The sequence below is a fragment of the Lysinibacillus fusiformis genome (assembly GCF_002845985.1).
In the GTDB taxonomy this organism is placed as follows: domain Bacteria; phylum Bacillota; class Bacilli; order Bacillales_A; family Planococcaceae; genus Lysinibacillus; species Lysinibacillus fusiformis_D.
The window spans coordinates 1,153,431-1,211,101 of sequence record NZ_PDFK01000001.1 but is presented as its reverse complement, the minus strand read 5'-3'; the positions used below and the strand labels follow the sequence as shown (position 1 = coordinate 1,211,101).

Below are 57,671 nucleotides of genomic sequence, written 5' to 3'. Positions count from 1 at the left end.
AAGCTTTAAAAGTACAAAATCCTAGCTTAGCATTGGATTGGCGTTTCAAAACAAGAAATATACTAAAGCAGCTATTTTCAGCAGGCTATACCGCTATTCTATTGCAACAACAAGAATACTTTAACGAATATGTTTTAGTGAAAAAAGCAGCTTTAAATTTGGAAGGGGTAAATTAATATGAAAATGTCAGAAATCACAATACGACAATTGAAGATGAAGTTAAAAGCACCGTTTACAACAAGCTTTGGCACGTTTGAAGAGAGAGACTTTTTAGTCCTTGAGGCTAAAGATGAATCCGGGTTAATTGGTTGGGGAGAATCGGTTGCTTTTCATTCACCTTGGTACAATGAAGAAACACTTCAAACAAACTGGCATATGCTCGAAGATTTCCTAATTCCTCTTATTTTAAATAAAGAGATTCATCACCCAGATGAAGTGAGCCAATTATTTGAGCCAATTCGCAAAAACAATATGGCAAAATCAACGATTGAAGGAGCTATTTGGGATATATATGCGCAGCAAACTGGCCAATCCCTAGCAGCAGCACTTGGTGGTAAAAAGGATGAAATTGAAGTAGGTATTAGTATTGGAATACAAAATTCAATCGAGGAGTTAGTTGCGTTAGTTGACGGCTATGTAAAGGAAGGCTATAAACGCATGAAAATTAAAATAAAACCAGGCTGGGATGTAGAGGTTATGCGTACATTAAGGGAAATATTTCCTGATGTAGCCTTTATGGCTGATGCAAATTCAGCCTACCGTCTAGAAGATGCAGAAACATTGAAACAACTTGATGCATTTCAGTTAACAATGATTGAGCAACCACTTGCTTCAGATGACATTATCGATCATGCTTCATTGCAAAAATTACTTGAAACGCCAATTTGTTTGGACGAAAGTATCCATTCGTTAGAAGATGCACGGAAGGCTGTCGAGTTAGGGAGCACAAAAATTATTAATATAAAAATTGGTCGTGTAGGTGGCTTAACAGAAGCAAAAAAAATACATGATTATTGTGAGGCCCATAACATCCCTGTATGGTGCGGAGGCATGTTGGAATCTGGTATTGGTCGTGCACACAATGTAGCCTTAACAACATTATCGAATTTTATATTGCCGGGAGATACTGCTGGATCAAATCGTTATTGGGAAAAGGATATTATTGAACCAGAAGTAGTTGTAAAAGGTGGTTATATTGAAGTACCACAGCAAGTAGGAATAGGTTATGAAATAAATAGGGAAACGGTTAATTCCTTAACAGTCGCACAGAAAACATATCAATAAATAGGCTTCAGTTTCAAATATTAGAATAGTAGGTGTTCTATGAAAAAAAGTTGGCAGATAGGTGGAGCATTTGTAGGCTTAATTGTTGGAGCAGGGTTTGCATCGGGTCAGGAAATTATGCAGTATTTTACAAGCTTTGGTTTGTACAGTATTATAGGTGCCATTGTCGCCACAATTGCTTTTGCATTTTTAGGGATGAGTTTAGCGCAATTAGGGACCGATCTACAAACAACATCACATAAAGAGGTTATCTATCATATTGGTGGACGATATGTTGGTATTATTTTAGATATCGTCATCACGTTTTTCTTATTTGGTGTCGCTGTTGTCATGTTTGCTGGATCAGGCTCGACATTTCATCAAATGTTTGGCATCAATCCAATGGTCGGCAGTATTTTTATGGTCGTTATAACCATACTAACATTACTATTAAATGTTAATAATATTATTAATTTGATAGCATTGGTGACTCCTTATTTAATGGGTATAATTTTTATTATTTTGATTTATTCTATTTTTACAATGGACTTATCCATTGCAGAGCAAAATACTTTAGCAAAAGCACAACCGTCTGCAGCGTCCAATTGGCTAATGGGAGCGCTACTTTATGTCTCCTATAATATCGCTGCGGGTGCAGCCATGTTAATTGTGATGGGTGGAACAGTAACAGATCGCAAAGTTGCTGGTAGAGGTGGACTACTTGGCGGTATAATGCTAGGTATTTTAATCGTACTCATCAATATAGCAATGTTTTCTAAAATAAATGTTGTCGATGGAGTAGCAATGCCAACATTAGAATTAGCAAAACAAATTCACCCTATAGTAGGAGTCTTAATGTCCATCGCTTTATTAGGCATGATGTACAATACTGCGGTGGGGATGTTCTATTCATTTACAGTTCGTTTTATTGCACCAGACCATAAATATTTTAAAGTGGGTATTGTAGTTATTGGATTAATAGGTTTTGCTGCAAGTTTAGTAGGATTTACTACATTGGTTGGTAAAGTCTATTCAACAATGGGCTACTTAGGTTTTGCGTTAATTATTGCTGTTATTATTTCATGGCTACGTAAACTACCGAAAGTTTTATAAAGAGGAATTTTTCCCTTGTGTTAAAACGAGGGGAATTTTTTTGTATTTTGTAATGAAAACAAAATGTACATCATACAGTTAATTTGTGTTCGTGAAATCGTTGAATGCTGTTTTAAGTAAACGTTATGCTCGAAATTATAGAAAAAAGCTATTTGTTGCTAGACACCAAATTTTGAGAATGCTATATTTATGTTGTCATAGTATTTTTATAATTAGGAAAAAATAGAATAATCTATGGATTTGAGTAGTTTTTCCTGATTATAAGGAGTGATGGAGTATAGAGCTAGATGAAGGATGATAGGTGCTTATGGTAAAGAAAACGTTAAAACAAAGAATTGTAGAAGCTTCAGTTGAATTGTTTCAGCAAGATGGTTATCACAATGTAACGGTGGATCGCATTGTGGATTATATTGGGGCATCAAAGGGTGGATTTTATCATAATTTTAAATCAAAAGATGAACTGTTATATGAAATTCATGATGTCTTTATTTCATATGTTATTCAACAATCACAGGATGCATATGACAAATACGATACACCTATTAAACGTCTATGTGCCATGCTGCAAACGCTGACACAAGTGTTCGATATGTATCAAGCACATATTACGATTTTTTATGAAGAGAGTCGTTCACTCTCAGATGAATATAGTGATATTATTCATAAAAAACGAGATCACTATCGAGACATCTTGCAAAAAGTAATAGCAGAGGGCCAGGAAGCAAAGGTTTTTCGTACAGAATTACCTTGTACGATTGTCACGATGGCAATTGTCGGGATGATTAACTGGACATACAAATGGTTTAAGCAATCGGGGCCATTAACAATGGAGCAAATCACAGATGTTTTTACTGATATGGTATTGCGTGCTATTGTGACGGAACAAGCAATGGATGAAGCTAAACAATTTATGATAAAGGGGTAGCCAGTAGGAAACACTGGTTTTATTATTTGTTTTTACAAACCGACTAGTCGGTATTTATCTGTAAGTGACGATCATTGAATTCCATCTATTATGGCAAATTTGACATTAGGGGGATTAGGGATGAATTTTGAATTAACAAAAGAGCAAGAGATGATTCGTGACATGGTGCGAGATTTTGCTGAAAAAGAGATTAAACCGTATGCTCGTGAGGTTGATGAGACATCAACAATGAGAATAGAGAGCTTTAAGAAGATGGCAGAACTAGGCTTATTGGGTATCCCATTTCCTGAAGAATATGGCGGCTCAGGTGGAGATACGGTGTCCTATGCTTTAGCTGTTGAGGAAATTGGTCGTGCATGTGGGGGGACAGGACTAAGCTATGCAGCTGCTGTTAGCTTAGGAGCTTCACCAATTTACAACTTCGGCACAGAGGAACAAAAGCAGGAATGGCTAGTTCCATTAGCAAAAGGTGAGACATTAGGATCATTCGGTTTAACAGAGCCTAATGCAGGTTCAGATGCTGGTGGCACACGTACTACAGCCGTTATTGATGGCGATGACTATGTTATTAACGGAGAAAAATGCTGGATTACCAATGCAGGGTACGCTCGACAAATTATTGTAACTGCAGTAACGGGTAAACGTGAAGATGGTAAAAAAATTATTTCCTCTATTATTGTGCCAACAAACACACCAGGTGTAACGATTAACTGTAATTATGACAAAATGGGTGTACGTGGCTCCAATACATGTGAAATTGTGTTGCAAAATGTTCGTGTCCCTAGAGCAAATCTATTAGGGGATGAAAAACGAGGCTTTAGCCAGTTTTTAAACACACTAGATGGTGGGCGTATTTCTATTGCCGCGCTATCTGTGGGGATTGCACAGGCTGCCTATGAAAAAGCATTGAAGTTTGCGCAGGAGCGTGAACAATTTGGTGCACCTATTTCGAAGCTACAGGCGATCCAATTTAAATTAGCCGATATGGCGATGGAAATAGAGCTTGCTCGTACATTAGTACATAAAGCGGCATGGCTAAAAGATCACAAGAAACCATTTGGCAAAGAAGCGGCGATGGCTAAACTATTTGCTTCTGAAATGGGTTTCCGTACATGTAATCAAGCTATCCAAATTCATGGTGGCTCTGGGTATATGAAGGAATACGATGTAGAACGCCATTTACGTGACATTAAGTTAATGGAAATCGGTGAAGGAACATCTGAAATTCAACGTCTCGTCATTTCTCGTCTAATTGGCTGTTAATCATAATCAATTATGCCTTGGCATAATTGTGTCCGGAATTGGCTTTGTGCTTGCACAAAGCAGTCCTTTCCGATTCCGTGACACCCGCTGAACAGTAGCTTAAATCAGCACTCATCTCACCATCTATAAAGGTGGGAGACTTCTGCTGAAAGAAGTTAAATAGCATGAATAAGGGGGATCTTCATGGCAGAGCTTGTGTATCAAACCATTGGTCAGTTGCTAGATGAACAATCTAAAAAGTATCCGCAAAACGAAGCGTTGGTCTATGCTGATAGGGGTTTACGCATGACTTATGAGCAACTAAATCGTCAAGCACGACTCGTGGCGAGAGGTTTAATGGCTTTAGGAATTGAAAAAGGTGACCATATCGCAGTATGGACAACAAATGTGCCTGAGTGGGTGCAGCTTCAATTTGGTACGGGGAAGATGGGTGCTCCTATCGTTACGGTAAATACCAATTATCGTGCAAGCGAGTTGGAGTATCTATTAAAACAATCTGATGCCAAAACGATTTTTTTAGTTGAAAATTATCGAGACCATTCTTTTATTCATACACTGCAAGAGTTATGTCCAGAGCTTGAACATTGTGAACCAGGTAATTTGCAATCAAAGCGACTACCTTTATTAAAAAATGTTATTTTAATCGGCGAAACCAAATATCCAGGTGTACTCAATTGGTCAGATGTTTTGACTGCTGCTGAGCAAGTAACCGAGGAACAGCTAGATCAAAGAGAGCAATCTCTTCATTATGATGATGTCATTAATATTCAATATACATCTGGTACAACAGGCTTTCCTAAAGGTGTGATGTTAACGCATTTTAATTTAGTCAATAATGCAGTCAACATTGCAGAATGTATGCAGTTAACTGCAGAAGATCGTTTATGTATCCCAGTGCCATTTTTCCACTGCTTTGGTTGTGTCATAGGGACATTAGCCATTACAACGAGTGGCGGCACGATGGTACCAGTACAAGAATTTTCACCTGAAGAAGTACTAAGGACCGTTCAGCAAGAACGATGTACAGCATTACATGGCGTGCCAACGATGTTCATTAGCGAACTTAATTTACCGAATTTTGCGTCTTTCGATCTGTCAACTTTACGGACAGGAGTAATGGCGGGTTCAAACTGCCCAATTGAGGTCATGAAAGCAGTCATAGAGAAAATGGGCATGAAAGATATTACAATCTGCTATGGCCAAACGGAATCATCACCAGTTATTACACAAACTAGAACGGATGACCCGTTAACATTAAAAGTGGAAACGGTTGGTCGTGCGTTACCAAATTTAGAAGTGAAAATTGTTGTTCCTGGTACGACTGAGGAGGCCCCAACAAATGAACAAGGGGAGCTATGTACAAGAGGCTACCATGTCATGAAGGGCTACTATAAAAACCAAGAGGAAACAGAGCTTGCTATTGATGAGGCTGGCTGGCTGCATACTGGAGATTTAGCAACGATGGATGAAGCGGGCTATATCCGTGTAACTGGACGGTTGAAAGATATGATTATTCGTGGAGGCGAAAATTTATATCCGAGGGAGATTGAGGAGTTTCTTTACACGCATCCGAAAATTTCAGACGTACAGGTTGCTGGTGTCCCTGACCCTGTATATGGAGAAGAGGCGGCAGCTTGGATCATTTTAAAAGATGGCGAACAGGCAACAGAGGAAGAAATTCGAGATTATTGTAGGGACAAAATTTCTAGACATAAAATTCCGCGACATATTTTCTTTATCGATAACTATCCTATGACTGCATCTGGAAAAGTTCAAAAATATAAATTACGAGAAGATTTTGTTATGACCGTAAAGTAAGGAGGGGCAGTGACTATGTTCAACAAGGTATTAATTGCAAATCGTGGGGAGATTGCTAGACGGGTAATCAGAACATGCAAGCGTCTAAATATTCATACGGTTGCTATTTACTCAGAGGCAGATGTTGATAGCTTACATGTAAAAGATGCGGATGAAGCTTATTGTGTAGGGAAGCCACCCGTTGCACAAAGCTATTTAAACATTGACCGCATTCTTGAAATTGCAAAAGAGAGTGGCGCAGAGGCTGTTCATCCAGGCTATGGTTTACTATCGGAGAATGTGAATTTTGCGAAACGTTGTACAGAGGCGGGTTTAGTCTTTATCGGACCAAGTGCGGAAGTCATTGCGTCAATGGGCAGTAAATTAGAGGCACGTAAAACAATGAAAGCTGCTGGCGTGCCTATTGTAGAAGGAGTAGAGGCTCCTGTGAAGGATGTTGCAGAAGCTACTGAAATCGCTGAACGTTTAGGTTATCCAATTATGTTAAAAGCATCTGCTGGCGGTGGTGGTATTGGGATGCAGCTAGTTGACAATGCTGAGGAGCTGGCTAAAGCATTTGAGGGAAATCAAAAGCGTGCGCAATCATTTTTCGGTGATGGCACGATGTATATGGAGCGTTTTATCGCTAATCCTCACCATGTGGAAGTGCAAATAATTGCCGATCACCAAGGCAATATAGTTCCGTTATTTGAACGGGAATGCTCTATTCAACGAAGAAATCAAAAAGTGGTGGAAGAAGCCCCATCACCGTTCATTTCACAAGAGACAAGAGATAAGATGCTAGAGGCTTCAGTGAAGGCTGTGAGACACATTGGATACGTCAATGCTGGAACGATCGAGTATTTGGTGGATAAAGATCAAAACTTTTACTTCTTAGAAATGAATACAAGATTACAGGTAGAGCATCCAGTCACAGAGGAAATTACAAAGCTTGATTTAGTAGAAGAGCAATTAAAAATTGCGGCAAAACTACCTCTTTCATTTACTAGGGAAAGTATTGCTAAAGATGGGCATGCGATTGAAGTACGTATATACGCAGAGAATCCCTCCACATTTTTCCCTTCTCCAGGTACCATTACGGTTCTTGAATTACCAACAGGCGAAGGGGTTCGACATGAATGTGGTGTAGAGACAGGTTCAGCAGTTACACCATTCTATGATCCAATGATTAGTAAATTGGTGGTGTGGGGAGAAACAAGGGAGATTGCCTGTGAGAGATTAATTCAAGCACTGAAAGCGTATAAAGTGGAGGGTATTCAAACGAATATTCCGATGCTGTTAAAAACCGTTACACATGAACAATTTTTAAAAGGGAATACAACGACTAAATTTGTAGAGCAATATTATTTACCGCAATTAGCAGAAACAAAATAACAACTTTCATACATTCGTGCTTCTTTGAAGGGCGAATGTATGACTAAAATTAGGAGTGAAGGATAATGGCAACAGTAAAAGCAAGTATGGCAGGTACAGTGTGGAAAATCGTCGTAACAGAAGGAGAGAAAGTGACGGCAGGCCAAGATGTAGCTATTTTAGAATCGATGAAAATGGAAATTCCGATTGCAGCAGAAGAGGATGGCGTGGTAACGAAGATCATTGCCAATGAGGGAGACTTCATTAACGTTGATGATGATATTTTAGAAATTGAATAAGAGGAGGCTTCTTTAATGCAGCTACCTAAGCATGTCATGATCAAAGAAGTTGGTCCCCGTGATGGTTTACAAAACGAAAAAACGCATATTACAACTGTTGATAAAATACAATTAGTGAATTTATTGAGCCAAACAGGACTAACTTACATTGAAGTGACTTCATTTGTTCATCCGAAATGGATACCTCAATTGGCAGATGCTGTTGAGGTTCTTCAAGCTATTAAACGGCAGAAGGATATTACTTATGCAGCGCTTGTACCTAATATGCGTGGCTTAGAACGTGCATTACAGGCTGAAGTAGACGAAGTAAGTATTTTTATGTCTGCTAGTGAAAGTCATAATCAAAGCAATATTAATAAAACCATTGACGATACATTTCCTATATTAGAGGAAGTAGTAATAGGGGCTAAGGCTGCAAAGAAAAAAGTTCGAGGGTATATCTCAACGGTTATTGGCTGTCCATATGAGGGGTATATACATCCTGACAAAGTACTACGTGTAACAGATAAATTATTGGAAATGGGTGTGGCTGAAATATCGCTTGGTGACACAATTGGTGTTGGCGTGCCAACGCAGGTTGAGTATCTTTTAGAGGCATTATTAAAAAGATACGATGCTGAAAATTTTGCCATGCATTTTCATGACACACGTGGGACAGCGCTAGCCAATATTATGAAATCCTTAGAGATGGGTATGACCAAGTTTGATAGTGCGCTTGGCGGATTAGGGGGCTGTCCATATGCTAAAGGAGCTTCAGGGAATGTAGCTACAGAGGATTTATTATATTTATTCGATGAGATGGGCATTGAAACAGGAATAGATCGACAGAAAGTGCTAGAGGCAGCACTCTTTATTGAAGAGAAATTAGGCAAAGCGGTTGCATCGAAGCAAATGGCTATTGTCCGTAATGAAAGGAGTGCAAACCAACGATGACACAACTTGTTCGTTTGGAATTACTAGAGGGCAGCATTGGACTGATTACCCTAACAAGACCAGAAGCTGCAAATGCTATGTCTGTTCAGTTACTTCGTGAGCTGTCCAACATGCTCGATCAAATCAATGGAGATCCAGCAGTGCGTGTTGTCCTACTGACAGGTGCAGGAGAAAAGGCATTTTGTGCAGGAGCAGATTTAAAAGAACGTAAAGGAATGGCTGATCGACAAGTGAAGCAAATCGTACAGTTGATTGGTGCGACTGTGGCAAAAGTTGAGACACTTGCTCAGCCTGTCATTGCTGTACTAAATGGGGTAGCATTTGGCGGTGGATTGGAGCTGGCATTAGCTTGTGATCTACGTATTGCCGCTACACATGCAAAGCTTGGTTTAACAGAAACATCACTCGGTATTATCCCAGGTGCTGGAGGAACACAACGACTTCCACGACTAATTGGCCTTGGCAAAGCAAAGGAATTAATTTATACAGCACGTAGGTTGAGTGCGGCGGAAGCCAAAGATTATGGCATTGTTGAGTATGTTTATGAGGAACATGAGGTAATGGAAAAGGCACAACAACTTGCGCTAGAAATGGCAAAAAATGCACCACTCTCTCTAGTGCAAGCTAAAGTCGCAATCAATCAGGGTGTTGAGGTAGATTTAGCTACCGGGTTAAAAATTGAATCACTAGCATATAGTGCACTGATCCCAACAGAAGACCGATTAGAGGGCTTGTTAGCCTTCCAAGAGAAGCGAGCGCCACAATATTCAGGGAAATAAAGCGCTAAAAATGATTTTGGTGTAATTGATTGGGCAAAGGGAGGAAATAAACATGAGCAATATCTCGACAGAAAATACGCCACCTACAATGAAGGACAAAATTTTAACAGGTGGTTTACCAAAATATCATGATAAAAATGCACAACAAGGCAAGCTATTTGTACGTGAACGTCTTGAACTATTACTAGATGATGGTCTTCAATCAGAGGATGGCCTCTATGCAAACTGTTTAGCAGGGGATTTACCAGCTGATGGTGTTGTCACAGGTATAGGTAAAATTCATGGTCGCACGGTATGTGTGCTAGCTAATGATTCTACTATTAAAGCGGGCTCTTGGGGAAAACGCACAGTTGAAAAAATGATTCGTATTCAGGAAACAGCTGAAAAGCTGAATTGCCCATTACTATATTTAGTCGATTCAGCAGGTGCGCGTATTACAGATCAGTTAGAAATGTTCCCAGGACGCAGAGGAGCAGGACGTATTTTCTACAACCAAGTCAAGCTGTCAGGGAAAGTTCCGCAAATTTGCTTATTATTTGGTCCTTCCGCAGCAGGTGGTGCTTATATACCTGCATTTTGCGATATCGTTGTCATGGTAGAAGGAAATGCTTCTATGTATTTAGGATCACCTCGGATGGCGGAAATGGTTATTGGGGAGAAAGTAGATTTAGAGACAATGGGTGGCGCAAAAATGCACTGTTCTGTATCAGGCTGTGGAGATGTGCTTGTCAAAACAGAACAGGAGGCTATTACGTATGCTCGTAAATATTTAGGTTACTTCCCGAATAACTATGCTGAGCGCAGTAAGATAGAGGCACCTAAACCACCTGCTTCATTTGATAAATCTATTGAAGAATTAATTCCACAAAACCAAAATGTTCCTTTTGATATGTATAAATTAATTGAACGTATTATCGATGAAGATTCATTTTGTGAAATCAAAAAATTATTTGCACCAGAATTAATTACAGGTCTTGCACGTATTAATGGGCAATCCGTTGGGATCATCGCTAACCAACCTCGTGTCAAGGGAGGCGTGCTATTCCACGATTCTGCTGATAAAGCAGCGAAGTTCATTTCACTTTGTGATGCATTCAATATTCCGCTGTTATTCTTAGCAGACGTTCCTGGCTTTATGATTGGTACTCAGGTAGAAAAAGCAGGAATCATCCGTCATGGTGCGAAAATGATTTTTGCCATGAGTGAGGCAACTGTTCCTAAGCTAACGGTCATTGTGCGTAAAGCGTATGGTGCAGGTCTATATGCCATGGCAGGACCTGCCTTTGAACCAGATTGCTGTATTGCTTTGTCAAATGCACAAATTGCCGTAATGGGACCAGAGGCTGCTGTGAATGCTGTTTATGCCAATAAAATTGCAGAGCTTCCAAAAGAAGAGCAAGCAAGTTTCATTGCTGAGAAACGTAAAGAATACCAAGAGGAAATTGACGTGTATCGATTAGCATCAGAGCTAATCATCGATGATGTCATTGAGCCGAATGAGTTACGCAAGGTGTTAGAAAATCGCTTAGAGCTTTATATGTCCAAATACTTATTATTCTCACAACGTAAGCATGGGGTAAACCCAGTATAAACATACTTATTGAAAGGCTGTCTCTGCTGTTAAGAGGCAGCTTTTTTTGAATGATTAATTTTTTCAGCTACTTGCATGCCATAGAGCAGCATATTAAAATATGGGAAGGAATAAAGGGAAGTGGGTGTTAAGCTTGTCTAAAAACAACATAACGGATGTTCACGGTAATGCCAAGCTCCCATTACCGTATCGAGATGTCATTGATACATATTATTTGCCCCTCAAGGTCATGGGGTGGATCTTATTTAGCATCTATTCATTTATAGCTTTTTATAAATTGGTCATTGATCGCTTAGTAAATGTAGTAGTTGTTTTATTGCAAGGCGATTATTCTATTGGCGACTTAGGTTTGTTTGATTATAGTAGTTGGCGACTAACTACTAATTTTGTTCCCTTTGAAACGATTCTCCGCTATATAAACTACTCTCAATATTTTAATTGGGATATCATAATCGTTAACCTTCTTGGCAACTTATTAATTTTTACGCCAATGGGTTTTTTATTGCCATTATTGTCGAAAAAATTTCGCAAAGCATGGGTCATTATTTGTTTAGGCTTTTTTGCTAGTCTTGCTGTAGAAACCATTCAATTCATTTTTACAGTGGGTTCTGCGGATATTGATGATTTAATTTTGAATACGATTGGCGCATGGCTTGGCTATATAGCTTATAAAGGGATCTTAATTAGACCTAAAAAATGAGAAAGCAGTCCTGTTTTAAGGGCTGTTTTTTGCGTTAATAAAAATTTTGTTTAAAGAGTGCTTACTGTAAAATGAATGTATGGATTATACGCTTAAAAATAGAGTCTTTATACCTAGCACTAAAAATAATTAGTATCTCTTTAGGTGGTTAGTATTAATTTTTGCTTGAATTTAATAGTGAAAATTCCGATAATGAGTGTACAGAAACTGTTCAGACGGTATAGATATAGTGAAAGAAGATATTTTCATATCTAGTATCTTATTAGCATATGAAGATAGAAGGGCGAGGTGAAAACTATGAAAATATCAAATTTAAGGGAGCAAGAGAGAATTTCATCGCAATATAATCGTAAAAAAATCTTGCAGCGAAAAGAAGCCGGAGAAGCTTATCGCAAAAATGCGATGTATTTTCAGCCAAAGAAAAACCCAGCATTGCTTGAACTTGAAAATCTACTGTTAGGGCGTACCGATCAAGACTTATTTGAGCAGCAACAAGAAAAGTCAAAAGAAGTTACTCCTCAACAGCAAGCCATAATGGAAGACTTGCGGCAAACAGAAAAGAATGTACGTGCTCATGAGCGATCCTATAAAGAAGGTACTAGTGATAGCGCAGAATCTTCTGCTGTCGCCAATCCAGAGCAAAATGACACCTTGCAAATTTTAGAGCAGGTGCGACATGCCGCATTAGCATCGACAGAGCCTTCTCCTCAAGATTTACGTGTGGCACAAAGCGTGAATGCGCAAATACAACATATATTAAACGATTCGTATACTGAAGAGGGCAAAATAGGTGAAGAAGAACCATCCTTTGTACGTGACATCATGGAAGTGAAGGTTCCTGAACGTTTCTCGAAGGAATTGAAATTGGATCCATTTGCAGATACAATTTTCGGTAAGAACTATGAGACTGCATTTAAATTAAGAACATTCCATCAGGTATCGGAAAAATATGCGGCTCATGTTCAAATGACGAAAAATGGCTATCGTCCAGACACGGACTCTATGTTCTCTTTGATAGCCTGATGCTGTAGATAGGAGATTATTGACATGGCAAAGGCAAAGCATGCGAAAACAAATGCAATTCGATTATTAGAACAACAAAAAATCCATTTTGATGTGATTGAATATGAAACGGGAGACGGTCAAGTTGATGGTGTCTCTGTTGCAGAAAAAATTGGTCACCCTGTCACGCGTGTGTTTAAAACATTGGTAGCAAAGGCAAGCGCACAAAAGCTATTTGTATTTATCATTCCAGTGGCAGAGGAGCTGGATTTAAAAGCTGCCGCAAAGGTAGTCGGGGAAAAGAAAATCGAAATGCTAGCGGTAAAGGATTTACTTGGTTATACCGGTTATGTACGTGGCGGATGTTCACCAGTGGGGATGAAGAAGTTATATCCAACAGTAATAGATGAATCTGCCCTAGGGCAAGATAGTATTATTGTGAGTGCGGGGAAAATAGGTATGCAAATCCATGTTCAGCTAGACGACTTGAAAAATATGACAAAGGCACAGCTTGCCCCTATTACAACTACCCATGCGTGAGAGAATGGGTAGTTTCTTTATGTATAATGGACAATCAAGTACAAGCGCAGTCTCTCAATTTTTTATAGAAAATGTGATACAGTTAGAGCAATATCATGCATAGAGAGAGGGATAGGAAATGCGTAAGATAATGGGGTGGCGTTGGACATTTTTTATTAGTGGCCTAATTGTGATGTCACTTGGCATCACGATGTCGATAAAGGGGAAAATTGTTGGCACAAGCCCTTGGGATGTCTTGCATGTTGGGTTATTTCAAAATTTTGGGTTAAGTATTGGGACATGGTCTATTATAACAGGGCTCTTTATAGTTGCTTCAACATCGATTGTGTTACGTGAATGGCCAAAGATAGGCACTTGGCTGAACATGCTGCTCATCGGCTCCTTCATTGATGTATTTAATTTGGTGCTGCCATCTACTGATGTTTATGGCTTGCAGATTACATATTTTATCATTGGTTTATTTGTTTTAAGTTTTGGCTGTGGGATGTATATTGCACCGAATATGGGTGCAGGTCCACGAGATACTTTAATGATGATACTTGTTGAAAAGTTTGGTGGCTCGATTAAAACAGCCAGAATGGGCATCGAAGTTCTGGTGACCATTGTTGGCTGGCTTTTAGGAGGACCAGTTGGCGTAGGGACGGTATTAATCGCTCTAACCTCAGGCTATATTGTGCAATATTCATTACCGTATTGTCGTAAAATATTAATGAAATGTATTGGGCATATAGAAGGAATGAAGCCATTCTATTAAACGATGAAGCTACTTAGATCTGTAAAAGATAGAAGTAGCTTTTCATCTTTTTTAGCGTTCTTTCATATAATGCAGGGCAGAAGCTAAAGGAGGAACGACATTTGAATGGAAATGTAACGTATTATTTTGGACACGCATTGACTGGGCAAGGTGTGAAACATTTATATAAAGAGATGATAGAAGAGGCGGAGCTTGTTTACTTTTTGCAAGGTGCCCCCACATTTAAAGGATCAGAGCTGTTAAAAGAGCTAGGGTATTTTTATGTGAAGCAGGGCTTTGCAGTCGAATGGTTTAAGCATGCTTTATTAGAGGAAGTAGTTGAGGCCGTTTATGTAAAGGGCTGTAACAGACTTTTTGTATGGGCCTCTGAATGGAATATCGAGCCAACTTTACTCGGTACAAAGCATCGCGTTATGTCCTTTTATGATTGTTTAGAGGAAGTACAGCTTGAAAAGGTTGGGGAGCAGCTTGCTGAGGCGATGCAGGAGCGTGCAACTTGGCGTGAAAAATGTATTGCAAAGCTGGATCAGGCAATCAAGCTTCATGATGACTGGGAGATTATCACGCAAAGCTGTATGAACTGGCAGGCATTAAATGAACAAGTGGAAAATTTAAAGACAGAAGTGTTCCAGTCAATTGTTTTAAATAAAACGGGTATACGGACACATCGTTTACTTGGAACACTAACGCCTAGAGGTGCGGAAAATACCGTTGAAAGTATTACAAAAAGTATAACGACTCGCTTCATGATTAAAGGTAAGCCTGGTACAGGTAAGTCTTCATTAATGAAGGGTTTAGCGGATGAGGCTAATGCTAGAGGTCTTGATGCACAAATTATATGGTGTGGTTTAGATGCAGGTTCAGTGGATATGGTCATTATTCCAGAGCTTAATTTCTGTATCTTTGATAGCACAGAGCCCCATGTCTTTGATCCACAGGATGGTAGATTAGGGGACAAAATTTTTGATATTGGGCAACATTGTGCACTTTCAGAGGAGGCAGAAACAGCAATTGAGGCAGTTCGAGCACACTACAAAGAAGCTATCCAGGATGCAATGGGTCATTCGAAGCGTTATGCTGAAGCCGAATATACAATCCGCCGTCTAGTGGATAATTGTCTATCCGCATCCTTATGGCGTGAAAAAACAGCGCCATTATTCGAAAGATTAACAAAGTAATGTAGCTAATGGCTTGCATGTGCTAAACTAGGAGCTAGAACAGTTTTCCTAGGAAAGGATGATACGCTTGTCAAAAGTATTGAATGCATTTTTAGATGAAAACCTACAAGCCTTACATGAACAAGGCTTATACAATGAAATTGATCCAGTAGAGGGAGCTAATGGCCCGATTATTCAAGTCCGTGGCAAAAATCTTGTTAACTTATCCTCTAACAACTATCTTGGCTTAGCAACAAATGAAGAATTAAAGCGTATTGCCAAAGAGACAATTGATAAATACGGTGTTGGTGCAGGTGCTGTTCGTACAATCAACGGGACACTTGATTTGCACGTTAAATTAGAAGAAAAGCTTGCTGAATTTAAAGGAACAGAAGCGGCTATTTCTTATCAATCTGGCTTTAATTGTAATATGGCAGCCATTTCAGCTGTGATGGATAAAAATGATGCGATTCTATCTGATCAATTAAACCATGCCTCTATTATTGATGGTTGTCGTTTATCAAAGGCGAAAATCATTGCGTTTAATCACTCCGATATGGATGATCTACGTGCTAAGGCAAAAGCAGCTAAAGAATCAGGATTATACAATAAAATCATGGTCATAACAGATGGTGTATTCTCAATGGATGGTGATATTGCTAAATTACCTGAGATTGTGGAAATTGCTAAAGAGTTTGATTTAATTACGTATGTCGATGATGCACATGGTTCAGGTGTAACAGGTAAAGGCAAAGGAACTGTGAAGCATTTTGGATTAGAAAAAGAAATTGACTTCCAAATTGGTACACTATCAAAAGCTATTGGTGTTGTGGGTGGCTATGTAGCAGGTAAGAAAAATTTAATTGATTGGCTGAAAGTTCGCTCTCGTCCATTCCTATTCTCAACAGCTCTACCACCTGGTGATGTAGCAGCCATTACAGCAGCTGTACAAATGCTGATTGATTCAACAGAGCTGCACGATAAGCTTTGGGATAATGGCAACTATTTAAAAGCTGGACTGGAGAAGCTTGGCTTTAATATCGGTGCATCTGAAACACCGATTACGCCTTGTATCATTGGGGATGAAAAGCTGACACAGGAATTTTCAAAACGTCTTTTTGAAGAAGGCGTTTATGCAAAATCAATTGTTTTCCCAACTGTGCCAAAAGGTACAGGACGTGTTCGTAATATGCCAACAGCGGCACATACAAAAGAAATGCTGGATGATGCGATTGCGATTTACGAAAAAGTTGGTCGTGAATTAGGCGTTATTCAATAAGAAAAAGGCTTCCTCATGGATGGGGAAGCCTTTTTGTGTGATAGAAAGTTGAAAGTGGTGGATAAAAGTGAAAAAATAGTCGATAGCAGCTCATAACTGATCGATAGCCACCTGAAAGTAGTCGATAGCTTTATTTCGAACCTATAATTTTGGCTGTTCTTAATTGCTGAATGTCTTCAGCGGAGATATTCAAAGCCTGTAAAATCTCCTCATTATGTTGTCCTAAAGTAGGTGCTGCACTTGTTAGGTGACCTGGTGTTTGTGAGAACTTGGCTGGGAAGCCTAATGTACGCATCGGTCCTGCAGTTGGGTGCTCATAGGACAAGACCATGCCACGCTCTAGAATATGTGGATCATTTAATGTTTGATCGTAGGAATAGATTGGGCTAGAGGGTACGCCGTGTTCATCCAATAGCGCTAGCCAGTAAATAGCTTGATGCTTGATTAATTCGCTCTCAATTTCTGCCTCCAGTACTTTCACATGTTGGGCACGTGAATAGTTGGTAGCAAAGAGGGGATTGTCTAACCAATCAGGTCGGTTGATAACTTTTGTTGCAAAAATCTCCCATAGCTTTTGATTGCCAGCACCTATTAAAATATAGTCGTCCTGCGTTTTGAAACCTTGATAGGGTGCGGATACCCGATGTGCTGTTCCAGTCCGCTCCGGTAGTTCGCCATGTCCAAAGTAAGCAGCGGCCTCCCATACAGTCCATGCTAGACCTGATTCCACTAAGGAAACATCAATATATTGCCCCTCGCCACTACGCAGCTTATAAATATAGGCCATTAAAATAGATTGTAATGCTGTTTGAGCAGCAGCAATATCATTCACGGCAAAGCCGACTTTTACAGGTCGACCATCCGCTTCACCCGTCATATGCATTAAGCCATTCAGACCCTGTGCCATAATATCATAGCCACCCTTTTGACTATACGGACCCGTTTGTCCATAGCCTGAAATAGAGCAATAAATAAGACCAGGATTGATAGCTTTTAATGTGTCATAATCAATACCAAGCTTTTTTGTGACACCTGGTCGATAGTTTTCCACAAGGACATCAACAGATTGGATAAGTTCTTTAAATAAAGCTAATCCCTCTGGCGTTTTTAAATTAATACAAACCCCTTTCTTATTGCGATTGACCATCATATACATATGGCTTTCTTCATTTATAAAAGGACCCATTGTACGGGTATCGTCTCCGTTTGGATACTTCTCAATTTTGATAACCTCTGCACCCATATCTGCTAAGACCATCGTGCAATAAGGACCAGCTAATACTTGCGATAAATCAACAACTCTTAATCCTTGTAATGCTTGTTTCATTTAACCTCAGTCCCATCATGTTTGACTAATGTGATGTTGCGTAATCCTTTGACAGAAGTCGCACCTGCTAAAGCGATGGAAACCTTTAATTCATCATAAAGATTGGTCATCACCTTTTCGACGCCCTGTTGTCCTTCAAGGGCTAGCCCATAGACGAAAGGGCGTCCGATTGCAACGGCATCCGCTCCTAAAGCAAGTGCTTTTAAAGCATCCATGCCACGATAGACACCACTATCTAAAATAATAGGAATTTGTCCATTCACAACTTTCGCAATAGCAGGAAGTGCATCAAGTGAACCAATAACACCATCTAATTGACGGCCACCGTGGTTTGATACAATAATGCCATCAATACCATTGTCGATAGCTAGCTTCGCATCTTCAGGATGTAAAATTCCCTTCAATAGTATAGGAAGGTTTGTACGCTTTTTTAATTCTCGAACATGCGCCCAATTAAGTGTTGGGTGGAAGACATTTTGCAAGACACCTTGTACGTAGGACTCGAATGAATCATCAGGTAAAGTGGCTGTAAAAACGGGATCATTCATATAATTGCCTCGTGCATAGCCTAGCTTCAATGGTGAAAATTGATTGCGGACATCTTCTTCACGCCAACCAAGCATTACTGTATCGACAGTTAAGACAATCGCTTCAAATCCGGCTGCCTCCGCTCGTGCCACCATACTAAAAGCGATTTCTTCATTAGTAGACCAATATAATTGAAACCATTTTGTTGCAGAAGGAGCAGCTTGAGCAACTTCTTCAAGTGCATAAGTGGAAACGGTGCTTTGAATATAGGGCATGTTTAAATGCTCGGCAGCACGTACTACAGCAAGCTCACCTTCATCATGAACCATTCCGTTCATGCCGACGGGAGCAAAGAGCAATGGAGTTGGGTATGTTTTACCAAACAAATTAATCGATGTTTGAACATTTGAAACATCCTTTAAAAAGCGAGGAACTATAGAATACTTTTCGAAAGCTGCACGATTATTGCGCAGTGTTTGTTCACCACCAGCACCTGAACGGATATAGCCAAAAGGTCCAGCTTCGATTTTTTCCGCTACGGCCTTTTCTAAATCTGCAAAGCAAATGGGGAAGGGGGCTTGTGCAGTAATATTTTTTAAGAGTAGATCACCATCAGTTATGTTTGTCATCGTTACTACCTCACTTATTTATTGAAAATAGGCTTTCTTTTGTTTAAGAAGGCTTGAATACCTTCGTTATAATCATCTGAACTAAATGAATTAAGAACGATCTGTGCCAGCTCATCGCTTTCTTCGTTTTCACCATCTACAATTGCTTGGATCATTTTTTTGATGCCTGCGTTTGCAATGGATGATTTACTTAATAGATGTTCAGCAAAATGCAGCGTGGCACTTTCAATATCCTCTGGCTCATGTAAGGCTGTGATTAAACCGATGTTTTTTCCATCTTGTGCTGTAAAAATGTTGGCTGTGTATAAAATCTCTTTCGCCTTGGCAACACCAACAAGATTGATGAGGCGCTTTGTACTTTCAAGATTATAGACAATACCAATATTCGCCGCTGTGATGCCAAGCTTACTCTTTGGTGTCGCCATTCTAAAATCACATGCGTTGGCTAGTTCTAAGCCACCACCAATGGCTAAACCCTGAATCATAGCAATCGTCGGGTGAGGAAATTTATAGAGGGTATCAATCGCCTTTAGAGCCAAATCATTATAGGCTTTGGCATTGTCCGCGGCATAACGAATATCTAAAAACTCGCTAATATCGGCACCAGATGAAAAGGCTACTTCATTAACGCCACGGACAATTAAGAGCTTAATAGAAGAATCTACACGTAACTGCTCAAGTTGCTCTACTATGTTCTGAAACATCGCCTTTGATAAGGAATTCCGTTTATCAGGTCGGTTTAACACTAACGTTGCAATATAACCATTTTTCTCTACATAAATTTCAGTTGTCATTGTCATTCTCCTCTTAATCCTTTTTCAATTTCGCAGCGAAGCGGTTGCCGATGGATTGAATGCTTTGCACAAGAATGATTAAGATAAAGACAGTTGCATACATAACATCGACCTCATAGCGTAAATGACCATAACGATAGGCGAGGTCACCCAAACCTCCAGCACCAACCATTCCTGCCATAGCCGTAGCACCGATTAAACCAATTGTGGCAATTGTTAAGCCTAAAATAATAGATGGACGAGCTTCACGTAATAGCACATGCCAAATAATATGGCGACGTTTAATACCCATTGCTGTGTAGGCTTCTACCACTCCCGAATCCACCTCTAATAGCGCAGATTCCATCAGTCGAGCAATATAAGGAGCTGTATAGACAACTAGCGGAACGATAACACCTTTAACCCCAATTGTTGTGCCGACGATCAGCTTAGTAAAAGGGAGGATGAAAAATAATAAAATGATGAATGGAACAGAACGTATAATATTGATGACTAAATTAAAAAATTGATATAAAAATTTATTGTCAAAGGATTGACCTGGTCGTGTTAATACGATTAATAGCCCCAATGGAATACCAATGAGAATGGAAAACAATAAAGAAATTCCGACCATTTGAAATGTTTCGATAATTGATTTGCCAATTACATCTGACCAATCTGTAAAAAAGCTTTGAATACTACTCATTGAATTCGCCTCCTAATTCTTCCACCGCGACGCCATTTTCCGTAAAATATGTGAGTGCCTTTTGGACAATGTGAAGTTCTCCATGTAAATGCACCACAATGTTACCAACAATGCCGTTTTTTAATTCAATAATATTTGCCGTTAAAATATTTGGTTGTACATCATACACTTTCGTAACTTCTGCTAGTAATGGCTTACCAGTACTTTCACCTAGGAAGGTTAAACGAATGACACTGCCTGAAACATTTAACTGCTCGATCAGGGAAGGGGATAAATTACGTTGTGAAATCGTATTTAAAAACTTTCTCGTTGTAGGATGCTTCGGTTTAGCAAAAAGTTCAATAGCCGTACCAAATTCCACCACTTTTCCGGACTCAAGAACAGAAACCTCATCACATATTTTCTGAATGACATTCATCTCATGTGTAATCAGCAGGATCGTAATGCCTAATTCACGGTTAATTTTTAACAACAATTCAAGAATGGCTTCGGTTGTTTCAGGGTCGAGTGCACTTGTTGCTTCGTCACTAAGTAGAACCTCTGGTTCCTGTGCCAAGGCACGTGCAATAGCAACACGTTGCTTTTGCCCACCTGAAAGTTGGTTAGGGTAGCTGTCTAGTTTGTCTGTTAATCCAACAATTTCAGCATATTTAGCCACACGGTTTTTTACCTCTTTCTCGTTATAGCCAAGTAGCTTTAAAGGAACAGCAATATTATGGTAAACGGTTGCCGTTTTTAATAGATTAAAATGTTGGAAAATCATTCCGATTTTTTGGCGTGTTTGCCGTAATTCATGAAGAGAAAGGGCAGTAATGTCCACATTGTCGATTAACACTTTTCCAGCTGTAGGTCGCTCTAGTAGATTGACGCAACGAATGAGTGTACTTTTACCTGCACCACTATAGCCAATCACACCATGAATTTGTCCTTTTTTTACATGGAGATTGATTCCATCTACAGCCTTAATGATGTCTTTTTTCGTCTTATATTCTTTTGAGATATTTTGTAATTGAATCATCCGATTGATTGCTCCTTTCTCAAGCTCCTAAAAAGCAAGAATCTGCTCGTTTTCCATAGAGGAATTTCGGCAGATTCTTCAGCTACTAGAAGCTTCCTGAATGTATTACCAGCTAGGGATTACTGAACCTTTGAATTCTTCTTCAATGAATTGACGTACTTCATCAGATTGGTAAGCCTCAACGAACTTTTTAATTGTTGGGTCATTTTCATTTTCTGCACGTACCACAATATAGTTCACATATGGAGAGTCAGTAGATTCTAAAAGAATAGCGTCATCTTTAGGATTAATGCCAGCTTCCAATGCGAAGTTTGTATTAATAGCTGCTACATCTACTTCACTAAGCTGCTTAGGAATTTGAGCTGCCTCTAATTCGATGAATTTTAAATTCTTTTTGTTTTCTTCTACATCACGGATAGAGGCTGTTAAATCTGCCCCATCTTTTAATTTTATATAGCCTGCTTCCTGTAAAACAAAGAGGGCACGAGCACCATTTGTTGGGTCATTTGGTAAACCAAATGTTGCACCATCCGGAATGTCATCAAAGGATTTATATTTTTCAGAGTAAATACCCATTGGATTTAAAATCGTTTTGCCTACTGGTACTAAATCTGTATCATGATCTTTATTAAACGTATCGAGGAAAGGCTCGTGTTGATAGCTATTCGCATCAAGATCACCTTCAGATAAGGATGTATTAGGTAAAACATAATCAGAAAATGATTTAAGCTCTACTTCTAGCCCATTTTCTTTGGCTACTTTCGCTGCAACTTCTGCGATTTGTTCGTGTGGACCAGACGTGACGCCTACGACGATTTTATTTTCATTAATTGCTTCAGCTTGACCTTTACTCTCTTCTTTAGAGCCACAACCTGCTAGAGCTGCTGCTAATGTAAGACTTGCTAAACCTACTAAAAATTTATTTTTCTTTTTCATGAAAACTACCTCCAAGATTGTTTTTATCGGTTTTTGAAAATAAAAAAACTCTCTTACAAACTAAGAGAGGCTCATGAAAAAATGTCCTCTCTTATCTATCAAACGATAATCGTTTGCAGGATTTAGCACCTTCCTTCTAAAAGGAGGTTGCCGAGCTTCATAGGGCCAGTCCCTCAGCTACTCTTGATAAGAGATTTATCATATTTTTTTGTAATTCCGATAGAACTAATATAATTTATAGGTTATAGTAAGTCAATAAATATTTTTTAAATTTTTTATATTATTATAATATTTCGTCATGAAAGAGGGATAGCAATGTCTGTAAGAGTTAATTATGGTATAGGTTCATTTGGCAAGGTTGTGAGTGCTCGATTGCTAATGGGTACAGACATTATTGAAGGAATGGAGGCACTTTGTGAGGAGAACCATATTGAGTCAGCAACAATTGTTAGCTGTATAGGTAGCCTTCAAAAGAGTAGCTTTGTTTATTTAGTACCTGATGAAACATCACAGATTAACGTAAGTTTTAGCGATGTCATAAAAAAAGAGGGGCCACTTGAATTGATCCAAGGCTCTGGCGTAGTATGTAAGCGCGATGGGGGATATGAAACACATTTCCATGGTTCTATGAGTGATCAATGGGGCATCGTGTCAGGGGGGCATTTAATGAAGAGGGGGAACCCTGTTATTACGGCTGACATAGTGCTAGCTGAGGTTCAAGGCATCCAGCACTTTCGAAAATTTGATGAAGAAACAGGCCATGTTCAATTTTATCCATTAGAACACGGTTTACAGCAGCCAAGGAAAATTGAAAAATAGCGAAAATGTACTAACTTTTTCTTTTCACTGAGTTGCATGTTCCTTCCTGAATTAAAAAATGTTAGACCGAGCTTATAATCGGTCTAACATTTTTACTTTTGTCCCAGCCTCATGTCATGGTTAAGGGTTGAATAATTGTAATTGTTCGATTCTATGGATTGCTTCACGTAAGCGTTCCTCGCTAACAAGTAAACCAACACGGATATAGCCTTCGCCATATTGGCCGAAGCCATTGCCTGCTGCTACAGCGATATCAGCCTTTTCCAATAATAAATCGGCAAACTGCTCGCTAGTATAGCCGAATGGTACAGGGAGCCATGCGAAGAAGGAGCCTTTTGGAGCCGTTACATGCCAACCAATTCTTTGAGCTTCTTCAATGAGTACATTGCGGCGACCTTCATAGGTAGCTCGCAGTTCATCCACACATTCTTGGGAAACTGTAAGTGCCGCTGCTGCTGCTTGTTGAATAGCAGGGAATTGACTACAAAACAGATGATCCTGAATTAGATTAATGGCAGCAATAATGTCGGCATTACCGACAGCGAAGCCTATACGCCAGCCTGCCATATTATAAGTTTTGGAGAGTGTGTACATTTCAATTCCTACTTCTTTTGCACCCTCAGCTTGTAGGAAGCTAATAGGTTTATTACCGTCAAATCCTATTGCCCCATAAGCAAAATCATGTGATACGATAATATTGTGTTCCTTCGCAAAGCGAACGGTCTCTTCAAAAAATGCAAGTGTTGCTGTACCACCTGTAGGGTTGTTCGGGTAATTTAGGTAAAGTAGCTTCGCCTTCTCTTTCACTTCATCAGGTAATGCATGATAATTAGGTAAGAAATCATTTGCAGCTAAAAGTGGCATCACTTCAAAATGGACATCACCTAATACGACACCTGATAAGTAATCTGGATAGCCAGGGTCTGGTAAGAGCATTGTATCACCTGGATTTAATACGGCTAAAGGTAGCTCAACGAGTCCAATTTTTGTCCCGCCAAGAATCGCTACCTCTGTGTCAGGATTTAGATTCACATTATATTCACGTTTATAATAGTCGGCAGCTGCTTGGCGTAATTCAGCGATACCGCGAAATGGTGAATATTTGTGATTTTGTGGATTTTCAGCCGCCTCCTGTAATGCTTGAATGATATGAGGGGGCGTTGGTTGATCGGGATTTCCTTGACCAAGATTAATGACATCGCGACCTTCTTCTAAGGCATTATTTACTTTTTGAACTAACGCTGCAAAAAATTGAGTGGGTAGTTGCTGTAGTTTTTTAGAGAATTCCATGCATGATCACCCTTTTCAGAATATAATAATTATTATTGAAGAATATGAAGCAAATAGTATTACTTTTTTTGTTAATTGTCTAGAGGAGGAATGGCTATGAAAATCGGTTGTATTCAATTAAATGTTGGCTTTGGCAAAGTAGAAGAAAATTTTGCACGAGCTGAGGACAAGATTCGAGAAGTGGCAAAAAAAGGAGCAGAAATTATTGTGCTGCCTGAAATGTGGAATACAGGCTATGCGTTAGAGAAGCTGCCTGAACTAGCGGATGTCGATGGTGAACGTACGAAATCCTTCTTGGCTGAATTAGCACAGGAACTTGGTGTACATATTGTAGGTGGTTCTGTTTCAACGAAGAAAGGCGACAAATTTTATAATACGATGTATACATTTGATCGCAATGGAGAACTTGTAGGGGAATATAGCAAAGCACATCTTTTCCGTTTAATGGATGAGCATCTCTACTTAGAAGCAGGGGATGAAATGAATCGATTTGCTCTAGGAGATATTGAAGCTGCTGGGGTCATTTGCTATGATATTCGTTTCCCAGAATGGTTACGTGCACACGCATTACAAGGAGCAAAGGTATTATTTGTACCAGCCCAGTGGCCAACACCAAGGATTGATCATTGGAAAACATTGCTGCAAGCTCGTGCGATTGAGAACCAATGTTTTGTAATAGCAGTTAATCGCATTTCAAAAAAGGTAGAAAACTTTAATGGCCAATCGATGATTATACAGCCTTGGGGAGAAGTACTTTGGATCGGTGCAGAGGATGAAGAAGTAGCGGTGATTGATGTAGATTTTTCTATTGTCGATGAAGTACGTGGAAGAATTCCAGTTTATGACGACCGTAGACCAGGACTATATCATGATGTTGTCGTGAAAGGCTAATAGAGGGGCACGCTCAAGAGGGAGTAATCTTTTGAGCGTGCCATCTTTTTTCTAGCCCTTATCCTCAATCAATGAATTTGCCAATAGCATAAATTCTAATGTAATGCGGTTATGTCCTTTCATGAAATTTTCACCTAGTAAACCTTCAAGCTTTCTTAAGCGGTGATAGAGTGTTTGACGAACAATAAATAATTGGTTGGCTGTTTGCTGCTTGGAGCCATTTGTTTGTAAATAAACCTGTAATGTTTCAAGAAGCTTGCTATTGTATTTTTTATCGTACTCAATAACGGGCTGTAAATAATCGTAAATCACTTCCTGTAAATTCACTTGCATTTGTAATTTATAGATTAAATGATATAAATGCAAATCATCATAAAAGAAAGAGGACGTTTGCACTTTGCGGCAAATATATAAAGTTTCTAAAGCAGTTTGATAGCTTTTAGGAATTTCTTCTACATCGCAAACAACCTTTCCAACGGCTATTTGAAAACCTTGTGCTTGCTGCTTTTTATAAAAGTCGGTATTGGGCAGTGTGGAAAAAATGCTATTCAATATGTCACGAATAGCTTTACTGTCTTTCATATGAAGTAAAATAAAAATAATATAGCTTTTTCTTTCGAATAAAAATGGCATAAATCCATGTTGCTCAAAGAGATTTCGATAATAAAGCTTACTATAGACCATATCCTCCTGTGTCTTTGTCATTGTAGTAGGAGAGGATAAAATAAAGACAGCTCCACTAGATTGTGTATAGCCCGCGTAATGTGTAACGATAAATTTATAGATTTCTTCCTTAGATAATTTTTGATCAATCCAATCGACTAAAATTGTAGCATCCTCAATATTCTTTTTTTCCTCAATATAAAACTCTCGCATTAATAGCTGTGCCAGCGCCGTTGCTGTACGATCTAATATTAATAATTCAAACTCTGAAAATAGTCCATCCTCTCGATAGAGTGTTAAATCTGCATAATGCTGATCAAAGATAAAAATAGGCCCATGTTTAAATTGCTGAGCAGACTTGTTCAATGTTAATAGCTGCTGACGTTTTTGGTGTGTCGTATTGGGGAAAAAAATAGGATTGCGTCCCTTAATGGAAAACATGATTTGTGTTTTTAATTCATTATACATATTTTGTAAAATATCTTCTGTGTTTTGTCCTAAGACAGCATTTTTGTTCAAAGCTTGTGCATAAGATTCTAGCGAAGAAATCATTAAATATTGCTGATTGATAATTTGGCTATGTAAATCCTGCGTAATACGAACAAAAGGAACTGCCTCATGAAAAACAATAATGGGAAACTGATGCCGGTTTGCCAGTGCTAGTATTGCTTTTGGAACGGTCTGAATATAAGAGCCATACTCAATACAAAGAGCAGCACAATTTTTTTGAATGATGGCTTCTACAAATGCGGTAAAATTAGCGATACTATGCTGGAGACTAATTCCTGTTGTTAATACTAACTCCTCACCAACTAAAAAATGATCAACTTGTACGATTTCAAGAACATGTACCCATTTGATAATCCTTGATAATCCTTCATGACCTGCCACAACCTCTGCCTTATGAAAATACTTATTTTCCAAAACATCTAGTACTTTAAGTTGAAACGGACTCAATTTAGCCCCTCCCTTAGTTGTACGCATTGTATATTTTTTCTGTTTGATGATTTATATTTTCTTATAAATTCGTGGATATATTATTTTAAGAATATTTAGTCTATTTTACATTATGTTTAAAACAAAAGTATATAATTTTACAGTTTGTCTATTACTTCAACGTTATGAAACATGTAAAATTTTTGTAAGCGATCAAGCAATCTACTAAAAGGGGTGACAGATATGGAGCAACAAACGCATTTACAAAGAGGGTTAAAGAAGCGGCATATGACGATGATTGCTATTGCAGGAGTAATCGGTGCTGGCCTATTTATGGGGAGTGGTTCAGTTATTAATTTAGCTGGTCCAGGGGCCATTTTATCGTATATATTTGCAGGAATTATCGTTATTTTAGTTATGCGTATGCTAGGCGAAATGGCAGCTGTTAATCCAACGAGTGGCTCATTTGCACATTATGCGCATGAAGCCATTGGCCCGTGGGCAGGTTTTATGATTGGATGGCTGTACTGGTTTTTCTGGGTCATTGCGATTGCACTAGAAGCAACAGCAGCGGCAGCCATTATTCAATATTGGTATGACGGGATGCCTTTATGGCTATTAAGTTTGTTACTAACCGTAGCACTTACTTTAACGAATGTTCTTTCTGTCAAAGCATTTGGTGAGTTTGAGTATTGGTTCTCTCTTATTAAGGTTGCAAGTATAGTGGTTTTCCTTGGTCTTGGTGCCTTCATTATTTTTGGCATCGCCCCAAACTTTAATGCTGTAGGTATGACCAATCTAGTCGGGCAAGGTGGTTTTTTACCTAATGGTTTTGGTGCTGTTCTAATGGGTGTCGTCATTGTTATTTTCTCCTTCATGGGAACAGAAATTGTGGCCATTGCTGCTGGTGAATCAGATGAACCATTAGCTGCTGTAACGAAAGCTACCAATTCCATTACTTGGCGGATTTTAATTTTCTATGTGGGCTCTATAGCGGTTGTAGTAACGCTATTGCCTTGGCATTCCTCCGATATTTTAACAAGTCCTTATGTAGCGGTACTCGATTATATTGGAATTCCTGCTGCCGCACAAATTATGAATTTTGTTGTGTTAACAGCGGTGCTATCGTGTTTAAATTCAGCACTTTATGCAACATCACGCATGGTATTTTCTTTAGCAGAAAAGGGAGAAGCGCCAAAAGCATTTTTAAAATTAAACAAAAAGGGTGCACCTGTCAATGCCATTTTAGCAGCAACATTTTTCTCGTATATTGCAGTCATTATGAATTATGTTTCACCAGATAAAGTTTTTATGTTTTTACTGAGCTCTTGTAGTGCGATTACTTTAATACTTTATTTAATCATTGCCTTTTCACAATTAAGAATGCGACGCAAGATTGAACAAGAAAATTTAGAGCTATTAAAGGTGAAGATGTGGTTTTTCCCTTATTTAACGTATTTCACAATACTCGCTACAACAGCTTTATTAATGGCGATGTTCTTTATAGAGTCTATGCGCTCACAAATTTTATTTACATGCGTTGTCGTCGCTATTGTGATGATTTTCTATGTGCTTACTCAAAAGAAAAAGACGATTAAACAACCCGATGAATCAAGTTCTATTTTTAGCAAAGAAGAATTCGATTTTGAACAATAATACGATAAAGGAGTGGTCTAATTATGACAGTTCAGCAAGAAATGAAAACGCTCACACATTTTATCCAAGGGGAAGAGGTAGCTGGTACAAGTGGCCGATTTTCAGAGGTTTATAATCCATCAACAGGAGAGGTTATTGCAAGAGTACCACTTGCTTCAAGAGATGAGGTAAAGCATGCTATTCAGCTTGCAAAAGAAGCCTTTCCAGCATGGAAAAAACGATCAATTGGTAAACGGGTAGAAGTGTTACATCGATTCCGTCAGTTGTTAGTAGAAAGACAGGAAGAGCTTATCGATGTGATTTGTCAGGAAAGTGGTAAAACAAAGGACGATGCAAAAGGTGAAATCGTTCGTGGTATTGAATCCGTTGATATGGCGATCAGTGCACCGCAAATGCTAAAAGGAGAGTACTCAGTCAATGTAGGTGGTAATATAAATGCCTTTTCTGCCAAATCACCACTCGGCGTAGTGGCAACTATCGCACCATTTAATTTCCCTGTTATGGTACCGCTTGCGATTACAAGCATGGCTGTGGCAGTAGGAAATGCCGTTATATTAAAGCCATCAGAGCGCGTACCGATGTCCGCTCTCTATATAAGTCAATTATGGAAAGAGGCAGGTTTACCAGATGGCATTTGGACTGTTGTCAATGGAGATAAAGAGGCTGTCAATGAACTATTAGAAAATAAAGAGATTCAAGCTATCTCATTTGTTGGCTCAACACCTGTTGCTGAATATATTTATCAAACAGGAACAAAGCACAATAAACGTGTTGCGGCATTTGGTGGTGGGAAGAACTTTATGATTGTGATGCCAGATGCCAACCTAGAACAAACGGCGAATGCCTTTTTAGGAGCAGCGTATGGTGCAGCATCACAGCGCTGTATGGCGATTTCAGGTGCACTTGTTGTAGGCAAAGATACCGAACAACGGTTTACGGAACTATTAAAAAATAAAATCTCTCAACTAAAGGTTGGACCCTATACAGAAAAAGACGTCGATTTCGGACCAGTCATCACTAAAGAGTCGAAAGGAACGATTATTCGTTCTATCGATGAGGCAGTCACTGAAGGGGCAAATCTTGTGATTGACGGAAGAAATCCGAAAGTATGTGAAACGTCAAATGGCTTTTATCTTGGCCCAACCCTCCTTAATAATGTCACATCGGAAATGAAGATCTTTAAAGAAGAGGTCTTTGGTCCAGCACGTATTGTTGTAGGGGTGGACTCATTACAAGAGGCAATAGATTTAATCAATAACCATGAGCTTGGCAATGGGGTAACCATGTTTACAAGCAGTGGAGCAGCAGCACGGAAATTCCAAGAGGAAATAGAAGTCGGCATGGTAGGTGTGAACGTACCTATACCAATTCCTGTTGGCTATCATAACTTTGGTGGATGGAAACGTTCTAAGTTCGGTGAAGGGCATATGTTTGGCCCAGATCAGGCAAGATTCTTTACAAAGGCCAAAACGATTTCTGAGCGCTGGCCAGATGAAACGGAGGATACAACAAGTTCCTTTGCGTTCCCAAGTAATAATGATGCGAAAAACTAATATAGTGAGGGGTGTTTGATGATGACACAGACAAATCTTAAAAGTGATGTATTAGCCAAGGATGAGCAATATGTTTGGCATTCTATGAAACCATATAATCCGCAAGCCACATATGTAGTAGAGAGGTCTGATGGTGCAAGAATTGTGGATACAGATGGTGTGGAATATATTGATGCAATGGCAGGGCTTTGGTGTGTCAATGTTGGCTATGGACGGAAAGAGTTAGCAGATGCGGCACATGAGCAAATGATGAAAAATGCTTATGCACCTTTATCTCAGGGTCATTTGCCTGCAGTGGAATTAGCTGAGAAGCTAAATGAACTACTTGGTGGAGATTACGTTATTTTCTTCTCCAATAGTGGATCAGAGGCGAATGAAACAGCCTTTAAAATTGCTCGGCAATACCATCAGCAAAAAGGACAAAGCTCACGCTATAAAATTGTCTCACGCTACCGTGCTTATCATGGTAACTCCTTTGGGGCTTTAGCGGCAACGGGGCAGGAGGAGCGCAAATATAAATACGAGCCACTATCTCCAGGTTTTATCCATGTCGCACCACCTGATCAATATCGTGAGCATGAAAGCGATGCTATTGCGCCATTGGATTTAGCGAGTGTAAAGGCTGTAGATAAAACGATGACATGGGAACTGAGTGACACAATTGCAGCTATGATCTTAGAGCCTATTATTACAGGTGGCGGTGTCATTATGCCTCCAGAGAATTATTTAAAAGGCATTGAGGAAGTATGTAAAAGGCATGGTGCTTTACTGATTGTGGATGAGGTTATTTGTGGCTTTGGTCGAACAGGTAAGCCTTTTGGATTTATGAACTACGGTGTTAAGCCAGATATAATTACGATGGCTAAAGGAATTACAAGTGCCTATTTACCATTATCAGCAACAGCCGTGAAGCGTGAAATTTATGAGGCGTTTAAGGGCTCAGATGCATACAGCTATTTCCGCCATGTGAATACATTTGGAGGCTCTCCTGTGGCATGTGCAGTTGCATTAAAAAATATTGAAATTCTTGAGCAAGAAGCGTTGTTTGAGCGTTCCAAGGAAATTGGCGCTGCAACACTACAAACATTGCAGCAACAATTGCAGCATCATCCAAATGTAGGAGATGTGCGTGGCAAAGGTTTATTAATTGGGATTGAATTAGTTGCAGATAAAGTCTCGAAAGAACCTTTACCAGTGGAGAAGGTGAATGCTGTCATTGCCAAATGTAAAGAACAAGGGGTTATCATTGGAAAAAATGGAGCAACTGTTGCAGGGTTTAATAATGTCTTAACGCTATCACCACCACTTAATATTGTACAAGAAGATCTTGATCGTATACTCGATGTGGTTGTGGATAGTGTAAATAAGCTGTAAAGAATATTGATATGGTTCTAAAAGCCTTGGAGCTTTTAGAACTTTTATTTGTGAAGCTTTATAACGCAGATGCTAGATAGCAGTATTTATTATAGCTCGATAAAAATAATTATAAAATTCTGAAATTTAATAAAAAAATACTGGAAAAATTGTATTTCGTAGTTTATAGTTAATAAAAAATTAATTTTTCTGATAATTATATGTAAAAAGTGTCCTGTAGGGAATATTTTTTTGATTACTTATTTTCAGCAGTGGAATAAATAGGTGTTGTTGGTTGAACTATAGTTTCTGATGAAAAGCAATTGTAATAGTTGAGAGAGTCATGTCTTCCTCTAATTGAATTGTCTAATCGTAATGAAAGTATAGTTTATTTTTTGTCTATTTATTTTCATCAGTGGAGAAAATAAGTGATTTTAGTAATTATATTTCTTAATTTAAGTGTTAAGAAATATTTTTATATATTTTTACAAAGGGAGTAGATGAGATGAATTATGTTAAAAAGTTGGTTTTTGTAATTCTATGTATGTTGCTTTTAGCAGCATGCGCAGAGAAAGATAATTCTAATGCATCAAACACTAGGGAGAAGTCTACTACAGAATCAGACACAGCAAGTTCAAAGAATGAACTTGTCATTGCTGTAAATGAAAACTTTATTTCCATGGATCCTCATAATACAGGAGATACAAATTCGAGTTCTGTACAGGAGACCATGTTAGAAGGTTTACTAGGCTTCGATGCTGATGGACAAATTATGAAGGTTTTAGCTGATGATTATTCAATTAGTGAAGATGCTCTGGAGTATACATTTAAGCTACAAGAAGGGGTCACTTTCCATGACGGGGAACAGTTTAATGCAGAGGCTGTAAAAGCCAACATTGAACGAATCATGAATGATGAAAGTTTACGTTTATATTCACGTGGTTTTAGCTTAATCAGCAAAGTTGAAATTCTAGGTGACTATGAAATTAAAGTTACTTTAAAAGAACCATACGGACCAATGATCACGCGTTTCGGAGTGGCTAAAATGATCAGCCCAAAAATGATTAAAGAAAATTTAGCTGATATTCCGAAGCAGCCTGTTGGTACAGGACCTTATAAATTTGTTGAATGGGTACAAGGGGATCATTTAACAATTGAAAACTTCGACGGCTATTGGGGTGGTGGTGATCGTGTTTCTAAAATTACGTATAAGCCAGTACCAGAGAACGGATCACGTGTGGCAATGCTAAAAGCTGGGGATGCACAAGTGATCTATCCAGTGCCAGCACAAAATATCGACGAGCTTTCTAACAATAAAGATGTAGAAATTAATAAAGTTCCTTCTACAATTGCTCATTATGTGTCGCTAAATACGTATAAGAAACCTTTGGATGATATTAAAGTACGACAAGCATTTAATTATGCGGTAGATAAAGAAGCTTATTTAAAAGTTGTAAATGCAGGGCTAGGTTTACCACTAGACTCTATTATTCCTTCCAAAACGGTTTATTATAAACAGCAAAAAATGTATGAACACAATATTGAAAAGGCAAAAGAATTATTGACTGAAGCTGGCTATCCTAATGGCTTCGATATTGAAATCTGGGGGAACACAAACTCAGATACGATGAAGGGCATGCAGTTTATTCAACAACAGTTGAGCCAAATTGGTGTAAAAGTTGAGATCAAATCAATGGAAGAAGGTACTTTGTCAGATGAAATCTACGGTGCACAAACTCCAGATGATGCGAAATTGCAAATGTGGTATGTGAGCTGGTCAGCCTATGCTTCAGATATAACGAATGCGACAAAACCTCTTTTCCATAGTGTATCATTCCCACCAAATGGTGCAAACACAGCCTATTATCAAAATCCTGAGGCAGATCAACTAATGGATGAAGCGAATTCTATTTCAGATGTAGATCGTCAGGCTGAACTGTATGAAAAATTACAGGAAATCGTTTACCAAGATACGCCTTGGATTTTCTTAGGGGTAGATGAGGTCGTATATGGTGTACGTTCAAATGTCAGCGGTGTGTTAGTAAATCCAACAGGTGGACTCGATGTGAAAAACGCAAAAGTTGAGTAATGTTGCACAATAAAAGGAATTGATGATGGTCAATTCCTTTTCTACAACATAGAAAGGAGGAGGTTGTCTTGTGGAAATATACAGCAAAAAGAATTGTTGAAATGATACCAATATTAATTGTTATTTCAATCTTAACATTCTTGTTTATCCATTTAATACCAGGTGACCCTGCACGATTAGTAGCTGGTAAGGATGCCACGCTAGAAGATGTTGAAAATGTACGGCATGAGTTGGGTTTAGATAAACCCATTCTTAAACAATACGTGGATTATATGAAAAATCTGTTGACGGGTGAACTTGGAACATCCTTAACAACTGGATTACCGGTAATTGATATGTTTAAAACAAGGTTTATGCCTTCCCTCCACCTTACTTTCCTCTCCATGTTTTGGGCTACATTAATTGGTTTAATGATTGGCGTTTTTTCAGCCATCAATAAAAACAAATGGCCTGATTATTTTGGAATGGTAACAGCGGTTTCTGGTATTTCAATTCCAGGATTTTGGTTGGGACTATTGTTGATTCAATTATTTTCAGTACAGCTAGGATTATTCCCAACAGGTGGATTGGATGGCTTTTCTAGTTATATTTTACCTTCCTTGACCTTAGGGGCAGGCATTATGTCAATGATCGCTCGATTTACTCGTTCTTCCATGCTTGAAACGTTACAAGCTGATTTTATAAGAACGGGGAGAGCAAAAGGATTAAAGGAACATTCCGTGATTGTGACGCATGCATTACGAAATTCCTTAATTTCTGTTGTAACGGTAGCGGGCTTACAATTTGGTTTTCTACTAGGGGGTTCAGTGGTAGTTGAGACGGTATTTAGCTTTCCAGGGATGGGACGTCTGCTAATCGATTCCATTGCATTTCGAGACTACCCTGTCATTCAATCAGCACTGCTGTTATTCGCATTTGAATTTATTGTAGTGAATTTAATTGTTGATGTGCTTTATACCGTGTTAAACCCAAAAATCCAATTAGATTCTTAAGGGAGGGAATAAAATGACTTCACCAACTACTGTGCAAAATAGCCAAGTGCAAAAAACACAAAGGAAATACTCTCCTCTTAAAGAATTTTGGAAGTCCTTTAAAAAACAAAAGGCCGCATTGTTTGCAAGTATCTTTATAGGATTGTTAATTGTAGTTGCTTTTATTGGACCTTATATCGCACCGTACGATCCGTTTGAACCGAATTATGATGCTTTATTAGAGGGACCAAGTGCCAGTCATTTGGCAGGAACGGACGAGTATGGTCGAGACATTTTTAGTCGTTTAATAGTAGGCGCAAAAATATCCTTGATGGTGAGTTTCAGTGCCGTATTTTTAGGCTTAATACTAGGAACTATTTTAGGTTTAATTAGCGGTTACTTTGGTGGTTGGATTGACAAAATCATCATGCGTAGCTGTGATGTACTGTTTTCATTCCCTGATTTATTGTTAGCGATTGCCATTGTAGCCTTATTGGGCCCTGGTATTAATAATGTCATCATTGCTGTCATGATTTTTAGTGTGCCGTCCTTTGCACGTTTAGTGCGAGGTGCCACTTTGAATGCGAAAGAAAATGTATACGTAGAGGCAGCACAATCAATGGGTGCTTCACATGTCAGAGTGCTGTGGAAACATATTTTCCCTGAAACGATTAGTGAATTAATTATTTTCGTCACTATGCGTATCGGAACAGCTATTTTAGCAGCTTCTAGTTTGAGCTTTTTAGGCTTAGGTGCCAGCCCTGAAATGCCTGAGTGGGGAGTTATGCTAAGCAGTGGCCGTGACTACTTAGGGACATCTTCTCATGTAGTCATTATGCCGGGTATTGCCATTTTTTTAACCGTACTAGCATTTAACTTAATAGGTGATGGATTACGAGATGTGTTAGATCCAAAAATTAAAAATAATTAAGGAGAATGCCTATGACAGAACATGTATTGCGAGTAAGTGACTTAGAAACGTCCTTTACGCGTGATAAAACAGAAATCAAAATTTTAAGAGGTGTCAATTTTTCAATCCGTAAAGGAGAGATATTAGGCTTAGTTGGAGAATCAGGTAGTGGAAAAAGCTTAACGTCATTATCCATCATGCAATTATTTCATGGTACTACAGGTGAAATTGTGAATGGCTCTATTCATTTCAATGGAGAGGATTTAACGAAAATGTCTGAATCAGAAATTCGGAAAATTCGTGGCAAGCAAATGGCGATGATTTTCCAAGAGCCTATGACTTCTTTAAATCCTGTTTTAAAGATTGGTAAGCAGTTAATGGAAGCAATCGAAATGCATTTGAAGCTGCCAAAGAACGAAAGTAAACATCACGCCATCCAAATGTTAAAGAGTGTAGGCATAGGAAGGGCAGAGGAAATCATTCATGAATACCCGCATCAGCTATCAGGAGGAATGAGACAGCGAATAATGATTGCTATGGCAATGGCCTGTCAGCCCAAGCTACTTATTGCTGACGAACCAACTACTGCGTTAGATGTAACGATACAAGCTCAAATATTAGAGCTGATGAAAAAGTTAAAGGAAGAACATGAGACGGCTATTTTACTGATTACACATGATTTGGGGGTTGTTGCTGAAATGTGCGATAAGGTAGTCGTTATGTATGCAGGGCAGGTTGTGGAGGAAGCAGATGTCTTTGAACTATTCGCTAGCCCTAAGCACCCGTATACAAAAGGTTTAATTGCATCAGTACCTAAAATAGGAGATAAAAAAGAAGTATTAGATTCTATCAATGGGCAAGTGCCGTCCCCGCAAAATATGCCAAAAGGTTGTAAATTTGCTCCACGATGTGATCATGCGATGTCTATATGTCATCAGGAAAGTCCACCGACATTGAAAATTTCAGCTACACGTCAATGTAGCTGCTGGCTATATGCGAAAAAGGATGTGGAAGCTAATGTCTAACAGTATTTTAAAAGTGGAAAATTTAAAAAAGAGTTTTCAGATAGCAGGTGGACTATTTCAAAAAAGGCAACATGTTAATGCCGTAATAGATGTTTCCTTTGAAATAGAAGAGGGTACGACATTTAGTCTAGTAGGAGAAAGTGGTTGTGGAAAATCTACCACCGGCAGATTAATCACTCGATTAATAGCACCAACAAGTGGAAGCATCGTTGTGGATGGAAAAGAAGTAGCTACTGCAAAACATTCAGACTTAAAGCATTTAAGGCAAACTGTTCAAATGATTTTTCAAGATCCCTATGCTTCATTAAATCCGAGAATGAAGGTAAAGGAATTAGTTGGGGAGCCTTTAGAAATTCATACAAAACTTTCAAAAGCTGAACGTGAAAAGCTTGTACTCGAAATGCTTGAAGTGGTTGGATTAAATGCTGAACAGGCAGATCGCTATGCACATGAGTTCAGTGGCGGACAAAGACAGCGTTTAGGCATTGCACGTGCTTTAATAACAAAACCAAAATTAATTATTGCTGACGAGCCTGTGTCTGCATTGGATGTGTCGATACAATCGCAAATTTTGAATTTATTAAAGCAATTGCAGCAGGAATTTAAAATATCCTATCTCTTTATTTCTCACGATTTAAGTGTTGTAGAACATATAAGTCATTATATTGGTGTCATGTATTTAGGAACCATTGTTGAAATTGGACGAAAAGAAACCATATTTAATGATCCTAAGCATCCTTATACGCAAGCTCTTATTGCTTCTGTACCAATTGCAGACCCAACGTTAAGAAAAAAGAAAAAAGTGTTAATAGGTGATATTCCAAACCCTAAAAATCCGCCAAGTGGTTGTACCTTCCATACAAGGTGTCCCCTTGCATCAGATATATGTAAGCAAGTCATTCCGGAAATGAAAAAAATGAACGAAGAACAAAGTGTTGCATGTCACTTTGTCAATTAATAGAGAGGTGTTTACAAATGAAAGTAGGATTAAGCACATATAGTATGGTCAAAAAAATGAAGCAGGGAGAAATGAATGTTCTTGATGTTCTACAGTGGGTAGCTGACAACGGAGGACAACATGTAGAATTAGTGCCCTATGAATTTACTGTTGTAGATAACTATGAACTGGCATCTCAAATTAAAAAGAAAGCAGCGGAGCTAGGATTAGAGCTATCGGCCTATTCCCTACCTGCTAACTTTATCCATGATACAGAGGAAGCTTTTTTAGAAGAAGTTGAACGCTTAAAAAAACATGTTGATGTAGTACATCATATGGGGATTAGCATTATGCGCCATGACGTTACACTCTTTACTTTACCAAAGGAGCAAACAACCATTCATTATTACAATGACCATTTTGATGAAATGGTTAGAGGCTGTCAATTGATTGCAGATTATGCGAAACAATTTAATATCACGACAACGATTGAAAATCATGGCTTTAATGTTCAAACAAGTGATCGTGTACAGCAATTAATTCATGCGGTTAACAGAGATAACTTTAAAACGACCTTAGATGTAGGAAATTTTTTATGTATTGATGAAGAACCTCTAATCGGTGTCATGAAAAATATTTCTTATGCTGCTACAGTGCATTTTAAAGATTTTTATATTCGTCCTTTTTATGAAAATCCAGGAGATGGCGAATGGTTCCGCACTGTTCATAACAATTACATCAGAGGAGCGATTGTTGGACATGGTGATCTAAATATACGAGAGATTATAAAGCTTGTTAAAGGCTATGGCTACGATGGTTATATTGTGGTGGAGTTTGAAGGTATGGAAGATTGTCAAGTTGGTTCAAAAATAGGGATGGATAATGTGCGTCGTTTATGGGACGAATGCAAGCTCTAAAGGGGGGAAGAACATGAATAAATTAAAAGTTTGTGTAATCGGTACAGGTTCTATTTCCGATTATCATTTAGGCTCCTATATGAAAAATCCAGCGGTTGAGTTATATGGTGTGTATGATGCCTCTATTGAACGAGGCAAAGCAAAGGCTGCTCAATTTGGAGCAACCCATGTTTTTTCTTCTAAGGAAGCGTTATTTGCAGACAAAAATGTAGATGCTGTAAGCATTTGTACATGGAATAATACACATGCCGAATTAGCCATTCTTGCTTTAGAAAATGACTTACATGTGCTTATCGAAAAGCCTTTATCCATGACCTATGCCGAGGCTTTAAACATTCAAAAGGTTGCAGAAAAACATCGTAAAATATTTCAAGTCGGCTATGTAAGACGTTTTGCAACGAATACCAAAGTACTCAAACAATTTATTGACGATAACAAATTGGGGGATATTTATTATGCTAAAGCTTCCTGCCTCAGAAGGTTAGGGAATCCAGGAGGCTGGTTCGCAGAGATTGATAAATCTGGTGGAGGCCCATTAATTGATTTGGGTGTCCATGTGATTGATATATGCTGGTATTTAATGGGTAGACCAAAAGTAAAACGTATAACTGGTCATACCTACAATCAATTAGGAAATAGAAATCATATTGAAAATTTATCCTTTTATAAAGCAGCAGACTATGATGCTACTAAAAATACAGTAGAAGACTTAGCGAATGCTCTTATTACATTTGAAAATGGGTCATCACTAATGGTGGACGTTTCTTATACGCTCCATGCCATAAAAGATGAAATCAGTATTAAATTATATGGCACAAACGGTGGAGCAGAACTAGAGCCTGAGTTGAAAATTGTAAGTGAGGAGCATAACACCATTTTAAATATTTATCCTCAAATTAATGATTTAACCTTTGATTTTGCAACAGCCTTTCAGAATGAAATCAATACGTTTGTTGATTGCTGTCTTCATCAATATGATTCAGTTGCACCTGTGGAGGATGGAGTAGAAATTATGAAAATTTTAGAGGGAATTTATATTTCTGCAATGCAAGGAAAGGAAGTCGTTTATTAAAATGATGAAATTGACCAATGGGATTGGCGTCATTGTAGACAGCTTTAGATTACCTATTCGTGAAGGATTGCAAAAAGCAAAAGAGGTTGGTGCACAAGGTGTGCAGATGTACGCAGTTTCAGGTGAGCTAGATCCAGATCATTTAAATGCTGCACAAAGAGCAGAATTGAAGCAATATATTTTAGATTTAGGGCTTGAGATTTCTGCATTATGTGGTGATTTAGGAGGGCACGGCTTTCAAGATAAAAATGAAAATGCCTGGAAAATAAAAAAATCGAAGGAGATTCTGCAATTAGCAAAAGACCTTGGCACATCGATCGTTACGACCCATATCGGCATCATTCCTGAAAATGAGGATGATCCAATCTATCAAACGATGCTAGAAGCCTGTGAAGAATTAGGGCAATTTGCTACATCATTAGATGCTTACTTTGCGATTGAAACAGGGCCAGAAACGAGTAGAACTTTAAAGGAATTTTTAGATAAGCTTTCGACAAATGGTGTATCGGTTAATTTTGATCCTGCCAATATGGTAATGGTAACGAATGATGACCCTGTAGCTGGCGTTAAACTTTTAAAGAATTATATTGTACATACACATGTGAAGGATGGCATTCAATTACAGCCAACGAATCCAAAAGATGTGTATGGGTACTTAGGATACGATTCTGGAACATCTCATGATAAAATAGAAGAAATGGTGGAAAATGGAGAGTTTTTCAGAGAACTTCCATTAGGTCAAGGGGATGTCAATTTCGAGCTTTATTTTTCAGCTTTGCATGAAATCGGATACAATGGCTATTTAACTATTGAACGAGAAGTGAGATCAAATCCCGAAAAAGACATCAGAGAAGCTGTACAGTTCATAGAAAAGTTTAAATAGGGGTTGAATCAAATTTGAAAAAGCAAGATCAAGTACAAATGAGAAGACAAAATAAATATATTGTGCTTGACGCAATCAGGCAGATGGCGCCAATTTCAAGAATTCAATTATCAAAGTATACAAAAATGAGCCCTACGACTATTACCCGTATCGTTCAGGAGCTAGAAGCGGAAGGCTTTATTCTTGAAGGAGTATCGGAAGAAACAGCTATTGGTAGACGTCCCACATTAATTCATATGCGTGGAGATGCCTTATACACTATAGGGATAGAGATTGATTGTTTTACTATTCGAATTGGTATATTAGATTTTTTAGGGAAACTTATTGCTTTTCAGGAAATCAAATGTAGCATCAAGCATCAGTATGAAGAAGCTGTACATCTACTAAAACGTTCAATAGTTAATATCATGACAGAATATCAAATTGCTCAGGAAAAATTATTAGGCATTGGAATAGGGATTCCAGGAGTAATTAATAACGAAGAAGGTATTATCGTTTCTTCCGAGCAATTGAAATGGGAAAACTGTCATATAAGAGAAGATTTAAATGGTATTTTTGGTTGTGAAGTCATCGTAGATAATGAATTAAAAATGCAAATAATTGCTGAAATCGGTGATATCTATACACCCCTTTATTCAAATTGCATATTAGTCGGCATTGGAACAGGCATCGGAGCAGCCATATTACTAAACGGAGAAGTGTATCGTGGTATTCAAAATAAAGCAGGAGAGATAAGTCATATTACGATAAATCCATTTGGTGAAATGTGCCACTGTGGTAAGAGGGGTTGCTTATCGATGTATATTTCAGAAGTTATTTTGCTAAAAAGAACACCCCAAAATCTTAATATACAATCAATAGAAGAAATCTTACAATGTGTGGATCAAGGTGAGCAATGGGCAGTAGATATTCAACAAGATGTAGCCACTTTTCTAGCTATCGCCATCAATAATTTAGTTTGTTTATACGAACCAGAGGCTGTCATCGTCAGTGGAGAAATTATTGAGCACAATGTAACATTTCAGAAACTACTTAGTGAAAAATGCAAACAGTATATATGGAAAGAACTACAGCCTTATTTTGATTTGCAGTTTTCAAATCAATTAAAAGAGGGAGTTGTCAAAGGGGCGGCATTACAAGCACAAAAGCAGCTGCTGTCTGTTTAAAGAAAGGTTGGTTGATTCGTGGCTTACTCAGAATTTTTGAAGGAGTATCGTTCAGGATTAATGGAAAATGTGCATTATGGACAAATGAGTGCTGTGAATCTAACAAAGGGAGAATTCGTTTCTGTTGGCCAGGATTATGAGCCTGTGTATTTTCGTTCTGCAGCCAAACCATTTCAAGCCATTCCAATTTTCATGACTGATTTTATAGAAAAGTACGAGATTACTTCAACAGAAAGTGCCTTATTTTTGGCGTCACAAAGAGGGGAATTTTATCATCAAGAGGCGCTGGTCTCATTGTTGGAAAAGATCCCTGTTAATGAAAATGATTTAATATGTGCAGCTTCTTATCCATTAAATGAGGAACCAAAAACGCAATATATACAACAGGGATACGAAAAGAGGCGATTATTTCATAATTGTGCGGGCAAGCATTTAGGATTTTTAACTGCATGTCTTGCAAACGGTTATGATTTCAAGCACTACTATCATCCAGACCATCCATTGCAACAAATGATAAAAAAATACATTGCTTATTTGAGTGAATATGATGAGGGGAAAATTCATACAGGAATAGACGGTTGTGGCGCACCAGTCTTTGCCATTCCACTAAAAAATATGGCAATAGCCTATTTAAAGCTAGCGCGGCCAGAATTAATTGATGATCTACCAATTCGTGAAGCAGTAGTAAAGCTTAGCGCAGTCATGAATCAAGAAAATCATATTATTGCGGCTCAAAACTTTATTTGTACAGCATTATTAAAAGATCCTAATATTGTAGCGAAGGGCGGAGCACAGGGCGTATACTGTTTTGCCTTGCGAAATGAAGGAGTAAGTTTTGCTTTGAAAATTATGAATGGCTCAGAAAGTCCGTGGCCGAATGTAATTGCTTCTGTATTGGAACAAATTCAGTATACAAATCAAGAAACGATTGAGCGTATTAAAGCCTTGTCTCCTGCATTTGTGCGTAATGACGCAGGGCAGGAAGTAGGAGAAATTGTTTCTACAATTAAAATCGTATAGAGGTGAAGGTACTTGTATGTTTTGGCAATTGACGGTGGTGGAACAAAAACAATTGCGACAATCTCAACATTTCGTGGGCAAGTTATAGCACTAGCAGAAACAGGTAAAAGTAATCCCACATCTATGAGCTTAGAGCAATTTACGCAGACGATAACAGAACTAATAAATGATTTAAAAAGACAACAACCTTATGATTTTCATCAAATTACGAAGTGCCATGCGGGACTATCTGGCGTAACGGAAAATAATAATGAGGAGATTACCCACACATTACTAACCTCGCTATTACCTGAAGGCTGTCAATTATCACTGTCGAATGATGGGTTGAACGCGCTGTATGCTGGTACATTAGGTCAGTCTGGCATTGTACAGATTTCTGGTACAGGTGCAATTACATTAAGTATAGATTCGTCTGGCAGAGTTGAGCGTACGGCAGGATGGGGCTATATTTTTGATGATGAAGGCAGTGGCTATGATATTGGTATTCGCACATTAAAAGCGGTGTTTAAAGCATTTGATAAAAGAGGGCCAGAAACGAGCCTCACATCCTCAGTATTAAATTATTTTCAATTACAATCCATTCCACAAATAATTGAAATTGTTTATGGAAAAGGACATCCGAGAGATACAATCTCTCCTTTAAGTAAGATTGCCATTGATTGCGCTAAAAGAGGTGATGCTGTAGCGAACACGATTCTGGATCAAGTGTGCCATGTTTTTTATCAAAGTATAGATGCTTGTTACAAAAAAAATCCGTTTTCAGATACGCGTGTCAAAGTCGTGCTAGCTGGTGGAGTTTTTAATGAATTGACGTTATTTATTGAAAAATTAGCCTCCATTGATAAAAATAATAGCAATCAGTATGACTTTATGGGTGCTTATAGCCTACCAGTTGGCGGTGCCGCATTAGCCGCATTAAAACTACCTAATAATGAAGCGAAAATATTTATCGATCAATATAATGCTAGTATTAAGGAGTTTTTAACTAATTAATCCTCCCTTTTAATTTAGCAAGTAGAGAATAGGAAGGTCTTTTCTCTACTTGCATTTTGTTAGTCCTCTACTTTAAACATATTACCTTTATAAGACTTATGAATAGTCATAACAATTCCCATAAGCATGATGTTCGATAATATTGATGATGAAGGAGCTTAATTTACACTACTGGAGTGGACAAAAAGACAGCTAATCCCACCTAGTAGAAGAAAATGAACTACTAAACTTACATCCAACCTCTATTAATACGATAAAGGTTTGGAATGCATGGAAGGTTACGGTGGCAGAAATAGTATAATTAAGGATCAATGGTAGGGAGTTATTTGTGTGGTAAATTACCTATATAAAACTAGATAATGGGCATAAATTCTTAATTCTTCTTGCAATCTTTACAAAAACATAACACTGGCTTTATATCTTCATACTATCATTATTGGTAAGAGTTGGAGGAGGAGCCAAGGATCATGCATTTTTTCCGTTTCATAAAGGTGAAGGACAAGTTACTTGTACTCATGATTGTTTGTGTATTATCGAATGTATTGCTGGGTGTGTTTAGTGTGGATTATTTAAGGAAGATGTCGTGGCATGCAAGTGAGAGTTACACACAGGGACTTGTCCCAATCGGTTGGCTGAATGAGCTAGAAGAATCACAGCGTCAATTAGATTTTATCGTAGATGCTCAGGGTGACTATCAAGAAATGACGGTTATTTTAAAAGAGATGGCACAGCCTTTAAAGCAATTGGATAGCCAAGAAATTGATAAAAAAATGAGTCATCAAATTAAAAAATTTAAATCCTTGCTGAAGAAGCAAGGAGAATTGATTGAGAGTTATAAGCAATTGAACCAAGGTGAGCTAGAGCAGTTCTATTCGCTAACATTTCTACCAATAAGTCAGGAAAGCCATACATTATTAGAAGAAACACAAAATTATTTGGTTGAAAAAGCGAAGGATCAACAGAAGTATTATCAACAAGATGTGCAATTTGGTTATTGGTTACTAGGTGGCGTATGCTTAGCGGTGGTGTTGCTTGTCATTCTGATAGGATTTATCGCAACTAAGGCAGTCAATGTACCAACACGTCAATTGAAATCATTATTAAAACGAGCAGAACAAGGCGATTTCACTGCGAATGCAAGTTATGTTGCCCATGATGAGCTTGGTGAGGTAGTACTGTCTTACAATCAAATGGTCACAGAGGTAAAACACCTACTCCATACTGTAACGGACAGCGCCTATGAAGTAGAAGAAATGACAGGTAAATTGCAAGGATCCTCAGAGCAATCATCAACAACAACGTTAAAAATAGCAAAAGATGTACAATCTATTTCAGATTCAACGGCTGCTTCTACTAGTAAATTGGCTTCCAATACAGCTTCTTTAGAGGAAGTTTTAAATGATGTACAAGTCATTTTAGAAAAAGTGCAGGTCGTGGAAAGCTTTGCGCATCAAACAGCAAGAGATGCTGAGAGTGGAACTGAAATTGTACAGGCTAATTTAATGCAAATGCAGGTCATTAAGCAGGCCGTAGAAAAGTCGAATACAGCTATCTTTAACTTGGTTGAGCGTGCCTCATCAATCGATCAAATGATTGAGGTCATAGAAAAAATAACAGCACAAACCAACTTACTAGCGTTAAACGCATCCATTGAAGCAGCAAGAGCAGGAGAACATGGAAAGGGGTTTGCGGTTGTAGCCAATGAGGTGCGGAAGCTTGCGGAACAAACAGTCCAATCAACACAAACGATTACATCCATTGTACAAAACATCCATTTAGATTCGAGCTATGCAGTACAAATGATGGAGGGCGTGTTGTTGGCTACTGAAAAAGGTGTTGCCGTAACAGGACAAACAGCGACAAGTTTTGATCAAATTTTAGAAAAAGTACATACAATCAAGCCTTATATGATGGAAGTATCTGCTACAGTTCAAGAGATAGCCACTCACACCCAAAAGGTGAGTGAGGATGCGGTTATGTTAACAGCTATATCGGATACGAATGCCGTATCCACTAAGCATGTTGCTACATTAACAGCAGATCAATTAACAGCTCAACAACAATACCATAATTACATTAAAGAATTGCGCAAAGTATCAAAAGTTTTGCAAATTGCTGTTAAACGTTTTTCAATCTAATTTAATATTAAAGAATAATGTTGAAAAGGAGTCTTTTTTGCGGAAATTAGCAAAGAAGGTTCTTTTTTTGCGTGGTTACAAAACTAGTTTATGAAAGATTTAATTTTTTGTATTTTTGAGGTGTACAATTGTATTTTTTATATTTTTGTAGCACAATATTTTTTGAGTGCTCATATACTGGAAGTAAGGGATTGTATGTTCCTTTTAATGAATATTATTAATATAATTGTTGTATTTTCAAAACGAACACATTATAATGAGTTTCATTGAAAGTGTTATTAAATCAATGTTTATCAATATATATTTGTACTTTCAGCAAGTACAATTGTTCATATGTGGAGGTTTTGAGAAATGAAAAAGATTATTGTTACTGGGGCACTTGGTCAAATTGGTTCTGAGCTTGTAGAAAAACTTCGTGGTATTTATGGAGAGGACAATATACTTGCTACAGACATTAGAAAGCTTGAACATACTAAGGGCCCATTTGAAATATTGGACGTGACAGATGGACAAAGAATGCACGATTTAGCAAAGGACTTTGGTGCAGATACGATGATGCATTTAGCAGCATTACTATCAGCCACAGCTGAAAGAAATCCATTGTTAGCTTGGAATTTAAATATGGGCGGTTTAATGAATGCATTGGAAGTTTCTCGTGAGTTAAATATGCAATTTTTCACGCCAAGTTCAATTGGAGCATTTGGTCCATCTACACCGAAGGAAGATACACCGCAGGATGCTTTGCAACGTCCAACAACTATGTATGGTGTAAATAAGGTAGCGGGTGAATTATTATGCGATTATTACTTCAATCGTTTTGGTGTTGATACACGTGGTGTACGTTTCCCTGGATTAATTTCTTATGTAACACCTCCAGGTGGTGGTACAACTGATTATGCAGTAGAAATTTTCTATGAAGCAATTGAGCAAGGTAAGTACACATCTTATATTCAGGAAGGTACGTTTATGGATATGATGTACATGCCAGATGCCTTACAAGCTATTGTAGATTTAATGGAGGCAGATGGTAGTAAGCTCGTTCATCGCAATGCCTTTAATATTACAGCGATGAGCTTTGAACCATCACAAATCGCAGCTGAAATCAAGAAGCATTTGCCAAATTTCACAATGGATTATCAGGTTGATCCAGTGCGTCAAGCGATTGCAGACAGTTGGCCAAACTCTTTAAATATTGACGCAGCTCAAAAAGAGTGGGGCTTCAAAGCAGAGTATGATTTAGCCAAAATGACGATAGATATGTTAGAAAAACTAAAAATGAAACTGCATAAAAAGGCAATTTCCTAATCGTTAAAGGAACGGATGTAGAATTAGTCTACATCCGTTTTTTATGTGTCTGTAAAAGAGAATTGTTGGAATATATTAATTAAATTATGAAACCAAAATAGCTAAGCTTCGATATAGTATTGCCGAAATATACCCTCGATTATTGGCATAGTTAAAAGAGCGCTTTCCTTTTATGGAAGTCGCTCTTTTATTGAATTATTTAGTTAACATGTGGAAAACCTGTTCCACGTCTTTATCACCACGACCTGAGATATTAATAATAATGCTTTCTTCAGATGATAAAGTTGGTGCTAATTTTAGAGCATGTGCGACCGCATGTGAGCTCTCAAGGGCAGGAATAATCCCTTCAACCTTCGAAAGTACTTGAAATGCCTCAAGGACTTCTTTGTTTGTCACAGTCACATACTCAGCACGGCCAATTGTTTTTAAATGACTATGTTCTGGACCTGCTCCAGGGTAATCTAAACCAGCAGCTATTGAATAGGTTGGTAGTGGATTGCCGTCTGCATCCTGTAATACTAAGCATTTGAAGCCATGTAGCTCTCCGGGCGAACCTTCGTTTAATGTAGCAGCTTGATCTGGCTCTATTCCAATAAGACGAACCTGTTCATCTGCAATGTAGTCTGCAAATGCTCCAATGGCATTACTGCCACCGCCAACACAGGCAAGGATCGCTGCTGGTAGCTTTCCTTCTTTTTCTAAAATCTGTTCACGACTTTCGCGACTAATCACAGATTGGAAGTGTTTAACCATTGATGGGAAGGGATGTGGCCCAACTGCTGAACCTAATAAGTAAAACGTTGTTTCATAGTTTTCGACTAAGTCAGCGAATGCTTCATCAACTGCATCCTTTAAACGTCCTTGCCCTTTATCAACAGCTACTACTTTCGCGCCAAGAAGCTCCATGCGAAACACGTTCAATGCTTGACGTTTTGTATCCTCTAAGCCCATATAAATAGTGCAATCCATTCCAAACATGGCACAAGCAGTCGCAGTTGCTACACCATGTTGACCTGCACCTGTTTCGGCAATAACGCGATTTGCCCCCATACGTTTGGCTAGTAAAATCTGTCCCAAGACATTATTAATTTTATGTGAGCCTGTATGGTTAAGATCTTCACGTTTTAAATAAATTTTTGCGCCACCCAATTGCTTTGTTAAATTTTCTGCAAAATAAAGTGGGGATTTACGACCAACATACTCACGGAAATAGTAATCCAATTCTTTTTTAAATTCTTCATCATCTTTAAACTTTTGGAAATGCTCATCTAGAATAGTTAAGACATTTTGAAGCTCCTTTGGAACAAAGCTTCCGCCAAATTCTCCAAAATAACCTTTTTTCTCTACTACTTTACTCATCTTTACTCGACTCCTCTATGCTAATTTTTCCATAAAAAAAGCCACTCTAATCCTCTTAAAAAGGACGAGTAACCGTGGTGCCACCTTCATTCGCAATTTTTGCGCGCTTTCTTACTCCGATAACGGGGAGTGAATCGGCCTTACATTTAATAAGGCTGCTCTGAAGTCCATTCACAAGTACCTACTACTGGTTTGCACCATCCACCAGCTCTCTGAAAGTAACTATGCTTGCTACTACTCTTCTTCCTTGCATTTATTTAGAAAGAATTGTAGTTTATTTTCAGAATAGTGTCAAGAAAAAAAGACGAATCTAAAAAGACTCGTCTGTTAAATCAAATGATCAAAGTGAAGGCGTTTATTGAGTGCATACATAATCGGTGCACCAACAGCTAACACAATAAATTCACCTGCCGCCACTGTTAGCCAAGTCCAGAAGAATGGTAGTTCTAAGGCCAAATTCAACTCGAAGGCAATAATAAACATTGTGCAAGTAAATAATAATGTATTAATAATTAAACGTGCCCAAATATTTTTGACATATTTACAGATTAAAATGAACAGTCCAAGTGTAATCATCGAATGACCAACACCAAACACTAAATCGTAAATGCCAAGTGGTGAAAATAGATTAGAGATCAATACGCCAATAATGATCCCTACGGCAAAGCGTGGGTTAAAGGCAACTAAATGGTTAAACATTTCAGATACACGGAATTGTACCTCTGTAAAACCAAACGGTGCAACAAGCATTGTCACCGCAATATATAGCGCTGCAATAATACCACTTGTTGCTAAAAATTTTATCTTCATATTCATTTCTCCTTAGTTTTTTTGCGTGGGATGGTTACGAACCACGGTGCTTTCACACAAGACAATATTTTATTATAGATATCTAGCAGAAGTCAAATGTCAGACTTTTTGTCTATATGACACACTTCGTAAAATTGTCATAAATATTTTTTACTATTTTTTAAAAAGAAAGCAATTAACTAAAATAGCGTAGTTTAGCGGTTTAAAGCGGCGAATTGAATGAAAAACTAAAATGTTTCGTCAGTTTTAAAAGTCAGAACATTCATAATGTTGTTGACGGAGCTTGATAATAACGATAATATAGCGATACATTCACACTTTGTTTGGATAAAGTGTGATAGATATTGAGAATATAATCGGGGGGATTATTTGTGAAGAACAGTGTAAAAAAGCTTTCATTCCTTCTTTTTGGATTAGTGTTACTACTTGCTGCTTGCGGTAGTGGCGGATCTAGCTCAACAAATTCAAAAGGGAATGAATCAAACAATGCAAGTGAGAGCGGGAATACAGAGGATAAAACATATAAAATCGGGATTACTCAAATTGTAGAGCATCCATCATTAAACGCAGCAACGGAAGGCTTTAAAAAGGCAATTGAAGATGCTGGCTTAAAAGTTGACTACGATCCACAAATTGCACAAGGAGATAACAGTCTTAACACAACGATTGCTAACAATCTAGTAAGTGCAAACGTAGATTTAATTTTTGCTAACTCCACACCTTCTGCACAAGCAGCGGCAACAGCCACAAGTGATATTCCAATTATCTTCACATCTGTCACAGATGCTGTTGGTGCACAGTTAATCGAATCAATGGAGAAGCCAGGAAAAAATGTTACAGGAACAATTGATTTACATCCTGAAACGATTTCTAAAACAGTCGCATTCCTAAAAGAGCTTGGCGCCAAAAAAGTAGGGATGGTCTACAATGCTGGTGAGCAAAACTCTGTTGCACAAGTTAAAGAAGTGAAAAAGGTGATGGATGAACAAGGCTTAACAGTAGTAGAAGCGTCAGCATCTACTTCGGCAGATGTAAAACAAGCAACAGAATCACTAATTGGTAAGGTAGAGGCTTTCTATATTATTACTGATAATACAGTAGTTTCTGCTTTAGAGTCTGTTATTGATGTTGCCAATACAAATGAATTACCACTTGTTGTGGGAGAGCTAGACTCTGTTGCACGAGGCGGTTTAGCTGCTTATGGTTTTGAATATTTCGATATTGGTTATGAGGCTGGTCAAATGGCTGTGAAAATTTTAAAAGGTGAAGCAACACCTGCCGAGACGCCAGCACAATATCCGCAAAATCTGAAACTATTAATCAATAAAAAAGTAGCGGATGATTTAGGAATTGAAATAAAAGATTCTTGGGGTGCAGAACTTCTAGAAAAATAAATGGAAGCGGGGGAGAACTATCCCCGCTTTATCTTCATTTATAAGCAGTAGAAATAATAAAAAGATTTAGGAGATGATTCAACGATGTTTTTAGCATTATTTGGCGCAGTGGAGCAAGGAATCATCTATGCAATTATGGCACTTGGTGTATATTTAACGTTTCGGGTGTTAGATTTTCCGGATTTAACGGTTGATGGAAGCTTTGTAACAGGGGCGGCAACTGCAGCAACAATGATTTTGCTTGGCTACTCCCCAATCTTAGCGACTTTAGTGGCAATTGTTGCTGGATTTATTGCTGGATGTATGACAGGAATTCTTCACACGAAAGGAAAGATTAATCCACTATTATCAGGGATTTTAATGATGATTGCGTTATACTCGATTAACCTGCGCATCATGGGGTTAACTGCAGAAAATACTATAGGTCGCCCGAATATTCCACTACTAAACTCAGAAACGATTTTTTCAAAGTTTCAAGCATTTTGGAGTGATTTAGGGATCGATGCTGCTCTCAATAACCTATTAAAAGGCATGGGCTTTCAGCATGTACCAAATACATGGAGTGTGCTGATAGTCGTATTAATCATCACGATTTTAATTAAGTTAATAGCAGACTGGTTCTTGAAGACTGAGGTCGGGCTAGCTATCCGAGCAACTGGTGATAATAAACGAATGATTCGTAGCTTCTCTGCAAATACAGATACACTTATCATTTTAGGGCTTGGACTTTCCAATGCGCTTGTCGCATTTTCTGGAGCTTTAATCGCACAATATTCGAAGTTCTCCGATGTTAGTATGGGGATTGGTATGATTGTCATCGGTCTTGCATCGGTTATTATTGGTGAAGCCATTTTTGGGACAAAGACCATTATCCGTACAACTTTTGCAGTCATTGCAGGAGCTATCATTTACCGTATTATTTTAGCATTAGCATTACGTGTAGACTTCCTTGATTCAGGAGATATGAAATTAATTACGGCTATCATCGTTATTTTGGCGCTGATCTTACCACAATTTATCAATAAGAGTAAGGAACGTAAACGTAAGGCGAAGCGTGCTGCAGAGCTGTCACGAGTAAAAACAGTAGAGCAAGGAGGAAAAGGCCTTGCTTAAATTACATGGTATTAATAAGGTGTTTAATGAAGGAACACCAGATGAAAAAATTGCACTAGCAGAGATTAATCTACACTTAAAGCCAGGTGATTTTGTGACAATCATTGGTAGTAACGGTGCAGGGAAATCAACGATGATGAATATGATTTCAGGCGCCTTAACACCTGATTTTGGCACAGTTTCTATTGATGGTAATGATGTCACGAATTTGCCTGAATATAAACGCTCTCAATACATTGGTCGTGTGTTCCAAGACCCAATGGCGGGAACAGCTCCTACGATGACAATTGAAGAAAACTTAGCACTGGCCTATTCACGAAATAAGGGTAGAGGACTGCACATCGGTGTGGACAAAAAGCGTCGTACCTTGTTCAAAGAATCATTAGAAATGCTTGGTTTAAATCTGGAAGATCGGCTTTCTGCAAAAGTAGGCTTACTTTCAGGTGGGGAACGGCAAGCATTGTCACTGTTAATGGCTACTTTCACAAAGCCCTCTATTTTATTGCTGGATGAGCATACGGCTGCACTTGATCCATCACGTGCAGAATTAATTACCCGTATTACGAAGTATTTAGTTGAAAAAGATCAGTTAACGACATTAATGGTAACGCACAATATGCAACAAGCTTTGGATTTAGGGAATCGTCTTATTATGATGGACAAAGGCCAAATTATTTTAGAGGTTGCTGAAGACCATAAGCATGAATTAACGATCCCAGATTTAATGGCCGAATTTGAACGCATTCGTGGGGAAAAAATGAATTCAGACCGTGCTTTATTAGGTTAATGACGAAACGCTCATACATTTGTATGGGCGTTTTTTATAGTGTTAAAAAAATCCATCAATAGCGTTTTTGTCAATGGTGAAAATGAATGTCCGTTGCAGGCTACTTGATTTCCTGTGGGGGAATGCCGATCTATCCGACGGGAGTCAAGTAGCCTTCCACTCCAACCCATAAATTGAGCAAAGGGGTTCACTACTGTTAGTATGAAAGAAAATGAAAAGACACATTTGCAGAATAGTTGATTGGAGTGGCCCTGGAGCGAACGGAAGTGAGTGAAGCGACTCATCGGAAGCTGGCGGCAACCCCTCGCATTGCCAGCATGTCACTTTCCACAGGTGATATTATTTTTTTCAACAATATATATAACGCTCATGCACTAGTTTGAATGTTTTTTATTTAGGGTAATAAAAACGATTGATAAACTTTATCACAATAAAAAAGTCTCACTTGCTGAGAAGTGAGACTCTTCATTTTAAACGAGTAAGCCAAATAGTTGAATGTCGTTGTTTACTTCTTTGTATTTGAAGCCGAATTCATCCATTCGTGCAAGCAGCCCTTCATAATCCGCTTGATCGCCAAGCTCAATACCAACGAGGGCAGGACCACTTTCTTTATTGTTTTTCTTTGTGTATTCAAAGGTAGTAATATCGTCGTTAGGTCCTACAACGCTTGTGAGGAATTGACGTAATGCCCCTGCGCGCTGAGGGAAGCTGACGATGAAGTAGTAAAGTAAGCCTTCGTGAATAAGCGACTTTTCTTTAATCTCCTGCATCCGTCCAATATCATTATTACCACCGCTAATAATGACCACGACTGATTTCCCTTTAATTTCTTCTTTATAAAAATCAAGAGCTGCCACTGATAGTGCCCCAGCAGGCTCGGCAATAATGGCATGTTTATTATATAGATCTAAAATCGTTGTACAAACTTTGCCTTCTGGTACAAGAATAATGTCGTCTAAATAGCGGCGACAAACATCATAAGTGTGATGGCCGACGCATTTTACGGCAGCGCCATCGACGAATTTATCAATCCAATCAAGAGCCACAGCGCCCCCTTCAGCAAAAGCAGCTTTCATACTGCCAGCACCAGCGGGCTCTACGCCAATAATTTTAGTAGAAGGGGAGAGGTTTTTAACGTAGGCAGAAACGCCAGACATTAAGCCGCCACCACCAATACTGCCAAAGACGTAGTCGATTGGCTCCTCCATGTCATTCATAATTTCTACTGCAACAGTTCCTTGACCAGCAATGACATCGAAATCATCGAATGGATGGATGAATATTTTATCGTGTTCTTCGCAATAGCTTAAGGCGCTTTCAGCAGAGTCATCGAACGTATCACCTGCTAAAATAATCTCTACAAATTCGCGCCCAAACATTCGCACTTGGTCTATTTTTTGTTTTGGTGTTGTTTGAGGCATAAAAATGCTAGCCTGGATTTTTAATTGAGCACAGGCATAAGCTACACCTTGTGCATGATTGCCTGCGCTTGCACAGACAACACCAGCGTTGCGTGCTTCTTCCTCGATTTTTTTAATTTTATAATAGGCACCTCGGAGCTTGAATGAGCGCACATGTTGTAAATCTTCGCGTTTAAAGTAAATAGTAGCTCCGTATTTCTCGGATAAATAATCGTTTTTTTGTAGTGGTGTATGGACAACTACATCTTTTAAAAAATGATGTGCAATCAGGACATTTTCCACTTGCACGGTTCTAGTATCAGCAACTTCCATAGTATTCATCCTCCGTTATACGTTTAAAACATTTATCTATGATAGCACACTTTATTTGCTTTCGGTGGTTAATTTTTAGTAAATTCTAAATTTTCCGTGTCTATTTTATGATGTAAGCGTTTTATCGAATAAATGATGCCTCGAGCAATTGCTGAAACGTTACTTTTGGGACAAAAAGCATTTGCTGAATCCAGGTAAATACAATTCTCATAACAAAAATGGTCAAGCATATACTAGATTAGCTGAGGACAAGTAGGAGGGTAAGTAGTGGAAATCATTCAAGGAATTCTATCTACATATTGGCAATTTTTTGATTGGGCGATGTGGCAGGAAGTATTAATGGACCCTGTATCCTGGGGGCTAATATCCTCATTAATTATTATAGAAGGGCTACTGTCGGCGGATAATGCACTTGTATTGGCAGTTCTTGTTAAACATTTACCAGATAAACAACGAAAGCGGGCATTAATGTACGGCATGCTAGGTGCCTATTTTTTTAGATTTTTATTTATTGGTATAGGTGTTTATCTTGTGGAATTTTGGTTTATTAAAGTGTTAGGTGCATTATATTTAGGCTGGCTCTGTGTAGCTCATTTTCTTCAAATTGGGAATGAGGATAGCGTGAAGGAAGTGAAAAAATCAGGATGGATGGTGCGGCTCTTTGGAACCTTTTGGGCCACCGTCATTTCTGTCGAGCTAATGGATATTGCATTTTCGATCGACTCTATCTTTGCAGCCTTTGCCATATCAGATCAAGTGTGGGTACTTTTAATTGGGGGGATGTTAGGCATATTAATGATGAGGACAATTGCAGGTGTGTTTTTAATCATTATCGAAAAAATTCCAGAGCTTGAAGCAACGGCCTTTATTATAATAGGTGTTATTGGCTTAAAAATGCTAGTGAGTGTTGTTAATATTCATATCCCGCATTACTTATTCTTCCTATTCTTGGTGATTGCTTTTTCCATCACAATCATTGTGCATATGATGAAGAGGGTAAGAGCTGCCTAATTAAAAAGTACTGTTCTCCAAAAATGAGAACAGTACTTTTCTTATTGTCGAAAAACAGTCAATTGACAGACAGAAATGGATTTCCGTTGCAGGCTACTTGCTTTCCTGTGGGCGAGCGTCGAGCTGTCCCACCGGAGTCAAGTAGCCTTCCACTCCAATCCACAAAAGTGTTACCTTTTTAGCAAAGATTTTCAAATAAAGTAAAGGTGTTCACTACTCTTTTATGAGATGTTGTCACTTCTACATTGAAAATAAAAGCTTATCCCCTCTAAGAATAAAGGTAATGGGCGATCGGATCGCTATGCTACTATGAAAAAAAGTAAAGATACTTTGCAGAATGGTTGATTGGAGTGAAGCGGCACATCAGGACGCTGGCGGAACGGAAATCAACCTCTCACCTTGCAAAGTTGCTTTTTCTGCCATTGACATCATCTTTTTTATTTTACATATTTATCTGGGTCAACAATATAAAACTTTTCAACATTTAGCCAGCTTTCACTCATTGGTTCACCATCATCAATGCGCTTTTCAGTTTCCTGCATCATCCAACCAGTTTGGGATGAATGGGCTTGTAATGCTTTTAATTTGTCCATTTTCATTTCAGAAATATCATAGACAACATGTGGATCACCATTTTTTTCAATTGTATCATTGGCAAAGGCACAGCCTAATACTTGTGGTCGGGCAGCCTTAGGCATTCGACGAACAGCTTCAACTACAGCACGTGCTGTGGCTTCGTGGTCTGGATGGACAGCAAAGTCAGGTAAGAACGTGAAGATTAATGAAGGCATTAGCTCTTCGATTAACCCTTCAACTATTTTTACCATTTTCTCATCGTCTTCAAATTCGATTGTTTTATCTCGTAAACCTAGCATACGTAAATCTTGAATACCCATTGCCTCTGCTGCTGCTACCAATTCTTTGCGGCGGATTTCAGGCAAAGATTCGCGTGTTGCAAAGGGTGGATTACCTAAATTACGTCCCATTTCGCCTAATGTTAAACAGGCATATGTAACAGGTGTATTCATCTTCTTTGTATAGTAGGCGATTGTCCCAGCAACTGAAAAAGCTTCATCATCTGGGTGAGGGTACACAATTAAAATATGACGTTGTGGTTGTAAATTCAAATAGTCGTCCCCCTTAGTAAGTAAATGGCGTTTCGCTAATTTCAAGCGCAATCGCCAGTTTCCCTGAGTAGTCTAGTCCAGCCATTAATAAACGGCCTAAATCATCTAATTCAAAATGTGTAATGCCTTGTGCATAAACCCAGCCGTGAGGTAATTTTAAACCAACACGATGCGGTGCATGATCTACCACTTTAGCAAGCTCATAATTAATCTTAGCATTGCGAATAAAAGCACCTGCATTAAAGAATTTTTCATCATAGTGTGCTGCATAAGATCCATTTGTCGTCTCAAGATGAATATAAACGTCTTTGTTGGCGAAAGAATTCAGCAATTCCTGTAACGTCTCTACCTGTACTTCTTGCATCTTAACACTCCTCTCGATCATTTCTCCTTTTAGTATAGTAAAAAAAATTCGCAAAGGGAAATTGATTGCATTGTTATGACAATTTAATGACTCATGAAAAAATGAATCATTAACTATAATTCTATGATAAGTATTCAAGCAATATTCTTGAAAAAATTATTGTAATGTATCAATATAGGGAGTGTGAAAATAGTATGTACAAAATGTGTCGTTTTGTATTGTATCCGTTTTCACATCCGAAAAGATATTGCAACCATGACTTCTTCCTAATTCGTGTGTGTAGACAGCCCCACCTGTTGAAGGGAGTATTATTTTAGTAATAACGGATTCTATCTTGGTACAATAGATGACGTTCCTTATACAGGTGAAACAGGGTAGCTGTGAAAAGAGGAAGAAAAGTGAAGCTCATTATCATAGTATAGTAAAAAACCGCGATTCTCTTTTATGACGGAGAGTCGCGGTTTTTTGTCTTGATTCAGCAAATGTTTTTTTATACCAAAAGCGAAGCGTCCTATAAAGAGACTACCTCATCTATTGGTTATGTATTTATTAGTATCGATTAAGCTTTCGTTCGATTGTATCTAAACGGTTGTTGACATTTTGTAACTGTTTAAACATTTGCTTCATATAAAGATTTTGATCTTGTGTTTCAGTCGTTTTGGCTTGTGCCAATTCTTCCTCCTCCTGCAGCGCTAATATT

General features: G+C 38.4%; 53 protein-coding genes, 2 riboswitches and 1 other annotated feature (2 of these 56 cut by a window edge). Of the genes, 39 read left to right on the top strand and 14 right to left on the bottom strand.

Translation table 11 applies throughout. From position 1 onward, the window contains the following. From CRI88_RS05910 to CRI88_RS05830, 17 genes are all read left to right on the top strand, one after another. Positions 1-176 carry the end of a GNAT family N-acetyltransferase gene (locus tag CRI88_RS05910; RefSeq protein WP_036117498.1) on the top strand. 637 nt of this gene lie to the left of the window's left edge, so only the last 176 of its 813 coding nucleotides appear in the window; its start codon lies off the left edge, out of view; its stop codon occupies positions 174-176. A gap of 1 nt (position 177) precedes the next feature. Then, on the top strand, positions 178-1,284 hold the full coding sequence (menC, locus tag CRI88_RS05905; RefSeq protein ID WP_101966475.1) for an o-succinylbenzoate synthase: 1,107 nt from the start codon (positions 178-180) through the stop codon (positions 1,282-1,284). Between the two features lie 39 nt (positions 1,285-1,323). Next, entirely contained in the window at positions 1,324-2,376 is a 1,053-nt protein-coding gene (locus CRI88_RS05900) for a YkvI family membrane protein (RefSeq protein ID WP_101966474.1), read from the top strand. A gap of 307 nt (positions 2,377-2,683) precedes the next feature. Beyond that, entirely contained in the window at positions 2,684-3,301 is a 618-nt protein-coding gene (locus tag CRI88_RS05895; RefSeq protein ID WP_036117492.1) for a TetR/AcrR family transcriptional regulator, read from the top strand. Between the two features lie 120 nt (positions 3,302-3,421). After that, positions 3,422-4,564 carry an acyl-CoA dehydrogenase gene (locus CRI88_RS05890; RefSeq protein WP_036117490.1) on the top strand — a complete coding sequence of 381 codons (1,143 nt, stop codon included), beginning with the start codon at positions 3,422-3,424 and terminating at the stop codon, positions 4,562-4,564. A 183-nt stretch (positions 4,565-4,747) separates the two neighbouring features. Beyond that, on the top strand, positions 4,748-6,382 hold the full coding sequence (locus tag CRI88_RS05885) for an AMP-binding protein (RefSeq protein WP_036117488.1): 1,635 nt from the start codon (positions 4,748-4,750) through the stop codon (positions 6,380-6,382). Positions 6,383-6,397: 15 nt separating this feature from the next. Further along, positions 6,398-7,756: an acetyl-CoA carboxylase biotin carboxylase subunit gene (locus tag CRI88_RS05880; RefSeq protein ID WP_036117487.1), complete on the top strand. Its 1,359-nt coding sequence runs from the start codon at positions 6,398-6,400 to the stop codon at positions 7,754-7,756. Positions 7,757-7,821: 65 nt separating this feature from the next. After that, entirely contained in the window at positions 7,822-8,034 is a 213-nt protein-coding gene (locus CRI88_RS05875) for an acetyl-CoA carboxylase biotin carboxyl carrier protein subunit (RefSeq protein WP_004225532.1), read from the top strand. A 15-nt stretch (positions 8,035-8,049) separates the two neighbouring features. Further along, a complete protein-coding gene (locus CRI88_RS05870; RefSeq protein ID WP_036117483.1) occupies positions 8,050-8,967 on the top strand; it encodes a hydroxymethylglutaryl-CoA lyase in 918 nt (305 codons plus the stop codon). Next, positions 8,964-9,746, top strand: coding sequence for an enoyl-CoA hydratase (locus CRI88_RS05865; protein WP_101966473.1), 783 nt, complete (start codon positions 8,964-8,966; stop codon positions 9,744-9,746). Before CRI88_RS05870 ends, CRI88_RS05865 begins: the two co-directional genes overlap by 4 nt. 52 nt (positions 9,747-9,798) lie before the next feature. Beyond that, complete coding sequence (locus CRI88_RS05860) at positions 9,799-11,337, top strand: acyl-CoA carboxylase subunit beta (protein WP_058843613.1); 1,539 nt, start codon at positions 9,799-9,801, stop codon at positions 11,335-11,337. Between the two features lie 133 nt (positions 11,338-11,470). Beyond that, positions 11,471-12,037, top strand: a complete 567-nt coding sequence (locus tag CRI88_RS05855; protein ID WP_036117477.1) for a VanZ family protein — start codon at positions 11,471-11,473, stop codon at positions 12,035-12,037. Between the two features lie 297 nt (positions 12,038-12,334). After that, the gene (locus CRI88_RS05850; RefSeq protein ID WP_101966472.1) at positions 12,335-13,060 is read left to right on the top strand and encodes a hypothetical protein; all 726 of its coding nucleotides are present in this window, start codon (positions 12,335-12,337) and stop codon (positions 13,058-13,060) included. A 24-nt stretch (positions 13,061-13,084) separates the two neighbouring features. Further along, entirely contained in the window at positions 13,085-13,579 is a 495-nt protein-coding gene (ybaK, locus tag CRI88_RS05845) for a Cys-tRNA(Pro) deacylase (protein ID WP_036117473.1), read from the top strand. Between the two features lie 118 nt (positions 13,580-13,697). Then, entirely contained in the window at positions 13,698-14,333 is a 636-nt protein-coding gene (locus tag CRI88_RS05840; RefSeq protein ID WP_036117471.1) for a YczE/YyaS/YitT family protein, read from the top strand. A 101-nt stretch (positions 14,334-14,434) separates the two neighbouring features. Then, a complete protein-coding gene (locus CRI88_RS05835; protein ID WP_036117469.1) occupies positions 14,435-15,511 on the top strand; it encodes a nucleotide kinase in 1,077 nt (358 codons plus the stop codon). Between the two features lie 58 nt (positions 15,512-15,569). After that, on the top strand, positions 15,570-16,769 hold the full coding sequence (locus CRI88_RS05830) for a glycine C-acetyltransferase (RefSeq protein WP_170829839.1): 1,200 nt from the start codon (positions 15,570-15,572) through the stop codon (positions 16,767-16,769). 130 nt (positions 16,770-16,899) lie between these two features. Here CRI88_RS05830 and CRI88_RS05825 read toward each other — a convergent pair whose 3' ends face one another. The 6 genes from CRI88_RS05825 to CRI88_RS05800 all read right to left on the bottom strand — a co-directional run bounded on the left by CRI88_RS05825 (position 16,900) and on the right by CRI88_RS05800 (position 22,686). Further along, on the bottom strand, positions 16,900-18,096 hold the full coding sequence (locus tag CRI88_RS05825) for a CaiB/BaiF CoA transferase family protein (protein ID WP_058843615.1): 1,197 nt from the start codon (positions 18,094-18,096) through the stop codon (positions 16,900-16,902). After that, the gene (locus CRI88_RS05820; protein ID WP_036117463.1) at positions 18,093-19,253 is read right to left on the bottom strand and encodes an alpha-hydroxy acid oxidase; all 1,161 of its coding nucleotides are present in this window, start codon (positions 19,251-19,253) and stop codon (positions 18,093-18,095) included. Before CRI88_RS05820 ends, CRI88_RS05825 begins: the two co-directional genes overlap by 4 nt. A 14-nt stretch (positions 19,254-19,267) precedes the next feature. Further along, the gene (locus CRI88_RS05815; protein ID WP_058843617.1) at positions 19,268-20,047 is read right to left on the bottom strand and encodes an enoyl-CoA hydratase/isomerase family protein; all 780 of its coding nucleotides are present in this window, start codon (positions 20,045-20,047) and stop codon (positions 19,268-19,270) included. 13 nt (positions 20,048-20,060) lie between these two features. Next, the gene (locus CRI88_RS05810) at positions 20,061-20,732 is read right to left on the bottom strand and encodes a methionine ABC transporter permease (RefSeq protein WP_036117459.1); all 672 of its coding nucleotides are present in this window, start codon (positions 20,730-20,732) and stop codon (positions 20,061-20,063) included. Further along, a complete protein-coding gene (locus CRI88_RS05805; protein ID WP_036117457.1) occupies positions 20,725-21,750 on the bottom strand; it encodes a methionine ABC transporter ATP-binding protein in 1,026 nt (341 codons plus the stop codon). Before CRI88_RS05805 ends, CRI88_RS05810 begins: the two co-directional genes overlap by 8 nt. A gap of 105 nt (positions 21,751-21,855) precedes the next feature. Continuing rightward, a complete protein-coding gene (locus CRI88_RS05800; protein ID WP_058843618.1) occupies positions 21,856-22,686 on the bottom strand; it encodes a MetQ/NlpA family ABC transporter substrate-binding protein in 831 nt (276 codons plus the stop codon). A gap of 88 nt (positions 22,687-22,774) precedes the next feature. After that, positions 22,775-22,879: riboswitch (SAM riboswitch) on the bottom strand. Positions 22,880-23,001: 122 nt separating this feature from the next. On the opposite strand from CRI88_RS05800, the gene CRI88_RS05795 reads away from it, so the two are divergent. Next, complete coding sequence (locus tag CRI88_RS05795) at positions 23,002-23,505, top strand: PPC domain-containing DNA-binding protein (RefSeq protein WP_058843619.1); 504 nt, start codon at positions 23,002-23,004, stop codon at positions 23,503-23,505. A gap of 120 nt (positions 23,506-23,625) precedes the next feature. Here the strand turns inward: CRI88_RS05795 and CRI88_RS05790 are convergent, their stop codons facing one another. Continuing rightward, positions 23,626-24,795 carry a pyridoxal phosphate-dependent aminotransferase gene (locus tag CRI88_RS05790; RefSeq protein WP_036117451.1) on the bottom strand — a complete coding sequence of 390 codons (1,170 nt, stop codon included), beginning with the start codon at positions 24,793-24,795 and terminating at the stop codon, positions 23,626-23,628. 96 nt (positions 24,796-24,891) lie between these two features. Here CRI88_RS05790 and CRI88_RS05780 point away from each other — a divergent pair, with 96 nt between their 5' ends. After that, the gene (locus CRI88_RS05780; RefSeq protein ID WP_036117447.1) at positions 24,892-25,686 is read left to right on the top strand and encodes a carbon-nitrogen family hydrolase; all 795 of its coding nucleotides are present in this window, start codon (positions 24,892-24,894) and stop codon (positions 25,684-25,686) included. 51 nt (positions 25,687-25,737) lie between these two features. On the opposite strand, the gene CRI88_RS05775 is transcribed toward CRI88_RS05780, so the two are convergent. Further along, the gene (locus CRI88_RS05775) at positions 25,738-27,306 is read right to left on the bottom strand and encodes a PucR family transcriptional regulator (protein ID WP_058843620.1); all 1,569 of its coding nucleotides are present in this window, start codon (positions 27,304-27,306) and stop codon (positions 25,738-25,740) included. Between the two features lie 222 nt (positions 27,307-27,528). Between CRI88_RS05775 and CRI88_RS05770 the strand changes: the two genes are divergently transcribed. From CRI88_RS05770 to CRI88_RS05690, 16 genes are all read left to right on the top strand, one after another. After that, a complete protein-coding gene (locus tag CRI88_RS05770) occupies positions 27,529-28,941 on the top strand; it encodes an amino acid permease (protein WP_058843621.1) in 1,413 nt (470 codons plus the stop codon). Positions 28,942-28,964: 23 nt separating this feature from the next. Continuing rightward, positions 28,965-30,494 (top strand): CoA-acylating methylmalonate-semialdehyde dehydrogenase, encoded by a 1,530-nt coding sequence (locus tag CRI88_RS05765; protein WP_058843622.1) that lies wholly within the window; start codon positions 28,965-28,967, stop codon positions 30,492-30,494. 21 nt (positions 30,495-30,515) lie between these two features. After that, a complete protein-coding gene (locus tag CRI88_RS05760) occupies positions 30,516-31,868 on the top strand; it encodes an aspartate aminotransferase family protein (RefSeq protein WP_101966471.1) in 1,353 nt (450 codons plus the stop codon). Positions 31,869-32,352: 484 nt separating this feature from the next. Then, positions 32,353-33,936, top strand: coding sequence for a glutathione ABC transporter substrate-binding protein (locus CRI88_RS05755; protein ID WP_101966470.1), 1,584 nt, complete (start codon positions 32,353-32,355; stop codon positions 33,934-33,936). A 68-nt stretch (positions 33,937-34,004) separates the two neighbouring features. Beyond that, positions 34,005-34,928, top strand: coding sequence for a nickel ABC transporter permease (nikB, locus tag CRI88_RS05750; protein ID WP_058843625.1), 924 nt, complete (start codon positions 34,005-34,007; stop codon positions 34,926-34,928). A 13-nt stretch (positions 34,929-34,941) separates the two neighbouring features. After that, a complete protein-coding gene (locus tag CRI88_RS05745; protein ID WP_058843626.1) occupies positions 34,942-35,838 on the top strand; it encodes an ABC transporter permease in 897 nt (298 codons plus the stop codon). 11 nt (positions 35,839-35,849) lie between these two features. Further along, positions 35,850-36,842: an ABC transporter ATP-binding protein gene (locus CRI88_RS05740; protein ID WP_058843627.1), complete on the top strand. Its 993-nt coding sequence runs from the start codon at positions 35,850-35,852 to the stop codon at positions 36,840-36,842. Beyond that, entirely contained in the window at positions 36,835-37,800 is a 966-nt protein-coding gene (locus CRI88_RS05735) for an ABC transporter ATP-binding protein (RefSeq protein WP_082673694.1), read from the top strand. The genes CRI88_RS05740 and CRI88_RS05735 overlap by 8 nt, the downstream gene beginning before the upstream one ends. Positions 37,801-37,817: 17 nt before the next feature. Further along, positions 37,818-38,696 (top strand): sugar phosphate isomerase/epimerase family protein, encoded by an 879-nt coding sequence (locus CRI88_RS05730; protein ID WP_058843629.1) that lies wholly within the window; start codon positions 37,818-37,820, stop codon positions 38,694-38,696. 13 nt (positions 38,697-38,709) lie between these two features. Continuing rightward, the gene (locus tag CRI88_RS05725; protein ID WP_058843630.1) at positions 38,710-39,768 is read left to right on the top strand and encodes a Gfo/Idh/MocA family protein; all 1,059 of its coding nucleotides are present in this window, start codon (positions 38,710-38,712) and stop codon (positions 39,766-39,768) included. Between the two features lies 1 nt (position 39,769). Then, on the top strand, positions 39,770-40,651 hold the full coding sequence (locus CRI88_RS05720; protein ID WP_058843631.1) for a sugar phosphate isomerase/epimerase family protein: 882 nt from the start codon (positions 39,770-39,772) through the stop codon (positions 40,649-40,651). Positions 40,652-40,665: 14 nt separating this feature from the next. Continuing rightward, entirely contained in the window at positions 40,666-41,817 is a 1,152-nt protein-coding gene (locus CRI88_RS05715; protein ID WP_058843632.1) for an ROK family transcriptional regulator, read from the top strand. Between the two features lie 18 nt (positions 41,818-41,835). Then, entirely contained in the window at positions 41,836-42,837 is a 1,002-nt protein-coding gene (locus CRI88_RS05710) for an asparaginase (protein ID WP_058843633.1), read from the top strand. A 12-nt stretch (positions 42,838-42,849) separates the two neighbouring features. Continuing rightward, the gene (locus tag CRI88_RS05705; RefSeq protein ID WP_058843634.1) at positions 42,850-43,830 is read left to right on the top strand and encodes an N-acetylglucosamine kinase; all 981 of its coding nucleotides are present in this window, start codon (positions 42,850-42,852) and stop codon (positions 43,828-43,830) included. A gap of 467 nt (positions 43,831-44,297) precedes the next feature. Next, entirely contained in the window at positions 44,298-45,968 is a 1,671-nt protein-coding gene (locus CRI88_RS05695; RefSeq protein WP_058843635.1) for a methyl-accepting chemotaxis protein, read from the top strand. Positions 45,969-46,319: 351 nt separating this feature from the next. Then, entirely contained in the window at positions 46,320-47,273 is a 954-nt protein-coding gene (locus CRI88_RS05690) for an L-threonine 3-dehydrogenase (RefSeq protein WP_058843636.1), read from the top strand. Positions 47,274-47,468: 195 nt separating this feature from the next. On the opposite strand, the gene trpB is transcribed toward CRI88_RS05690, so the two are convergent. Both trpB and CRI88_RS05675 read right to left on the bottom strand, forming a co-directional pair. Continuing rightward, on the bottom strand, positions 47,469-48,632 hold the full coding sequence (gene trpB, locus CRI88_RS05685) for a tryptophan synthase subunit beta (RefSeq protein ID WP_036117429.1): 1,164 nt from the start codon (positions 48,630-48,632) through the stop codon (positions 47,469-47,471). Between the two features lie 57 nt (positions 48,633-48,689). Next, positions 48,690-48,889 (bottom strand) — a binding site (T-box leader). 70 nt (positions 48,890-48,959) lie between these two features. Continuing rightward, complete coding sequence (locus CRI88_RS05675) at positions 48,960-49,442, bottom strand: QueT transporter family protein (RefSeq protein ID WP_058843637.1); 483 nt, start codon at positions 49,440-49,442, stop codon at positions 48,960-48,962. A 6-nt stretch (positions 49,443-49,448) separates the two neighbouring features. Further along, a riboswitch (PreQ1 riboswitch) is annotated at positions 49,449-49,493 on the bottom strand. Positions 49,494-49,813: 320 nt separating this feature from the next. On the opposite strand from CRI88_RS05675, the gene CRI88_RS05670 reads away from it, so the two are divergent. The 3 genes from CRI88_RS05670 to CRI88_RS05660 all read left to right on the top strand — a co-directional run bounded on the left by CRI88_RS05670 (position 49,814) and on the right by CRI88_RS05660 (position 52,736). After that, positions 49,814-50,836: an ABC transporter substrate-binding protein gene (locus CRI88_RS05670; RefSeq protein WP_089933040.1), complete on the top strand. Its 1,023-nt coding sequence runs from the start codon at positions 49,814-49,816 to the stop codon at positions 50,834-50,836. Positions 50,837-50,920: 84 nt separating this feature from the next. Beyond that, positions 50,921-51,949 carry an ABC transporter permease gene (locus tag CRI88_RS05665; protein ID WP_036117424.1) on the top strand — a complete coding sequence of 343 codons (1,029 nt, stop codon included), beginning with the start codon at positions 50,921-50,923 and terminating at the stop codon, positions 51,947-51,949. Continuing rightward, entirely contained in the window at positions 51,942-52,736 is a 795-nt protein-coding gene (locus CRI88_RS05660; protein ID WP_058843264.1) for an ABC transporter ATP-binding protein, read from the top strand. Before CRI88_RS05665 ends, CRI88_RS05660 begins: the two co-directional genes overlap by 8 nt. 470 nt (positions 52,737-53,206) lie before the next feature. Here CRI88_RS05660 and ilvA read toward each other — a convergent pair whose 3' ends face one another. Continuing rightward, on the bottom strand, positions 53,207-54,469 hold the full coding sequence (gene ilvA / locus CRI88_RS05655) for a threonine ammonia-lyase IlvA (protein ID WP_058843265.1): 1,263 nt from the start codon (positions 54,467-54,469) through the stop codon (positions 53,207-53,209). 267 nt (positions 54,470-54,736) lie between these two features. On the opposite strand from ilvA, the gene CRI88_RS05650 reads away from it, so the two are divergent. Beyond that, entirely contained in the window at positions 54,737-55,480 is a 744-nt protein-coding gene (locus CRI88_RS05650; RefSeq protein WP_036117400.1) for a TerC family protein, read from the top strand. A 437-nt stretch (positions 55,481-55,917) separates the two neighbouring features. On the opposite strand, the gene bshB2 is transcribed toward CRI88_RS05650, so the two are convergent. The 3 genes from bshB2 to CRI88_RS05635 all read right to left on the bottom strand — a co-directional run. Further along, positions 55,918-56,607, bottom strand: coding sequence for a bacillithiol biosynthesis deacetylase BshB2 (bshB2, locus tag CRI88_RS05645; protein WP_036117397.1), 690 nt, complete (start codon positions 56,605-56,607; stop codon positions 55,918-55,920). Between the two features lie 13 nt (positions 56,608-56,620). Beyond that, positions 56,621-56,971, bottom strand: coding sequence for a YojF family protein (locus CRI88_RS05640; RefSeq protein WP_036117395.1), 351 nt, complete (start codon positions 56,969-56,971; stop codon positions 56,621-56,623). Positions 56,972-57,520: 549 nt separating this feature from the next. Further along, positions 57,521-57,671, bottom strand: the 3' portion of a protein-coding gene (locus CRI88_RS05635) for a hypothetical protein (protein ID WP_058844322.1). Its footprint extends 131 nt past the window's final position; only the last 151 of its 282 coding nucleotides appear in the window; its start codon lies off the right edge, out of view; it ends in the stop codon at positions 57,521-57,523.

What these genes read in the sequence shown, in the direction of transcription:
- CRI88_RS05890 (WP_036117490.1), top strand. Translation starts at nt 3,422, where the DNA reads ATGAATTTTGAATTAACAAAAGAGCAAGAGATGATTCGTGACATGGTG.
- menC (WP_101966475.1), top strand. Translation starts at nt 178, where the DNA reads ATGAAAATGTCAGAAATCACAATACGACAATTGAAGATGAAGTTAAAA.
- CRI88_RS05840 (WP_036117471.1), top strand. Translation starts at nt 13,698, where the DNA reads ATGCGTAAGATAATGGGGTGGCGTTGGACATTTTTTATTAGTGGCCTA.
- ybaK (WP_036117473.1), top strand. Translation starts at nt 13,085, where the DNA reads ATGGCAAAGGCAAAGCATGCGAAAACAAATGCAATTCGATTATTAGAA.
- CRI88_RS05730 (WP_058843629.1), top strand. Translation starts at nt 37,818, where the DNA reads ATGAAAGTAGGATTAAGCACATATAGTATGGTCAAAAAAATGAAGCAG.
- CRI88_RS05665 (WP_036117424.1), top strand. Translation starts at nt 50,921, where the DNA reads ATGTTTTTAGCATTATTTGGCGCAGTGGAGCAAGGAATCATCTATGCA.
- CRI88_RS05895 (WP_036117492.1), top strand. Translation starts at nt 2,684, where the DNA reads ATGGTAAAGAAAACGTTAAAACAAAGAATTGTAGAAGCTTCAGTTGAA.
- CRI88_RS05720 (WP_058843631.1), top strand. Translation starts at nt 39,770, where the DNA reads ATGATGAAATTGACCAATGGGATTGGCGTCATTGTAGACAGCTTTAGA.
- CRI88_RS05765 (WP_058843622.1), top strand. Translation starts at nt 28,965, where the DNA reads ATGACAGTTCAGCAAGAAATGAAAACGCTCACACATTTTATCCAAGGG.
- CRI88_RS05695 (WP_058843635.1), top strand. Translation starts at nt 44,298, where the DNA reads ATGCATTTTTTCCGTTTCATAAAGGTGAAGGACAAGTTACTTGTACTC.
- CRI88_RS05870 (WP_036117483.1), top strand. Translation starts at nt 8,050, where the DNA reads ATGCAGCTACCTAAGCATGTCATGATCAAAGAAGTTGGTCCCCGTGAT.
- CRI88_RS05850 (WP_101966472.1), top strand. Translation starts at nt 12,335, where the DNA reads ATGAAAATATCAAATTTAAGGGAGCAAGAGAGAATTTCATCGCAATAT.
- CRI88_RS05760 (WP_101966471.1), top strand. Translation starts at nt 30,516, where the DNA reads ATGACACAGACAAATCTTAAAAGTGATGTATTAGCCAAGGATGAGCAA.
- CRI88_RS05825 (WP_058843615.1), bottom strand. Translation starts at nt 18,096, where the DNA reads ATGAAACAAGCATTACAAGGATTAAGAGTTGTTGATTTATCGCAAGTA.
- ilvA (WP_058843265.1), bottom strand. Translation starts at nt 54,469, where the DNA reads ATGGAAGTTGCTGATACTAGAACCGTGCAAGTGGAAAATGTCCTGATT.
- CRI88_RS05865 (WP_101966473.1), top strand. Translation starts at nt 8,964, where the DNA reads ATGACACAACTTGTTCGTTTGGAATTACTAGAGGGCAGCATTGGACTG.
- CRI88_RS05755 (WP_101966470.1), top strand. Translation starts at nt 32,353, where the DNA reads ATGAATTATGTTAAAAAGTTGGTTTTTGTAATTCTATGTATGTTGCTT.
- CRI88_RS05830 (WP_170829839.1), top strand. Translation starts at nt 15,570, where the DNA reads ATGATACGCTTGTCAAAAGTATTGAATGCATTTTTAGATGAAAACCTA.
- CRI88_RS05885 (WP_036117488.1), top strand. Translation starts at nt 4,748, where the DNA reads ATGGCAGAGCTTGTGTATCAAACCATTGGTCAGTTGCTAGATGAACAA.
- CRI88_RS05875 (WP_004225532.1), top strand. Translation starts at nt 7,822, where the DNA reads ATGGCAACAGTAAAAGCAAGTATGGCAGGTACAGTGTGGAAAATCGTC.
- CRI88_RS05780 (WP_036117447.1), top strand. Translation starts at nt 24,892, where the DNA reads ATGAAAATCGGTTGTATTCAATTAAATGTTGGCTTTGGCAAAGTAGAA.
- CRI88_RS05900 (WP_101966474.1), top strand. Translation starts at nt 1,324, where the DNA reads ATGAAAAAAAGTTGGCAGATAGGTGGAGCATTTGTAGGCTTAATTGTT.
- CRI88_RS05795 (WP_058843619.1), top strand. Translation starts at nt 23,002, where the DNA reads ATGTCTGTAAGAGTTAATTATGGTATAGGTTCATTTGGCAAGGTTGTG.
- CRI88_RS05790 (WP_036117451.1), bottom strand. Translation starts at nt 24,795, where the DNA reads ATGGAATTCTCTAAAAAACTACAGCAACTACCCACTCAATTTTTTGCA.
- CRI88_RS05675 (WP_058843637.1), bottom strand. Translation starts at nt 49,442, where the DNA reads ATGAAGATAAAATTTTTAGCAACAAGTGGTATTATTGCAGCGCTATAT.
- CRI88_RS05745 (WP_058843626.1), top strand. Translation starts at nt 34,942, where the DNA reads ATGACTTCACCAACTACTGTGCAAAATAGCCAAGTGCAAAAAACACAA.
- CRI88_RS05860 (WP_058843613.1), top strand. Translation starts at nt 9,799, where the DNA reads ATGAGCAATATCTCGACAGAAAATACGCCACCTACAATGAAGGACAAA.
- CRI88_RS05880 (WP_036117487.1), top strand. Translation starts at nt 6,398, where the DNA reads ATGTTCAACAAGGTATTAATTGCAAATCGTGGGGAGATTGCTAGACGG.
- CRI88_RS05820 (WP_036117463.1), bottom strand. Translation starts at nt 19,253, where the DNA reads ATGACAAACATAACTGATGGTGATCTACTCTTAAAAAATATTACTGCA.
- CRI88_RS05815 (WP_058843617.1), bottom strand. Translation starts at nt 20,047, where the DNA reads ATGACAACTGAAATTTATGTAGAGAAAAATGGTTATATTGCAACGTTA.
- CRI88_RS05640 (WP_036117395.1), bottom strand. Translation starts at nt 56,971, where the DNA reads ATGCAAGAAGTACAGGTAGAGACGTTACAGGAATTGCTGAATTCTTTC.
- trpB (WP_036117429.1), bottom strand. Translation starts at nt 48,632, where the DNA reads ATGAGTAAAGTAGTAGAGAAAAAAGGTTATTTTGGAGAATTTGGCGGA.
- CRI88_RS05805 (WP_036117457.1), bottom strand. Translation starts at nt 21,750, where the DNA reads ATGATTCAATTACAAAATATCTCAAAAGAATATAAGACGAAAAAAGAC.
- CRI88_RS05725 (WP_058843630.1), top strand. Translation starts at nt 38,710, where the DNA reads ATGAATAAATTAAAAGTTTGTGTAATCGGTACAGGTTCTATTTCCGAT.
- CRI88_RS05735 (WP_082673694.1), top strand. Translation starts at nt 36,835, where the DNA reads ATGTCTAACAGTATTTTAAAAGTGGAAAATTTAAAAAAGAGTTTTCAG.
- CRI88_RS05810 (WP_036117459.1), bottom strand. Translation starts at nt 20,732, where the DNA reads ATGAGTAGTATTCAAAGCTTTTTTACAGATTGGTCAGATGTAATTGGC.
- CRI88_RS05740 (WP_058843627.1), top strand. Translation starts at nt 35,850, where the DNA reads ATGACAGAACATGTATTGCGAGTAAGTGACTTAGAAACGTCCTTTACG.
- CRI88_RS05690 (WP_058843636.1), top strand. Translation starts at nt 46,320, where the DNA reads ATGAAAAAGATTATTGTTACTGGGGCACTTGGTCAAATTGGTTCTGAG.
- CRI88_RS05800 (WP_058843618.1), bottom strand. Translation starts at nt 22,686, where the DNA reads ATGAAAAAGAAAAATAAATTTTTAGTAGGTTTAGCAAGTCTTACATTA.
- CRI88_RS05770 (WP_058843621.1), top strand. Translation starts at nt 27,529, where the DNA reads ATGGAGCAACAAACGCATTTACAAAGAGGGTTAAAGAAGCGGCATATG.